Annotated in this window: 57 protein-coding genes and 1 tRNA gene; 39 read left to right on the top strand and 19 right to left on the bottom strand. The window is 67.1% G+C overall.

Annotated elements, in window-relative coordinates; genetic code table 11:
- Positions 1-40: 40 nt before the first annotated feature.
- The 11 genes from AVS7_RS19675 to AVS7_RS19625 all read right to left on the bottom strand — a co-directional run bounded on the left by AVS7_RS19675 (position 41) and on the right by AVS7_RS19625 (position 11,399).
- Positions 41-1,642 carry a phosphatidylserine/phosphatidylglycerophosphate/cardiolipin synthase family protein gene (locus AVS7_RS19675; protein ID WP_020229776.1) on the bottom strand — a complete coding sequence of 534 codons (1,602 nt, stop codon included), beginning with the start codon at positions 1,640-1,642 and terminating at the stop codon, positions 41-43.
- Positions 1,643-1,775: 133 nt separating this feature from the next.
- Complete coding sequence (ribD, locus tag AVS7_RS19670; RefSeq protein ID WP_020229775.1) at positions 1,776-2,891, bottom strand: bifunctional diaminohydroxyphosphoribosylaminopyrimidine deaminase/5-amino-6-(5-phosphoribosylamino)uracil reductase RibD; 1,116 nt, start codon at positions 2,889-2,891, stop codon at positions 1,776-1,778.
- Between the two features lie 25 nt (positions 2,892-2,916).
- Complete coding sequence (locus tag AVS7_RS19665; protein WP_034691275.1) at positions 2,917-3,336, bottom strand: type IV pilin protein; 420 nt, start codon at positions 3,334-3,336, stop codon at positions 2,917-2,919.
- Between the two features lie 106 nt (positions 3,337-3,442).
- Entirely contained in the window at positions 3,443-6,937 is a 3,495-nt protein-coding gene (locus AVS7_RS19660; RefSeq protein ID WP_024001916.1) for a pilus assembly protein, read from the bottom strand.
- An 82-nt stretch (positions 6,938-7,019) separates the two neighbouring features.
- Positions 7,020-7,766: a PilX N-terminal domain-containing pilus assembly protein gene (locus AVS7_RS19655; protein WP_024001915.1), complete on the bottom strand. Its 747-nt coding sequence runs from the start codon at positions 7,764-7,766 to the stop codon at positions 7,020-7,022.
- A 21-nt stretch (positions 7,767-7,787) separates the two neighbouring features.
- Positions 7,788-8,669, bottom strand: coding sequence for a PilW family protein (locus AVS7_RS19650; RefSeq protein WP_020229769.1), 882 nt, complete (start codon positions 8,667-8,669; stop codon positions 7,788-7,790).
- Positions 8,670-8,705: 36 nt separating this feature from the next.
- On the bottom strand, positions 8,706-9,404 hold the full coding sequence (pilV, locus tag AVS7_RS19645; protein WP_020229768.1) for a type IV pilus modification protein PilV: 699 nt from the start codon (positions 9,402-9,404) through the stop codon (positions 8,706-8,708).
- Complete coding sequence (locus AVS7_RS19640; protein ID WP_034691269.1) at positions 9,392-9,901, bottom strand: GspH/FimT family pseudopilin; 510 nt, start codon at positions 9,899-9,901, stop codon at positions 9,392-9,394. The genes pilV and AVS7_RS19640 overlap by 13 nt, the downstream gene beginning before the upstream one ends.
- 171 nt (positions 9,902-10,072) lie before the next feature.
- Positions 10,073-10,160 (bottom strand) — tRNA-Ser (locus tag AVS7_RS19635).
- 53 nt (positions 10,161-10,213) lie between these two features.
- Positions 10,214-10,540, bottom strand: a complete 327-nt coding sequence (locus AVS7_RS19630) for a hypothetical protein (RefSeq protein ID WP_020229766.1) — start codon at positions 10,538-10,540, stop codon at positions 10,214-10,216.
- 175 nt (positions 10,541-10,715) lie between these two features.
- A complete protein-coding gene (locus tag AVS7_RS19625; RefSeq protein WP_020229765.1) occupies positions 10,716-11,399 on the bottom strand; it encodes a DUF3334 family protein in 684 nt (227 codons plus the stop codon).
- A 203-nt stretch (positions 11,400-11,602) separates the two neighbouring features.
- Here AVS7_RS19625 and AVS7_RS19620 point away from each other — a divergent pair, with 203 nt between their 5' ends.
- From AVS7_RS19620 to AVS7_RS19605, 4 genes are all read left to right on the top strand, one after another.
- Complete coding sequence (locus AVS7_RS19620) at positions 11,603-12,157, top strand: cytochrome b (RefSeq protein ID WP_020229764.1); 555 nt, start codon at positions 11,603-11,605, stop codon at positions 12,155-12,157.
- Positions 12,158-12,189: 32 nt separating this feature from the next.
- On the top strand, positions 12,190-12,765 hold the full coding sequence (locus AVS7_RS19615; protein WP_020229763.1) for a YceI family protein: 576 nt from the start codon (positions 12,190-12,192) through the stop codon (positions 12,763-12,765).
- A gap of 40 nt (positions 12,766-12,805) precedes the next feature.
- On the top strand, positions 12,806-13,384 hold the full coding sequence (locus AVS7_RS19610; RefSeq protein WP_020229762.1) for a YceI family protein: 579 nt from the start codon (positions 12,806-12,808) through the stop codon (positions 13,382-13,384).
- 67 nt (positions 13,385-13,451) lie between these two features.
- Positions 13,452-14,393 (top strand): DMT family transporter, encoded by a 942-nt coding sequence (locus AVS7_RS19605; protein WP_034691267.1) that lies wholly within the window; start codon positions 13,452-13,454, stop codon positions 14,391-14,393.
- On the opposite strand, the gene AVS7_RS19600 is transcribed toward AVS7_RS19605, so the two are convergent.
- Complete coding sequence (locus AVS7_RS19600) at positions 14,379-15,104, bottom strand: haloacid dehalogenase type II (RefSeq protein WP_020229760.1); 726 nt, start codon at positions 15,102-15,104, stop codon at positions 14,379-14,381. The genes AVS7_RS19605 and AVS7_RS19600 overlap by 15 nt on opposite strands.
- A 125-nt stretch (positions 15,105-15,229) precedes the next feature.
- Here AVS7_RS19600 and AVS7_RS19595 point away from each other — a divergent pair, with 125 nt between their 5' ends.
- Positions 15,230-16,438, top strand: a complete 1,209-nt coding sequence (locus AVS7_RS19595; RefSeq protein WP_020229759.1) for an MFS transporter — start codon at positions 15,230-15,232, stop codon at positions 16,436-16,438.
- Positions 16,439-16,506: 68 nt separating this feature from the next.
- Here AVS7_RS19595 and AVS7_RS19590 read toward each other — a convergent pair whose 3' ends face one another.
- The gene (locus AVS7_RS19590) at positions 16,507-17,022 is read right to left on the bottom strand and encodes a nucleoside deaminase (RefSeq protein WP_020229758.1); all 516 of its coding nucleotides are present in this window, start codon (positions 17,020-17,022) and stop codon (positions 16,507-16,509) included.
- Positions 17,019-18,023, bottom strand: coding sequence for an ABC transporter substrate-binding protein (locus tag AVS7_RS19585; protein WP_020229757.1), 1,005 nt, complete (start codon positions 18,021-18,023; stop codon positions 17,019-17,021). Before AVS7_RS19585 ends, AVS7_RS19590 begins: the two co-directional genes overlap by 4 nt.
- A 255-nt stretch (positions 18,024-18,278) precedes the next feature.
- Between AVS7_RS19585 and AVS7_RS19580 the strand changes: the two genes are divergently transcribed.
- Positions 18,279-19,295 carry an isopenicillin N synthase family oxygenase gene (locus AVS7_RS19580; RefSeq protein ID WP_020229756.1) on the top strand — a complete coding sequence of 339 codons (1,017 nt, stop codon included), beginning with the start codon at positions 18,279-18,281 and terminating at the stop codon, positions 19,293-19,295.
- A gap of 35 nt (positions 19,296-19,330) precedes the next feature.
- On the opposite strand, the gene nth is transcribed toward AVS7_RS19580, so the two are convergent.
- Both nth and AVS7_RS19570 read right to left on the bottom strand, forming a co-directional pair.
- Positions 19,331-19,987, bottom strand: a complete 657-nt coding sequence (nth, locus tag AVS7_RS19575; protein ID WP_020229755.1) for an endonuclease III — start codon at positions 19,985-19,987, stop codon at positions 19,331-19,333.
- A complete protein-coding gene (locus tag AVS7_RS19570; RefSeq protein ID WP_020229754.1) occupies positions 19,984-20,919 on the bottom strand; it encodes a LysR family transcriptional regulator in 936 nt (311 codons plus the stop codon). Before AVS7_RS19570 ends, nth begins: the two co-directional genes overlap by 4 nt.
- 118 nt (positions 20,920-21,037) lie before the next feature.
- Between AVS7_RS19570 and AVS7_RS19565 the strand changes: the two genes are divergently transcribed.
- From AVS7_RS19565 to AVS7_RS19525, 9 genes are all read left to right on the top strand, one after another.
- Positions 21,038-22,501 carry an amidase gene (locus AVS7_RS19565; protein WP_020229753.1) on the top strand — a complete coding sequence of 488 codons (1,464 nt, stop codon included), beginning with the start codon at positions 21,038-21,040 and terminating at the stop codon, positions 22,499-22,501.
- Between the two features lie 36 nt (positions 22,502-22,537).
- A complete protein-coding gene (locus AVS7_RS19560) occupies positions 22,538-23,521 on the top strand; it encodes a tripartite tricarboxylate transporter substrate binding protein (RefSeq protein ID WP_020229752.1) in 984 nt (327 codons plus the stop codon).
- 58 nt (positions 23,522-23,579) lie between these two features.
- Positions 23,580-24,770, top strand: coding sequence for a PLP-dependent aminotransferase family protein (locus tag AVS7_RS19555; protein ID WP_020229751.1), 1,191 nt, complete (start codon positions 23,580-23,582; stop codon positions 24,768-24,770).
- A 16-nt stretch (positions 24,771-24,786) separates the two neighbouring features.
- Positions 24,787-25,554, top strand: a complete 768-nt coding sequence (locus tag AVS7_RS19550; protein WP_024001910.1) for a lysozyme inhibitor LprI family protein — start codon at positions 24,787-24,789, stop codon at positions 25,552-25,554.
- 5 nt (positions 25,555-25,559) lie between these two features.
- Positions 25,560-25,781, top strand: a complete 222-nt coding sequence (locus tag AVS7_RS19545; protein WP_020229750.1) for a SlyX family protein — start codon at positions 25,560-25,562, stop codon at positions 25,779-25,781.
- A 3-nt stretch (positions 25,782-25,784) separates the two neighbouring features.
- Positions 25,785-26,048 carry a DUF1653 domain-containing protein gene (locus AVS7_RS19540; protein WP_020229749.1) on the top strand — a complete coding sequence of 88 codons (264 nt, stop codon included), beginning with the start codon at positions 25,785-25,787 and terminating at the stop codon, positions 26,046-26,048.
- 64 nt (positions 26,049-26,112) lie between these two features.
- Positions 26,113-27,111, top strand: a complete 999-nt coding sequence (locus tag AVS7_RS19535; protein ID WP_020229748.1) for an aldo/keto reductase — start codon at positions 26,113-26,115, stop codon at positions 27,109-27,111.
- The gene (locus tag AVS7_RS19530) at positions 27,111-27,557 is read left to right on the top strand and encodes a CopD family protein (RefSeq protein WP_020229747.1); all 447 of its coding nucleotides are present in this window, start codon (positions 27,111-27,113) and stop codon (positions 27,555-27,557) included. Before AVS7_RS19535 ends, AVS7_RS19530 begins: the two co-directional genes overlap by 1 nt.
- A 44-nt stretch (positions 27,558-27,601) precedes the next feature.
- Positions 27,602-28,060: a DUF2721 domain-containing protein gene (locus tag AVS7_RS19525; RefSeq protein ID WP_020229746.1), complete on the top strand. Its 459-nt coding sequence runs from the start codon at positions 27,602-27,604 to the stop codon at positions 28,058-28,060.
- On the opposite strand, the gene ytfE is transcribed toward AVS7_RS19525, so the two are convergent.
- Complete coding sequence (gene ytfE / locus AVS7_RS19520) at positions 28,061-28,789, bottom strand: iron-sulfur cluster repair protein YtfE (RefSeq protein WP_020229745.1); 729 nt, start codon at positions 28,787-28,789, stop codon at positions 28,061-28,063.
- A gap of 93 nt (positions 28,790-28,882) precedes the next feature.
- Between ytfE and AVS7_RS19515 the strand changes: the two genes are divergently transcribed.
- Positions 28,883-29,365, top strand: coding sequence for an Rrf2 family transcriptional regulator (locus AVS7_RS19515; protein WP_020229744.1), 483 nt, complete (start codon positions 28,883-28,885; stop codon positions 29,363-29,365).
- A gap of 82 nt (positions 29,366-29,447) precedes the next feature.
- On the opposite strand, the gene AVS7_RS19510 is transcribed toward AVS7_RS19515, so the two are convergent.
- Positions 29,448-30,968: a diguanylate cyclase gene (locus tag AVS7_RS19510; protein ID WP_020229743.1), complete on the bottom strand. Its 1,521-nt coding sequence runs from the start codon at positions 30,966-30,968 to the stop codon at positions 29,448-29,450.
- Between the two features lie 104 nt (positions 30,969-31,072).
- On the bottom strand, positions 31,073-32,047 hold the full coding sequence (locus AVS7_RS19505; RefSeq protein ID WP_020229742.1) for an NADPH:quinone oxidoreductase family protein: 975 nt from the start codon (positions 32,045-32,047) through the stop codon (positions 31,073-31,075).
- A 138-nt stretch (positions 32,048-32,185) separates the two neighbouring features.
- On the opposite strand from AVS7_RS19505, the gene surE reads away from it, so the two are divergent.
- The 23 genes from surE to AVS7_RS19390 all read left to right on the top strand — a co-directional run bounded on the left by surE (position 32,186) and on the right by AVS7_RS19390 (position 54,499).
- Positions 32,186-32,962, top strand: a complete 777-nt coding sequence (gene surE, locus AVS7_RS19500) for a 5'/3'-nucleotidase SurE (protein WP_020229741.1) — start codon at positions 32,186-32,188, stop codon at positions 32,960-32,962.
- Entirely contained in the window at positions 32,962-33,741 is a 780-nt protein-coding gene (locus AVS7_RS19495) for a protein-L-isoaspartate(D-aspartate) O-methyltransferase (protein ID WP_034691266.1), read from the top strand. The genes surE and AVS7_RS19495 overlap by 1 nt, the downstream gene beginning before the upstream one ends.
- Positions 33,742-33,752: 11 nt before the next feature.
- Positions 33,753-34,658 (top strand): peptidoglycan DD-metalloendopeptidase family protein, encoded by a 906-nt coding sequence (locus tag AVS7_RS19490; protein WP_034691265.1) that lies wholly within the window; start codon positions 33,753-33,755, stop codon positions 34,656-34,658.
- A 9-nt stretch (positions 34,659-34,667) separates the two neighbouring features.
- Positions 34,668-35,663, top strand: coding sequence for an RluA family pseudouridine synthase (locus AVS7_RS19485; protein ID WP_020229738.1), 996 nt, complete (start codon positions 34,668-34,670; stop codon positions 35,661-35,663).
- A 156-nt stretch (positions 35,664-35,819) separates the two neighbouring features.
- The gene (scpB, locus tag AVS7_RS19480; RefSeq protein ID WP_024001906.1) at positions 35,820-36,515 is read left to right on the top strand and encodes an SMC-Scp complex subunit ScpB; all 696 of its coding nucleotides are present in this window, start codon (positions 35,820-35,822) and stop codon (positions 36,513-36,515) included.
- Entirely contained in the window at positions 36,512-37,837 is a 1,326-nt protein-coding gene (locus AVS7_RS19475; protein ID WP_020229736.1) for a pseudouridine synthase, read from the top strand. The genes scpB and AVS7_RS19475 overlap by 4 nt, the downstream gene beginning before the upstream one ends.
- Positions 37,838-37,929: 92 nt before the next feature.
- On the top strand, positions 37,930-38,355 hold the full coding sequence (ndk, locus tag AVS7_RS19470) for a nucleoside-diphosphate kinase (protein ID WP_020229735.1): 426 nt from the start codon (positions 37,930-37,932) through the stop codon (positions 38,353-38,355).
- A 75-nt stretch (positions 38,356-38,430) separates the two neighbouring features.
- Positions 38,431-39,558, top strand: coding sequence for a 23S rRNA (adenine(2503)-C(2))-methyltransferase RlmN (rlmN, locus tag AVS7_RS19465; protein ID WP_034691264.1), 1,128 nt, complete (start codon positions 38,431-38,433; stop codon positions 39,556-39,558).
- A gap of 88 nt (positions 39,559-39,646) precedes the next feature.
- Complete coding sequence (gene pilW / locus AVS7_RS19460; protein ID WP_020229733.1) at positions 39,647-40,417, top strand: type IV pilus biogenesis/stability protein PilW; 771 nt, start codon at positions 39,647-39,649, stop codon at positions 40,415-40,417.
- Positions 40,410-41,297: a helix-turn-helix domain-containing protein gene (locus AVS7_RS19455; RefSeq protein WP_024001905.1), complete on the top strand. Its 888-nt coding sequence runs from the start codon at positions 40,410-40,412 to the stop codon at positions 41,295-41,297. The genes pilW and AVS7_RS19455 overlap by 8 nt, the downstream gene beginning before the upstream one ends.
- Positions 41,298-42,590, top strand: a complete 1,293-nt coding sequence (gene ispG, locus AVS7_RS19450) for a flavodoxin-dependent (E)-4-hydroxy-3-methylbut-2-enyl-diphosphate synthase (protein ID WP_034691262.1) — start codon at positions 41,298-41,300, stop codon at positions 42,588-42,590. It begins immediately after the preceding gene.
- Positions 42,591-42,662: 72 nt separating this feature from the next.
- On the top strand, positions 42,663-43,952 hold the full coding sequence (gene hisS / locus AVS7_RS19445; RefSeq protein ID WP_020229730.1) for a histidine--tRNA ligase: 1,290 nt from the start codon (positions 42,663-42,665) through the stop codon (positions 43,950-43,952).
- A gap of 13 nt (positions 43,953-43,965) precedes the next feature.
- The gene (locus tag AVS7_RS19440) at positions 43,966-44,643 is read left to right on the top strand and encodes a tetratricopeptide repeat protein (RefSeq protein ID WP_020229729.1); all 678 of its coding nucleotides are present in this window, start codon (positions 43,966-43,968) and stop codon (positions 44,641-44,643) included.
- A 32-nt stretch (positions 44,644-44,675) separates the two neighbouring features.
- Positions 44,676-45,788, top strand: a complete 1,113-nt coding sequence (gene bamB, locus AVS7_RS19435; protein WP_020229728.1) for an outer membrane protein assembly factor BamB — start codon at positions 44,676-44,678, stop codon at positions 45,786-45,788.
- A gap of 11 nt (positions 45,789-45,799) precedes the next feature.
- Positions 45,800-47,140, top strand: coding sequence for a ribosome biogenesis GTPase Der (gene der / locus AVS7_RS19430; RefSeq protein WP_024001904.1), 1,341 nt, complete (start codon positions 45,800-45,802; stop codon positions 47,138-47,140).
- Positions 47,141-47,238: 98 nt separating this feature from the next.
- Positions 47,239-47,487, top strand: coding sequence for an RNA chaperone Hfq (hfq, locus tag AVS7_RS19425; protein WP_024001903.1), 249 nt, complete (start codon positions 47,239-47,241; stop codon positions 47,485-47,487).
- Between the two features lie 68 nt (positions 47,488-47,555).
- Positions 47,556-48,734 (top strand): GTPase HflX, encoded by a 1,179-nt coding sequence (gene hflX / locus AVS7_RS19420; RefSeq protein ID WP_034691260.1) that lies wholly within the window; start codon positions 47,556-47,558, stop codon positions 48,732-48,734.
- 53 nt (positions 48,735-48,787) lie between these two features.
- Positions 48,788-50,155: an FtsH protease activity modulator HflK gene (gene hflK / locus AVS7_RS19415; RefSeq protein WP_034691259.1), complete on the top strand. Its 1,368-nt coding sequence runs from the start codon at positions 48,788-48,790 to the stop codon at positions 50,153-50,155.
- A gap of 9 nt (positions 50,156-50,164) precedes the next feature.
- Positions 50,165-51,064, top strand: a complete 900-nt coding sequence (gene hflC, locus AVS7_RS19410) for a protease modulator HflC (RefSeq protein ID WP_024001901.1) — start codon at positions 50,165-50,167, stop codon at positions 51,062-51,064.
- A gap of 29 nt (positions 51,065-51,093) precedes the next feature.
- Entirely contained in the window at positions 51,094-51,282 is a 189-nt protein-coding gene (locus AVS7_RS19405) for a DUF2065 domain-containing protein (RefSeq protein ID WP_020229722.1), read from the top strand.
- Positions 51,283-51,353: 71 nt separating this feature from the next.
- Entirely contained in the window at positions 51,354-52,505 is a 1,152-nt protein-coding gene (locus AVS7_RS19400; RefSeq protein WP_024001900.1) for an ATP phosphoribosyltransferase regulatory subunit, read from the top strand.
- 30 nt (positions 52,506-52,535) lie between these two features.
- Positions 52,536-53,912: an adenylosuccinate synthase gene (locus AVS7_RS19395; protein WP_020229720.1), complete on the top strand. Its 1,377-nt coding sequence runs from the start codon at positions 52,536-52,538 to the stop codon at positions 53,910-53,912.
- A 62-nt stretch (positions 53,913-53,974) separates the two neighbouring features.
- Positions 53,975-54,499, top strand: coding sequence for a phosphoribosyltransferase (locus AVS7_RS19390; RefSeq protein WP_020229719.1), 525 nt, complete (start codon positions 53,975-53,977; stop codon positions 54,497-54,499).
- Positions 54,500-54,763 lie beyond the last annotated feature (264 nt).

Genomic DNA, 54,763 nt, shown 5'->3' with positions numbered 1-54,763 from the left:
GCGGGACAACGGGCGTCATGAAAAGACCTTGAACACGCTCTTACAAGAGGTGATCGGGGGCCAGCGGCCCCAGCAGCCTGAGCAGCAGGCGCAGGCCCAGGCTGGCGTCCGGGTCCGTGTAGGCGTCGGCCAGGCCGCTGCCCTCGGGTGCGCGCCATACCAGCGCGCCGCTGTCCGTGCGCTGCAGGTGCCAGGAGGCTTCGCGCATGGCGGCCTCGATCTGCTGGGCAGCCTCGGCAGCCAGCGCGCGGCTGCGGATGAGCAGGGCGATCTCGGTGTTCTGCAGCTGCGAGCGCAGGTCCAGGTTCATGGAGCCCACTGCCACCAGCCGGCCGTCCATCACCATCACCTTGGAATGCAGCATGGAGCGCGATGCGCCCACGGAACCGCCGCCCCCCGAGCTGCCGAAGGCCGAGCGCAGCCCCGCCTGTTCGCTGCGCAGCTCGTAGAGCTCGACGCCCATGGCCAGCAGATCCTCGCGGTGGCGTGCATAGCCCACGTGGGCGATGGGTGCGTCGTTGGAGGCCAGCGAATTGGTCAGCACCCGCACCCGCACCCCGCGCGCGCGCGCGTCGGCAAAGGCCTTCTTCATGTCTTCGCCCGGCACGAAGTAGGGCGAGATGATGAGCAGGTCCTTGCGCGTGCGGTCCATGAGGTTGAGCAGGCCGTCCACCACGGTGTCCGCAGGGGCTGCGCCTTCGGTGGGAACGGGCGCGTCCTCGCCGTCCAGCGCGATCTTGGCGGGCTTGTCCACCAGCATCACGGCGGGTGCCCAGGCGAACTCGGCACTGCGCAGGTCCATGGGCTCTTCGTTCCAGGCCAGATCGGCGTGGGCCGATGGCGACGGCGCGCCTTTCGCCGGCGCGCCGTCGCTTTCGGAAGGCAGCGCCTGCGAGCGGATGCGTGCCAGCTCTTCCTCGGTGATGAGCGATTGCACGGGATAGGCGCGTGGGTTGTTCCAGTAGCTGTCGAAGCTGCGCGCCATCTCGCCGACGATGGGGCCCACGGCCAGCACGTCGAGGTCGACGAAGTTCTCCGCCTGCCCCTGGCCGAAATAGGCATCGCCCAGGTTGCGCCCGCCGGTGACGCCCATCACGCTGTCGGCCAGGAACAGCTTGTTGTGCATGCGCTGCTGCACGCGCGAGAAATCGGTGACGGAGCCCCACAGCCGCCCCAGCGCCGAGGCGCGCGTGCCCGCCACGGGATTGAACATGCGCATCTCGATGCCCGGCTCGAATGCCATGCGCATCACCAGCGCATTGCGGCCAGTGCTGTGGAAATCGTCCAGCAGGATGCGCACGCGCACCCCCCGGCGCGCGGCCTCCACCACGCCGCGCAGCAGGCGGGCGGAGCTGGCGTCTGCGTGGATGGCGTAGTACTGCAAATCCAGCGTCTTCTGCGCCGCTTGCACCAGCGCCAGCCGGCTGCCATAGGCCTCCTGCGGGCCGCTGAGCAGCAGGAAACCCGACGGAGACTTGCCGCCGGCCGCCTGCCGGCGTTCGGCCACCAGCGCGGAGAGGGCCGTGGGTGCGGAAGACGCATCGAACGCGGTGGATGGTGGCCTGTCCACGTCCTTCGGCAGGCCTGCGCAGCCGCCGCAAGCGAGCACCAAGCACACCATGGCGCACCAGCGCAGCAGCATCGAGCCGCGTGGCTGGAGGGCGGCGGAGGGCAGGGCGTGTATGAGGTTGAAAACCATGTACCGAAGATATAACGCCACGCGCGTGGCGTTCGCTGTCGGACAACCGGACATGCGCAGGCGGGCCGCCGCCGCCCTAGAAGTCGGCGCGGCCCAGGATGCGTGCCACCAGCCGCAGATCGGGGCCGATGCGCTCGGCGGAGTGGAATGCCATGCGCACCCCTTCGGCCAGGGACTCCAGCGGCCCCCACCCGGCAATGCCCTGGCCGCCGCTGCCCAGCAGCAGCGGGGCGGCATACAGCAGCACCTCGTCCACCAGCCCTTCGCGGATGAACGAGCCATTGAGCTTGTTGCCCGCTTCCACGTGCAACTCGTTCACGCCGCGTTGCGCCAAGTCGCGCAGCATGGCGGGCAGGTTCACCTTGCCATGGGCATTGGGCAGGGGCACCAGCACCGCGCCCCTGGCGCGCAGGGCGTCCGCCTGGGCCGCGCTTTCCGCTGCGGCGGTGTAGATGAAGACCTGCCGCTGGGGCACGTCGAACAGGCGCGCATCGGCGGGCGTTTGCAGGCGGCTGTCCACGATGGCGAGATGGGGCTGGCGCGGCGTGGCCACCTCGCGCACGTCCAGGCGCGGGTCGTCCTCCAGCACCGTTCCGATGCCGGTCAGCACGGCGCATGCCCGCGCCCGCCAGGCATGGCCGTCCGCCCGGGCCTCGGGCGAGGTGATCCACTGGCTGGCGCCATTGGCCAGCGCCGTCACACCATCGAGCGAGGCTGCCGACTTCATGCGCACCCACGGCGTGCCGCGCACCATGCGGCTGAAGAAGCCGATGTTCAGCTCGCGCGCCTCGGCAGCGCCCGGACCTACTTCGACATCCACCCCGGCCGCACGCAGCCGTGCAAACCCCTGACCGGCCACCAGGGGATTCGGGTCGGCAAGGGAGGCCACCACGCGCGCGATGCCCGCCTGCGCCAGCGCATCGCAGCACGGTCCCGTGCGGCCCTGGTGCGCGCAGGGCTCCAGCGTCACATAGGCCGTCCCGCCGCGCACGTCGTTGCCCTGCGCCAGGGCGTCGCGCAGCGCCATCACCTCGGCATGGGGGCCACCGGCCTGCTGGGTGAAGCCCTGGCCCAGCACGGCGCCGCTGCCGTCGGTGATGACGCAGCCTACGCGGGGATTGGGGTTGGAAAGAAAAAGCGCCTGGGCGGCGAGCCCAAGCGCCTGGTGGATGAAGGGCGATGCGGTTGTCATGGCGCCCAGGATGGTAGCGCGGGAGTTACTTGCGCCAGCAGTCGGTGGTGGACATGCCTGAAGCGAGGTTGTCGTTGCCCTGTGTGCCGGTGTTGGTAAGGGTGTAGTCGCCACACCTGTCGCCGGTCTGGGCACCTTTGCGGGTAGCGATCAAAGTAAAGGCCGTCGTCGTGGCAGTCCCTTTGAATCCAATGTCATAGCGCTTGCTGGTGTCCCCTGACCAGGTCAGCGCGTCAGGCAGCGTGGTGGGATACACCCCCTGGGCCGTTGCGGCCCGTTCGAGCCATTGCTGCGCCTGCAGTAGCCCTGTGCGCGCGTCGGCCCGGTGGCCTCGGCGAATATATTCGGCGTAACTGGGATAGGCGATAGCCGAAAGAATGCCGACGATCGCTACAACGATCATCAGTTCGATCAGAGTAAAGCCGTGGTGCTGGTGTTTCATCATTAGTCCATCTAAGAGCATAGCTGGCTACGCTTTGCAGGCACTGGTTCTAAAGCAACTTTCCGTGAAAACCAGCGGCGGGAAGCGCAGGCAGCTATCAATAACGGAATTACTTCAGTTGGCGCCAATTCGGGCGCAAAGACATTTCCGGCATGCGTCGCATCTTTTCCTCGACGAGGTCCGACCCCGTTCCGCCCGGTTTCGGTTGCCTGCCTCGCATATGGATGCGATTGCCTTTCACGATCATTGTCAGGGCACCTGGCGGCATGGTGTAGCGCGCCAGGCCATTAGGCCCGTCGATGATCGGCACACGCGGCGCCTGGCCGTCCATGATGTTGATGAACGTCACATACTGGCTTTCTCTGTCAACAGCACCGCCTTCGCAGCTTTCCACGTTCGGATCCAGGCGCGAACCCTTGGCCGGGATTTGCGTGGGCACCATCAACAGATTGCTGCCGTCATAGAACTGCATAGGCTTGAGCAGGCGCTCGCGGGTCAGGGGCAGATCCAGGAACCAGCCCTTCTTTTCGGCCCAGTTCATAGTGGACGCATCCACCTTCCAGAACTGCCGGCCATCGCGTGTCTGCGCGGCTGTTTCGGGAATCGTGCTTTGCACCAGTTCGCTTTGCGCTACGGCCTGAGGCAGGTCGTCATTGCTCTTCACCAACTCGCCGCAGACGCCACTGGTGGTGGTGCATACCTTCACCCGACCAGTCGGTTTCTCGTTGGGCGCAGTGCCGGTCATCTCCCGCTCGTAGCGCGTGTTGTCCAGCACGGAGTACAGCGTCTGCTGCTGCAATTCCGCTTGGTCCAGCTTGGTCACGTTGCGGCCCGTGCCAAAAGCCACCATCATGCCGCCTACAGATACTGTTTTGTCCTTGCCGCCCTCTGTGATGATTTTGGTGCGGTCGTTGGCCCGCACCGAAGGCGCTGCAGTGATGGACTGCCGTGTGGAACTGTTCGTGTTGGCCGAATGCCCCGTGCCGCGGTTGGCGACAAACAGGGGTGTACCGGCGGCCTTGCCTTCCCAGGTGGCTACGCTCCAGTCGGCGGGGTTGGCGGTGTTGATGAGGAACTTCCACAGGTTGCCCTTGAGGTCGCCTGCATACACCACGTCAGGGATGCCGTCGCCGCTGATATCCACCAGGCGCGGGGCCGACAGGCCGTTGTCCGTGCCGTTGCCCGATCCCGCCGCCACGGCGGGGATGCGCCGCAGTTCCTTGCTGCCATCGAGATACTGGATTAGCAGCACAGGCCGCCCGTTGGCGCTGTTGTAGCCGTTGCCCATCACCACGGCCCAGCGGCCGTCGTTCAGGCGCGTGATCTGCGTGGTGCGCTGGGGATTGGCATCGTCCATCACCGGCTTGGCGAAGATGTGACCCAGGTCGTCTACGTCGTCATTGCTGACGGCGGTGGTGCTGGCTGGGAGCGTCTTGTCCATCATGACCAGACTGCTCGCGTTGGTTTCTTCGAAATCACCGTTGCCGGTGGTATCGGTCTTGCCGGGATTGGTCACGTCCAGCACGAAGTAGCCCCGGCCGCCCGCACCCAGCGTGCCCACAAGCAAGGTTTTCCAGCTTCCATCCACCACGTCGCCTGTCATGGGCGAGCCATCGACGAAATACTGGTGGTTGTCGTTGAAGGCTGGGTTGGTGAGCTTGGGCAGATCGTGTATCACGCCACGGGGCACGTAGGCGATGCGCTCCGTGCCGTCCTTGGCGGTAAAGCCGTGCAGCATTCCGTCGTTGCCGCCCACGTAGAGCATGGGCTCGCGCTTGGCCCATGTGCGGGTGAAGCTGGTGTATCCGTCGATGGCGTAGTTGCTCACGGGGGCACCGACATACCACACCTCGGAGTTGACGATGCTGCCCTGGCGGCTCCAGCGCTTGCGGAAAGGTTTGGCAGTTGTGCAGCCGGCGGTGGGGCATTCCAGGTCACGCACGCCGCGCAGGTAATCCACACGGTGGCTGCCGTCGGCGCCAGGAGAACCCGAGGGGCCGCCATCCGTGCCGGTAGCGAGCAGCAGGGTTTTCTGGGCAGCACTGAAGTTGGTGTTGTTGTCGGTCCACTTGAAGGGTCGGCCGCCTACTTCTGCGGTGCTCCCGGAAGGGATGTTGTCGTTCCAGGTCAGCACTAGGCGGTTGGACACGTTGAAGGCGGAGTCGTCCAGCTTGTCGGCGGTGGTATTGCCATCCCATGCCTGTACGGTGGCGCCGTCTTCGCTCTTGAAGGTTTCGGCCGAAACGGCGCCGCGCCAGCCCTCTTTGGGGACATAGCTGGCCGTGAACACTCCCACGTTGTTCTGCGATGCGTTGCTGCCGCTGGTGGCCGTAGAGCCTCTGTCGGGTTCTGTCTCGGAATTGATGGTGCGTACGATCTGCCTGAAAGCCTCCTTCAGGTCTTCTCCTTTTTCCACGGCATAGAACTGCCCCCGGCTATTGAGCGCCGCGTGCCACATGTCATGGCCTTTATCCTTGCCCTGGGCTCGCCATACATAGTTGCCATTGGCATAGTCGGCCAGATTGCCGTCGTCCCCATAGGGGAGTGTGGACGATGGCGCGGTGATCGCACCTTTGTCGCTGCCACCCGAATCGTAGTTTTGCTTGGGCAGAGCCGCGCTGCTGAACCCGATGGTAAAAGTGACCATGTGCGCCCAGTCGGCTGGGTCGTACTTCGGGTTCCAGAATTTTTCCAGCGTGGCCGTTGTGCCAGTTACCCTGTTCTTGATGGTTTCGGTGGTGGGCGCATTGTCGTACTCGGGCAGAGTCGCGACTTTGCTCTTGAGATTGGCTGCTGGCTGTAGTGGGTCGGCCCAACTTTTGAAAGCCCAGTCGGCAATGGTGGTGTAGTTTTCACTATCGCGATAGAGGCGGGTTTGCGCAGATGTGACGTCATAGCTCTTGCCGTTGACCAGCGCTTTGGTATTGCCGTCGTAGTTGCGAGGGTCGGTTTTTCGCTCCGAGCCGTTCCAACCGCCGTCGGTCAGCAGGATGTGGTAGTTGCGCCGGCATCCCAGGGGCTTGTTATCGTTTTTTGCATCTGCCAGAGTTTCGCCGGGTGTATCGGCCCAGGGACCATTCGCGTGCAGGGGAGCTCGCATGTATTGGTCGGCACGCTGCACCATGTCATGCGTGGGCGTACTGTTGAGGCATGCTTTGTAGTTGGCGGCATAGCTGAGGAAGTTGGTGCGGTGGCTTCCCTCCAAGACACGCATCATGTTGCTATAGGTGTTGTTGTTTGCCGCGTCAGTGCCCAGTTCCCCGAAAGAAAGGCCGCTGACCTTGGTGCAATTCCCCATGGATTGCCAAGCCATGCGGATTTTTCTGTCCTTCAACAGAGTGGTGTCGCTGAACACTTCCGTTAGGGCACTGCTCAAGACCTGGGTACGCGTCTTGGTGTTGCTGATCATGTCCTTGGTGTTCATGCTGGTCGAGTCGTCCAGCGTCAGAATCACGTTCGGCATGACATAAGGTTCCACCGTGCCCGGCGGCGCTTGGGCAAAGTCCAGTGCAGCCAGTGCGCCGTGCGGCGCGAGCGCCGTGCCTATCAGCGAGGCGAGGAGGGTTTTCCTGAGACGGATGCGGGAGGGGGCACGGGAGGGCATGACGTTCTCCGGGTTGGGTTCGTATCAAATCAGCTTGTTGCGCTTATGTATCAAGCGCAAGAAGCTATATTTCTAATAGCATTCAGTCTTTGAGCCTGTGGCGCACGTAGGTCTGCTGCAACACGACTCGCGTGCTGTCCTTACGGCCTTGGGCCATGGCAGTAATGCGATAGACCACGTTGGGATTGACGTTGACTGCGAGATAGTTGGCGTTGCCGCCTGCAATGAGATTGGCGTTGGCTGCGTCGGGGGTGTAGGGCAGCACTTCGATCCAGTACCAGCCGCCTTGGCCGGCCGTGGTGTTGCGCAGAATGGGGTTGGCAGGTGCGTCGTCAGCGCCCACTTGGGCGCCTGTATAGGTGCCATAGCGTGTGCCTACGGCTCGCATGGCGTCCAGCCCGGTGTTAGCGTCGGTTTCGTTCCAGAAGTCCTGATTGCCGGTGCGCTTGAGGCACAGGCCATTCTTGCAGCGAGGGCCAGTGCTGATGGCTTCCAGTTCGGCGAGCAGGCTGGCGATGTCCTTGGCTTCCACTGGGATCTTGGCAATGTCGCTGCCCTGGCGGCAAACTGGGGCTGTGCCGGTGCATACGGTGCCGTTGGCGAGTTCACCGCGTATATCCAGCTCGGCGTCTTGCATCAGGGCCTGGGCGGCTTCGGTGGCACGTTGGTAATCGGCGTCGTTGCCCACCACCATTTCATTGAACAGAGAGGTGCGCGAGGCCCACAGCGCCAGCAGCATGGAGAGCATCACAAAGACGAGCACGACGAACAGGGCGATGCCGCGTTGCTGGTGCGGGGATTGCGGAGAAGGGGGCCTGCGTGATGGCATGGTCGTTGTTCCCGTCGATGGTTAGAGCACGGCCCCGGTCTGGCCTTGGCCCCGCAACTGGAAGATGCTGCGGAAGGCGAGGTGTATGCGCCGGGCTCGGACACCGGTGAGCGTGCTGTAGGTGACCGGGCCTGCACAGCCCATGTAGGTGCTGCCTTCGGGCAGGTCGACGGTTTCGTTGCCGAACAGTTCCAGGCAGATTTCGACGGCCTGCACTTTGGGCCAACTGGCAGGGTCAGCAGGCGCAGAGGCGACGGAGTTGACCTGGGGAATGCCAGGCGTGGTGGTGATGTCCTGCATCAGGTAGCGCACCTGAAATGCGGCGACATTGCGCACGATGGGCTGGTCGTTGCCAACGGTGCCATTACCGCATCGAAGCTGGCCGTCTTTCAGGTAGAAGTTGCTGTATGTAGCTACGTCCCCATCGGCCCCCGCACTACCCAGGCAGTTGAATGCCTGCGGTTCTTCGGGAGGTGTTTTGGTGCTGGTGGAGATTTGCTCGTTGTATTTGGCAAAGCCGACGATGGGGCCATCGTTCTTGAGGCCGATGGTGCTGGTGGATGGTTCCCAGTCTCCCGATGCACCAGTGGCGCGGGCTTCGAGCGCCACTGGCAGCAGGTGGTCGAAGGCATCACTGGCGGCGGCGGCCTGAGCGGCGGCGGGGAAAAGGTCCAGGCGCAGGGAGCCCGCTTGGCGCATTTGCTGGCCAATGACACGCATCGCATAGGCGCCTTGCTGCTGTATTTCGCTGGCGTCGCTGACGGTGCCGCTGATGCCGCGCGAAACCATGAGCGCGCCCATGGCGACGGCCACGGTGAGCAGCCCGATCATGACGCCGACCAACAATTCGATGAGCGTGACGCCACGCTGGCGGCGGGGAAAAGGGCGGGTGAGGTGTGCCATGCCGGTGTATCGCGGGTGATGTGGGGCGCGCCGGGGTCAAGCGCCTGCGCAGAAGTGCCAGGTTTGACCGCCCCAGAAGTCGGGGGCGCAGCGAGCGCTGATCGGGATGTATTGCAGGTGGCAGGTGAAGCCTGCTGCGCCGCAGCCGTTGTCGAGGGCGGCCTTGCCGGTGCCGCTGGTGAAGGTGCCGTCGGACTTTTGCGCCTGGGTGGCGTCGATGTTCTCTTTGTATTTCTTCTTGTCGTCGTCGTTGGCAATGCCGCGCTCGTTTTCGCGCCATCGGAGCATGACGCCGAGCTGGCGCTGGTTGCCAGTGGCGCCATCTTCACCTTCGGTGAGGAAGACTGCGCCATCGCCTGCGGGCAGGGTGTCGCGTACCAGCTTGCGCCAGGCCCACAGGTCGTAGGCGGCGAGCTGGGCGGGGGTGCACTTGGCGGCGTCGCACTTGGTGCCAGGCTCTGTCAGAGCGGAGGCCCAGGTATCGCCAACGTAGCTAGCGGCGCCGCTAGTCGGATTGACGGCGTTGAGAGCATTGGGGTGCACCTTGAGACGTTCGCTCAGGTCTTCGATCAGGCGGATGGCCTGCGCCCGGCGAACGGTGGTTTGCGTGTCACTCAAGGTGCGCATCTGCACGCCTACGACACCCAGGATGCCGAGGGCGGCGACGACGATGGCGACCAGCGACTCGATCAGCGTGATGCCGCGCTGGCGTGGACTGCGGTTCAACTGCTGCACGGAATCTCCTCGGAAGGAATGACGCGGATACGCCCGCCGGAACTCATGCACAGCCCGCGCGCGGCGGGATGGCTGGTGGACTGGTCCAGCGGAACGAGGTTGAAGCCCACGTAGGTGCCTGCCACCAGCCCCCACCGGTTGAGCACGATGTTTTGACCACCGCTGTGGCGGGTGACATGCACTTTGGCGGGCGCATCGAAACGCTGCAGCACGGCGGAGCCATTGCATGTGCTGCTACCGGTGATGCTGGTGCACGACAGAACCTGCCAGCCGCAGTCCCAGCTGTTGGCGTTGCCGGCGGTGGTGCAGCCGTTGGTGTTGTTGGGCAGCTTGCGGACGATGACGTTGCCGCCCCGCTTGATGGCTTCAGAGCGTGCGTAATACAGCGTGGACTGCAGCCCCTCCACGGCCTGCCTTACGCGCCAGCGCTCGATGAGGGGAGTAAAGCTGGGGGCCGCCAAGGCCATGAGAACCGCCAGGATGGCGACCGTCACCATCAGCTCGATGGCGGTAAAGCCACGCACGCCGAACTTGCCGCGCGCGGCTGTCAGGAGGCGCGGCCCTGGAAGCTGGTGAGCACTTGATGGTTGCATGCCTCACAGGCTAGGCGGGGCATGCATATTTGTGTGGGCCGCGAGGATGAGCGGCGCCAGGACGTGGACGGGTGGTGGCGGAGACTGTGAGATTCGAACTCACGGACGGTTGCCCGTCGGCAGTTTTCAAGACTGCTGGTTTAAACCACTCACCCAAGTCTCCAGGGAGGGGCGTATTCTAGTGCCGTCCCTGCAATACTTTTCTACCCCCAGAAGTCAGCGCTTCAGGGCCTCCGCCAACTGGGCCTTGTTCATCTTGGAGCGCCCGGCAATCCCCTTGCGGCGCGCGTCTTCGTAAAGCTGTTCGCGCGTGCGGCCTTGCGCGCCCTGGTGGGACCGCTGGCCTCCGCGCACGGGGGCGGGCGTGTCGCGCAGGGTCTTGGGATTGGCCTTTGCAGCCTCGCCGTGCTGGGCACGCTCCTTGTTTACGGTGCGCGCGGCGATTTCCTCTGCGGTGTCTTTCTTGGTGCCGCGTTGCTGCAGGCTGCTCTTGATGTGCTCGTATTGGCGCTCGCGCTTGGCGCTCCAGGCGTTGCGGGGCATGTCGGGACCTCCTGGGTGTGGATGGACATGCGTTCAGCCTAGGCGCTGTGCTCGGCACCGTCGTCGGCCTGCACGCTCTCATGCCGTAGGACGCAGGGGGAGATTTTTTAGTGAAAAGAGCCGCAGGCGCTTGATAGGAAAGCGCAAGCAGCTATCAATACAGGAGCTGAGGGCGTTACATGCCCAGGGACTTGAGCAGCGCTTCGGTATCCGCATCGGCTGCGGATGCAGGCGGCGCGGCGGGCGCCGGGGCGGCCTGGGCCATCAGCGCGTCGGGGTCGGGCACTTCCTGGGGCTCGAAGTCGTAGAGCTTGATGAACTCGGTGTGGTCGATCGCCATCTCCAGGTAGAAGATGTTGTGGTTGCCGGTGTAGAAGGTCACGCGGCGTGCCTCGGGTTGGTCGAGGTTGGCGTCCACGCTCAGCACGACTTCCTGGTTCAGCACCAGCATCTTGGGCTGGTTCTGCGTGATGTGGGTCTGCAGCTCGCGGCGCACCTTGCCGGTGAAGTCGCCGACCACCTGGTTCATGAGTTCACCCATCACGTTGGCCACTTCGTCGGAGGTGAACGACGTGGCCAGGTCCTGCTGCGCCATGCCCATGCTCAGAAGGTAGCTCTGGTAGATCTCCATCGCGGCCTGGGCCGAGAAGTTGATGATGACCAGGCCCGAGAAGCCCCCGTCGAAGAGAACGAAGCAGCCGATGTCCGGCTTCAGGCAGGTCTTGGTGATGCGCTGCACCATGCCGGAGTAGTGCACTGTGCCCTGCGTCGCGACCGACAGCACGCGGGTCACGGAATTGCACAGGCTGATCAGCACGTCTTCGGTGCCGTACACGACGGCGTTGTGGGGGGATGTCATGGCGTAGGCAGTGGGAGGGTATGTCACGGTTTGTAGCAGATTCCGCGCAGCGGTGGCGTGCGGCAGAAACGGTGGAGGGTCAAAAAATTTGAACCTTCGCGTCAATTCCATTGAAACTTCGCGCATGGATGCGGCTCTAGACTGCTCAGGTCGCGTCGCATGTTGCGGCGCAGCAAACATCCATGTCTCATACCGCACGCCCCATGACCGCTTCAACGTCCCGCTACGGCGCCACCGCCATGGCCTTGCACTGGGTGCTGGGCGCCGCCATCGTGGCGGCGCTGTGCGTGGGCTGGTACATGACGGGGCTGCCGTTCTCCCCGCAGCGGCTCAAGCTCTACAACTGGCACAAGTGGGCGGGCGTGGCGATCCTGGCGCTGTCGGCCGTGCGCCTGCTGTGGCGCCTGACGCACCGCCCGCCGGCGCTGCCCGCCGCGGTGCAGGCAGCCATGCCGCGCTGGCAGCAGGTGGCGCACCACGGCACGCACCATGCGCTGTACGCGCTGTTCCTGATCGTGCCGCTGGTGGGCTGGGCCTATAGCTCGGCGGCGGGCTTTCCTATCGTCTTCCTGGGGCTGGTGCAGCTGCCCGATTTCGTGCCGGTGAACAAGGAGCTGGCCGAGGCCATCAAGCCCTGGCATGCCGTTTTCGCCTATGCCCTGGCGGTGCTGGTGCTGCTCCACGTGGCGGCGGCGCTCAAGCACCAGTTCATCGACCGCGACGGCCTGATCGGGCGCATGTGGCCCGGGCGCGGGTGAGCCTTTTCCTTTTCTTTTCGATGGAGCGTTCCATGAAGTTTTCGACCCCCCTGACTTGCCTGGCGCTGGGCTGTGCCGCCGTACTGGCGGGCGCGCCCGCCTGGGCGCAGCAGAAACTCGTGCCCGGGCAGAGCGAAATCGCCTTCGTGAGCAAGCAGATGGGCGTGCCGGTGGAGGGCAAGTTCACGAAGTTCGATGCGCAACTGGCTTTCGACCCCGCCAAGCCGGCGTCGAGCTCGGTGGCGTTCACGGTGGATACCGGCAGCGCCACGCTGGGCGTCAAGGAAACCGATGCCGAACTGCCCAAGCCCACCTGGTTCAACGTGCCCAAGTTCCCGCAGGCGACCTTCCGATCCACCGCCATCAAGGCCGTGGGGGCCGGCAAGTACGAAGTGGCCGGCAAGCTCAGCATCAAGGGCGCGGCGCAGGACGTGGTGGTGCCGGTCACCCTCACGCAGAGCGGCGCGCTGACCACGGCCACCGGCGCCTTCGCCATCAAGCGCCTGGCCTTCAAGATCGGCGAGAACGAGTGGGCGGACACGTCCATGGTCGCCGACGAGGTGCAGGTCAAGTTCAAGCTCGCGCTCACGGGCGTGGGCAAGCTGTGACGTTTTCCTTCCCCCACCCTTTTCATTAGGAGATTCCGACATGCGCACTTCCTTCATCGCACTGGCCGCTGTGGCCGCCACCATGGCCATGGGCGCCGCGCGGGCTGAAACCGCTACCTATGCCGTGGACCCGACCCACACCTTCGCCACGTTCGAGATCAGCCACTTCGGCGCCAGCGTGAACCGTGGCCGCTTCGACAAGAAGGAAGGCACCGTCCAGCTCGACAAGGCCGCCAAGACCGGCAAGGTGGACATCACCTTCCAGATCAACTCCATCAACACCGGCACGCCGCCCTTCGACAAGCACCTGCAGAGCGCCGACATCTTCGACGCTGCCAAGCACCCCACGGCCCGCTTCGTGGGCGACAAGTTCACGTTCGACGGCGACAAGCTGGCCTCCGTGGCCGGCAGCCTGACGCTCAAGGGCCAGACCCACCCCGTCACCTTCAAGGCCAACCAGTTCGCCTGCTACGACAGCCCCATGCTCAAGCGCGAAGTCTGCGGCGGCGACTTCGAGACCACCATCGACCGCACCCTGTTCGGCCTGGACTACGGCGTGCAGTACGGCTTCCCGAAGAACGTGCGCATCGTGGCGCAGATCGAGGCCGTCAAGCAGTAAACGCGCGCCTCGCGCATACTCAGTGCCTGCCAAGGGCTGGCGCCATCAAGGCGCCAGCCCTTTTCCTTTGCTTCTTTCGCGCAGTCCCGTGCCGGTCGCTTCTTCTCCTCCCTCTCACCCATGGGCCGGCATCGTCCTGCTGATCCTGGCCATGTGGACCCTGTCCTGCCTGGACGCCACCGGCAAGTGGCTGATGGCGGCGGGGCTGCCGCTGCTGGTGCTGTCCTGGGTGCGCTACGCGGTCCACCTGCTGCTGGTGCTGGCGCTGGTGCTGCCCCTGCGCGGGCCGGGTGTGCTGCGCAGCAAACGCCCGCGCGAGCAGGTGCTGCGCGGCGTGGCCATGCTGATGGCCACGCTGATGTTCTTCAGCGCGCTGCGCTACCTGCCGCAGGCAGAGGCCACGGCCATCAACTTCCTCGCGCCGATGATCGTGCTGGCGCTGGCGCCCTGGCTGCTGCGCGAGCCGCCGCGCCTGTCGCGCTGGGTGGCATGCGGCGTGGCCTTTGCCGGAGTGCTGGTCATCGTGCGGCCGGGCGGCGGGCTGCATCCGCTGGGCGTGGCACTGGGCCTGCTCACGGCCTGCTGCATGGCGGCGCAGTACATCGCCACGCGCCGCGTGGCGGCGGACGATCCGTTCACTTCCATCGTCTGGAGCGGCGCAGTCGGCACCGTGTGCCTGACGCTGGCGCTGCCCTGGTATCTGCCGCAGGCGCTGCCCGTGCTCAAGGCGCTGGGACCGGCGCAATGGGTGCTGCTGGTCTCTACGGGCGTCTCGGGCGCGCTGGGCCACCTGCTGCAGATCGGCGCCTACCGCAATGCGGGCGCGTCCATGCTGGCGCCGTTCGTGTATCTGCAGATCATCAGCGCGTCCGCCGTGGGCTGGCTGGTGTGGGGGCACTTCCCGGACGCGCTGACGTGGCTGGGCATCGCCATCATCTGCGCCAGCGGCGTGGGCATCGGCTGCCTGGAGTGGCGGCGCGGCCGCGCGCTGGCGTCAGCCGGCCGATAGCTGCTGCGCCAGTGCCACCAGGCTGGCGGCATGCAGGTCGTTGCCGGCACGGGGCGTCACGTCCTTGACGTGCCCCGCGCCGAACTCCAGCGGCCGCTCGATGTACGCCGTGCGCAGCCCGCAGGCGCGGGCGGCCTCCAGGTCGTCGTGGTGCGCGGCCACCAGCATCACCTGCTCGGGCCGCAGGTCGAACACCTGCGCTACACCCAGGTAGGTGGCCGGATCGGGCTTGTAGGCGCGGAAGACCTCGGCGCTCAGCACGCAGTCCCAGGGCAGGCTGGCGCGCTTGGCCATGTTCGTGAGTAGGCCGATGTTGCCGTTGGACAGCGGCGTGATGGTGAAGCGGCGCTTGAGCAGCGTCAGCCCCTCCACGCTGTCGGGCCATGCATCCAGCCGATGCCACACGCGGTTGAGGTGCCGGCGCGCGGCCTCGTCCAGATGCGCGAGGCCGAAGCGCGGCAGGATCCCGTCGAGGATCAGCCGGTGCAGTTCGTCGATGCGCGTCCAGCCCAGCTCGCCGCTGCGCACGCGCTGCATGGCGGGCTGGTAGCCCGCGCGCCAGGCGAGGGCGAAGGCGTCGGCATCCACTTCGGGATGCAGCGCCTGCATCTCGCGCACGATGCTGCCATGCCAGTCCACGACGGTGCCGAAGACGTCGAAGGCCAGCACCTGGACGGTGGCGGCGATGCCGTGCGTGGGGGAGGTGGTCATGTCTCTTGTTCTTCAAGGGAAGGGCCGCCAGCGTAGCGGATTCCCGTGCGCCTGCGCGGGTGGGCGGTGCGTGCTAAGGTCGCGCGCTTCCAAGGGTTAACCCTTAATTCTCTCCCGCCGTTCCAATGTCCGTTTCCTCTCCCGTCCTGTCTCCCGCCGATGCCTCCGCGACCAACGAGCGCACGCTCGTGCGCGCCGTGCTCGCCATGGGCCTGGGCGGCTTTTCCATCGGCACGGGCGAGTTTGTCATCATGGGCCTGCTGCCCGAGGTGGCGCGCGACATGGGCGTGAGCATTCCGCAGGCCGGCCACCTCATCAGCGCCTATGCACTGGGCGTGGTGGTGGGCGCGCCGGTGCTGGCGGTGCTTGCCGCGCACTGGGGGCGGCGGGCGCTGCTGATGGCGCTGATGGCCGTCTATGCGCTGGGCAACTTCGCCTCGGCGCTGGCGCCGGGCTTCGGTTCGCTGACCGCGCTGCGGCTGGTGAGCGGGCTGCCGCACGGCACGTATTTCGGCGTGGCGGCGCTGGTGGCGGCGGCGCTGGCGCGGCCCCACCAGCGCGCGCGGGCCGTGGGCTGGGTGATGCTGGGGCTGACCAGCGCCACGCTGGTGGGTGTGCCCATCGCGGCCACGCTGGGCGAGCATTTCGGCTGGCGCGCGGCATTCGCCTTCGTGGGCGCCATCGCCGTGGCGGCCGTGGTGATGGTGCACCGCTGGGTGCCGGCCATGCCCGCGACGCGTGGCGCGAGCCCGCTGCGCGAGCTGGGGGCGCTGGCGCGCAAACAGGTGTGGTTCACGCTGGGCGTCGGCGCCATCGGCTTCGGCGGCATGTTCTCGGTGTTCAGCTACATCAAGCCCACGCTGATCGAGGTGGCGGGCATGCCGCAGGCGGTGGTGCCGCTGGCGCTCTCGCTGTTCGGGCTGGGCATGGTGGCGGGCAACCTCGTGGGTTCGCGCATGGCGGACAAGGCGCTCATGCCTACGGTCGGCAAGCTGCTCGCGTGGTCGATCGTGGTGATGGTGCTGTTCGTGCCCGCCGCACACCACCCGCTGGCGGCCGCGATGGCCACCTTCGCGCTGGGCACGCTGGTGGCCATCGGCCCGGCCTTGCAGATCCGGCTGATGGACGTGGCGGGCGATGCGCAGACGCTGGCCGCCGCGCTCAACCACTCGGCCTTCAACGCGGCCAATGCGCTGGGCGCGTGGCTCGGCGGACTGGCGATCGCCGCCGGACTGGGCTGGACTTCCACCGCGTGGGTGGGCGCGCTGCTGGGCCTGGGCGGGCTGGGCATGTTCGCCTGGGCGCTGGCGAGCGAGCGCCGCGCGCGGGGCTGATGCTTCTTTTTCGATAGCTGCCAGCGCTTGATGAGCAAGCGCTGGAGGCCGATTTCATTAATATTCCGTCAGGTCTTCCACGCGCCCGCGTGCGAGGCCGAGGCCTCCTCGATCAGCGCCGGGCCGACGCACTCGATGGCATGGGGCGAGGCGCGGAACACGTCGCGGCACGACAGCTCCGCGTCGCGCTGGTCCTGTCGCTCGCCGCGGAACACGCGCAGCCGCTCGGCGTCGATGCCGAAGACCACGCGGCCGATGTTGGCCCAGAAGATCGCGCCCGCGCACATCACGCAGGGCTCGGCCGACGAGTACAGCGTGGCCTGCGCCAATTCCTCGCGCGGGTGCTTCGGGCTGGCGATGCGGATGGCCGAGACCTCGGCATGCGCGGTGCAGTCGCCCGTCTCCCAGTTGGCGTTGCTGGCCTCGGCCAGCACCTCGCCTTGCGGGCCGACGATGACGGCGCCGAAGGGCCGGGGGCTGCCGCGTTCGCGCGAGCGGGTGGCGAGCCCGATGGCGTGGCGCAGGTAGCGGCCGTCACGTTCGGACAGGGACGCTTCCTGCGGCAGTGCATCGCGCCCTGTCATGCGGCCACCTTGCGGTCTGCCGGCAGGAAGGCAGGATTGAAGATGCGCTCGGGCGCGGGCTTGCGCGGCAGCGCGAAGACGGTGGCGACCTCGTCCACCTGCCGGGCGAGCACCGCTGCCTGCACGCCACCCAGGCCGTGGGCCTGCACCTCGGGGGTGAGCAGGTACTGGCGCGTGATGGCCCAGCGGGCGCGCTCGGTCTCGGCGTGGAGGATGACCTCGCGGGCCTTCACCGCGTCCAGCGCCGCATCGGGCCGAGCCAGCGTCTCGCGCAGCGCGCGGTGCGTGGCGCGCACGAAGGCGCGCGCGGCTTCGGGGCGCTCCTGCAGCAGCTTGCCGGCGAGCAGCGCGTTGCCGTAGAGCTGCAGGCCGGTCTGCCCGAAGCCGAGCACCGACAGGTCCTTCTCGGGCATGCGCGCGAACAGCGACACGGCGGAGTCGTGAAAGTAGGTGGCCGCGTCCACGTCGCCGCGCACCATGACGTTGTCGCGCGCGCTGAAATCGGTGGTCACCCATGCGAACAGGTCGGGCGAGGTGCCGAGCGCGCGTGCCGCCATGGGCCAGCAGCGGCGCGTGGCCTCCACCGCGGCAGCGGCGACCTTCTTGCCCTTGAGCGACTGGAAGTCGCCGGTGATGCCGCGGTCCTTGCGGCCGATGATGACGAAGGGCGCGCGGTTGTAGTACTGGTAGATGGCCTGCACCGGCGTGTCGGGGTTGGCCGCATGGAATTCGACGAGCGAGCTGATGTCGCCCAGGCCCAGGTCGTAGGCCCCGCTGGCCACGCGCGTGATCGAGGCGACGGAGCCCGCGCCCACGTCGATGCTGACGGCCAGCCCTTCATCCTTGTAGTAGCCCTTGGAGAGCGCCAGGAAGAACGGCGCCGTCTGGCTGGTCACGCGGAAGTCCAGCGTGAACTTGATCGGCGTGAGGCCCTGCGCCCGCGCGGCGGGCAGGGCGACGGAACTGGCGAGGGTGGCGGCGAGGAAGTGGCGGCGTTGCATGGCGGTGGCTCCGAAAAGAGGGCGGTGGGGAACTGAGCAATTTCCGGGCGACGGCGGGTCCCGCCGTGCTGAACGCTTCTACTCGCCGGCCTGCGTTGCATGAAGCGTGCCCATCGCTGCGCACCACTTCGGTGATTTGTGCTGGCCCGCCGTTTGCATGCACCGGGCGCGAGAGTAGAAGCGTTCAGCCGGGCCGCAGGCCGCCCGCGCGGGTCATTGCTCTTGTTTCCCGCAATCCACTGAACGAGGACACACATGACCCAGACCACCACCACGCCCTACAACCCTGAAGTCGCCCCCGACGTACGCAGCGAGCTGGCCAAGGAGGCCGGCATGGGCGGCATGGGCACCGAATCGGCGCGCGAGGTGCGCGTGATCGACCTGTCCCATTTCGAGGCGCGCAAGCACGAGATCGCCGAGCAGATCTGGAGTGCGTCGGTCGACATCGGCTTCTTCCAGGTCAGCCACCACGGCATTCCGCTGGAAGACATCCGTGCCGCGTTCGAGCGCGCCGCCGCATTCTTCGCGCTGCCGGCAGAGACCAAGGCGCAGTGGCCGCTGGCGCGCAACGCGGGCTGGGAGCACAAGGCGCAGATCCGCCCCTCCACGCGCACGCCCGACCAGAAGGAGTCGTACCAGCTCACGCGCCCGCGCATGGAAGGCCTGTGGCCCGGCGAGGCCGAGCTGCCCGGTTTCAAGGAGGCCACGCTGGCCTTCGAGCGCCAGTGCTGGGAAGTCGCGATGCAGTTGCTCTCGTGCTTCGCCTACAAGCTCGGCTTTGCGGACGACTTCTTCACCCAGGCGCACGACCCCGAGAGCCCCGGCTACCAGAGCACGCTGCGCATGCTGCACTACTTCGCCGTCGATCCCGCGCTCAAGGACGAGCTGGGCCTGTGGCGCGCGGGCGCGCACACCGATTTCGACTGCCTGACGCTGCTGTTCCAGCGCCCCGGCGAAGGCGGCCTGCAGGTGCTGCCCGGCAAGGAGATGGCCGACCGCGCGTGGACGAGCGTGCAGCCGGTGGAGGGCGTCATCACCTGCAACATCGGCGACATGCTCATGCGCTGGAGCGACGACCTGCTTCCGAGCAATTTCCACCGCGTGCGCAACCCGCTGCCGCATGAATACCAAGGGGCGCGCTACAGCCTGGCATTCTTCGCGCAGGCCAACGAGGACGCGGTCATCGAAGGGCCGCGCAGGAAGTACCCGCCCGTCACGGGCGCGGAGTACCTGCGCCAGCGCATCAGTGCGAACTTTTCCAACCGGTATTGAAGCAAGTCCTGGAGCGGTGCCGTATGCGCAAGCAGCTACGGTTTTTGATTGACGCCGGGCGGTGGCGTCTTGGGCTGATAGTCGCACCAGGGCGCCACAACGCATTCCCAGCAGCGCGGCTTGCGCGCCTGGCACACGTAGCGGCCCAGCAGGATCAGCCAGTGGTGCGAGTCCACCGCATAGGCGGGTGGCACGCGCTTGAGCAGTTGCATCTCCACCGCCAGCGGGTTCTTGCCCGGCGCCAGGCCCGTGCGGTTGCCCACCCGGAAGATGTGCGTGTCCACGGCCATGGTGGGCTGGCCGAAGGCCACGTTCAGCACCACGTTGGCCGTCTTGCGGCCCACGCCCGGCAGCGCCTCCAGTTCCTCGCGCGTGCGCGGCACCTGGCCGCCGTGTCGCTCCACGAGGATGCGGCAGGTCTCCAGGAGGTTGCGGGCCTTGGTGCGGTACAGGCCGATGGTCTTGATGTAGCCCTCCAGCCGTTCCAGCCCCAGGTCCAGCACGGCCTGGGGCGTGCCCGCTACCGGGAACAGTTTGCGCGTGGCCTTGTTCACGCCCACGTCGGTGGCCTGGGCCGACAGCAGCACGGCGGCGAGCAACTCGAAGGGATTGGTGTATTCCAGCTCGGTGTTGGGCTGCGGGTTGGCGGCCTTGAGCGCGGCGAAGAAGGGTTCGATGTCCGTGGTTTTCATGGGGTGTCGGGCATTGTCGTCGAGCCGGGCGCTGGCAGCAGGGCGCGGACATGGTCCACGAAGGCGCGCACGCCCTCGGGCAGCGTGCGGCCCGCCAGCGTTTGCAGCTCGATCGCGCGCCCGCTCAGGGCGCGCTCGCGGATCAGCGCCGCGTGCAGCTCGCCGCGGCGCACGCGCTCGCGCACCGTGACTTCTCCGCCGAGTGCGATCCCGCCGCCGTGCAGCACGAAGTGCGTGAGCGCTTCGAACTGGCTGGTGACCAGGGCGGGTTCGAAGACCAGGCGGCGCTGGCTGCAGGCGATGTCGAAGAGCTGGCGGGCGGTGTTGTCGCCCTCGGGTACGGCGATGGGGTAGGGGTGCATCTGCGCGAGGGTCACGCCGGCGTGGCGCGCCAGCGGGTGGCTGGGCAGCATGGTGACGATCACGGGGGCCACCTGGCGATGCTGCACCTCGATGTCGCGCTGTGCGGCGCGGCTGTAGGTCAGGCCGATGTCGGCGTCGCCGTCGAGCACGGCCTGGGTCACTGCCGTGGGCGCGGCGGTGCGCAGATGGAACTGCATGCCGGGATGGCGGGCGCGGAACAGGGCGATCGCGCGCGGCAGGAATTCGATGGCGAAGCCGGCGGAGCTGTACAGCCGCACCAGCCCGCGCCGCAGCCCCTGCAGCGCCTGGATGTCGGAGACCACGCGGTCGGCCTCCAGCGCGCCGCGCCGCGCGTGGGCCGCCAGCAGCTCGCCCGCGGGGCTGGGCACCATGCCGCGCGGGCGGCGCTCGAACAGCGGCACGCCCAGCAGGTCTTCCAGGCCCGCCACCTGGCGGCTCACGGCCGAGGGAGAGACGCTGAGCCGCGCGGCGGCCTCGCTGACCGAGCCGGTGCGCACCACCTCGAGGAAGTAGCGCAGTGCGGTGTCCTGCAGGCGATGGGCAAGCATGGCGGGGTCTTTCATGCTTTGCGAAAAACGCAAAGTGTCATCAATAAAACGGCGATTGTCGAAAGGCGGGAGGCTGCGTATCCTGCCCTGGCATCGGCTTGCCCACATGAGGAGTTTCATGGATTCATCCCCCCCCCTGGCCCGCGCGGACGAGATCGTCGAATGGACGGCGACCGCACTGTCGCAGGCCATCCACGCACGTGCGCTGTCGTGCGTGGAGGTGCTCGATGCCTACTGCGCGCAGATCGACCGGCTCAACCCCGTGGTCAACGCCCTCGTGGCGTTCGCGGACCGCGATGCGCTGCGCGCCCAGGCGCGCGACCTGGACGAGCGCTTGGCGCGGGGCGAGAGTTTGGGGCCTCTGCACGGCTTTCCGCAGGCGCCCAAGGACATCATGCCCGTGGCGGGCATGGTGACGACCAAGGGCTCGCCCATCTTCGCGGGCCAGGTGCCGCAGGCCGACGCTGTCGTCTTCGAGCGCATGCGCGCCGGCGGCAGCCTGTTCGTGGCGCGCACCAATTCGCCGGAGTTCGGCCTGGGCGGCCACACCTACAACCCGGTCTACGGCACCACGCGCAACGCGTTCGATCCGGCGCGCTCGGCCGGCGGCAGCAGCGGCGGGGCCGGGGTGGCCGTGGCGCTGCGCATGCTGCCTGTGGCCGACGGGTCGGACATGATGGGCTCGCTGCGCACGCCGGCGGCGTTCAACAACGTCTATGGCCTGCGCACGTCCGTCGGCTGCGTGCCGCACGGGCCCACGGAAGAGGTGTTCTTCCAGCAGTTCAGCGTGGCGGGCCCCATGGCGCGCAACATCCCCGATCTGGCGCTGCTGCTGTCGGTGCAGGCCGGGTTCGACGCGCGCCTGCCGCTCACACGCCGCAGCGAAGGGCGGCAGGACTGGTCTGCCGCATTGGAGCGCGGCTGGCGCGGCGCGCGCATCGGCTGGCTGGGCGATTCGAACGGCCACCTGCCTACCGAACCTGGCCTGCTGGACACTTGCCGCGCCGCGCTGCGGCATTTCGCCGACATCGGCTGCGCGGTGGAGGAGGTGGAGCCCGCTTTCGACTTCGAGCGGCTGTGGAACGCCTGGATCGACCTGCGCAGCTTCGCCGTGGCGGGTGCCAACGGGCCGCTCTGCGACGACCCGGCCAAGCGCGCGCTGCTCAAGGCCGAGGCCGTGTGGGAGATCAAGCGCGGCCGTGCGCTCTCCGCCATGCAGGTGTACGACGCGGCCCGCGTGCGCTCGGCCTGGTACGAGACGCTGCGCCGCCTGTTCGACACCTACGACTTCCTGGTGCTGCCCGCCGCCCAGGTGTTCCCGTTCGACGCCACGCTCGACTGGCCCCACGCCGTGGGCGGCCGCGCCATGGACACCTACCACCGCTGGATGCAATGCGTGGTGCCCGCCACCATGGCCGGCCTGCCCGCGCTCGCAGCCCCCGCCGGCTTCGGGCCGCAAGGCCTGCCCGCGGGCCTGCAGATCATCGGCCCCGCGCAGGCCGACTTGGCGGTGCTGCAGATCGGCCACGCCTACGACCAGGCCAGCGGCTATGCGCACCAGCGCAGCCCGCTGCTCGGCTGAACCGACCCACGAACCATCCAAAAGGAGACATCTGCCATGGCCTTGCTTTCCCGTTCCCGCTTTCTCGCCTGCCTCGCCGCCGGCGCTGCCGTCCTGGCCGCGCCAGCGGCCTTCGCGCAGCACTACCCGGACCGGCCGGTCAAGCTGATCGTGCCTTTCGCGCCCGGCGGCGCCACCGACATCCTGGGGCGGCTGCTGGCCACGGGCCTTTCGGACAAGCTCGGCCAGCCCGTGATCGTCGAGAACCGCCCGGGCGCGGGCACGGTGGTTGCGGGCGGCATCGTGGCCAAGGCGCCGCCCGACGGCTACACGCTGTTCCTCGGCGCCAGCACTACGCTCACGCACAACCCGGCCATCCGCACGTCGCTGCCCTACGACCCGCTGCGCAGCTTCACGCCGCTGGGCCTGGTGGCCGACATGGGCCTGGTGCTCGTGGCGCACAACGACACGCCGGGCCGCACGCTGCAGGAGCTGGTGGCGCTGACGAAGGCCGCGCCCGACAAGTTCTCCTACGGCTCGTACGGCACGGGCTCGTCGGTGCACTTCGGCGGCGAGATGCTCAAGACTGCCACGGGGCTCAAGGCCATGCACGTGCCGTTCAACGGCAGCTCGCCGAGCCTGACCGCGCTCATGGGTGGCCAGGTGCAACTGGCGGTGGACACGGTGGTGGCCACCACTCCGCTCATCAAGGCCGGCAAGATCCGCCCCATCGCTACACTGGGCGGCCAGCGCCTGCCGCTGCTGCCCCAGGTGCCTACGGTGGCGGAGAGCGGCTATCCCGGTTTCCACATGGACACGTGGTTCGCTTTCCTCGCGCCCGCCGGGCTGCCCGCGCCGATCCGGCAGAAGGTGGAGAAGGCCCTGGCCGACGTGATGGCCGATGCCGCGCTGCGCCAGAAGCTGGTGGACATCGGCCTCTCGCCCGCCTGGGGCCCGGGCAGCGCGCTGCAGGAGCGCATCGAGCGCGAACTGCCGCTGATGCGCGCGGTGGCGGCGCGCTCGGACATCCGGGTCGACTGACCCCGGCGCGCGGCGCATTGGCGACAATGGCGGCTTTGCCACCCTTCGCCACCGTCCCATGCAATTCGCCGACCGTCTGAACAACGTAGAAACTTCCGCCATCCGCGAGCTGTTCAAGCTGCTGGGCAAGCCCGGCATCATCAGCTTCGCGGGCGGCTTTCCCGACAGCGCCATGTTCGACGTGGACGGCATCCGCGAGGCCAGCCAGCGGGCCCTGGCCGAGGAGCCCGGCTCCGCCCTGCAATATGGCGCCACCGAGGGCTACCAGCCGCTGCGCGAGCAGCTCTCGGCCTTCATGGCCGCCAAGGGGGCCAAAGACGTGGCGCCCGAGCAGCTCATCGTCACCACGGGCAGCCAGCAGGCGCTGGACCTGCTGGGCAAGACCCTGATCAGCCCCGGCGACAAGGTGATCGTCGAGGGGCCCACGTTCCTGGCCACCATCCAGTGCTTCCGCCTCTACGGCGCGGAGCTCATCAGCGCGCCCATCGACGGCAACGGCGTGAAGACGGACGAGCTGGAAAAGCTCATCGCTGAACACCAGCCCAAGTTCGTCTACCTGATCCCCACCTTCGGCAACCCCAGCGGCGCCATGCTGAGCCTGGAGCGACGCAGGAGGGTGCTGGAGCTGGCCGTGAAGTACCAGACGCTGATCGTCGAGGACGATCCCTATGGCGACCTGTACTTCGGCGACGCCCCCCCGCCCAGCCTGCTCGCGCTCACGCCCGAGGTGCCGGGCAGCCGCGATCTGGTGGCGCACTGCGGCAGCTTGAGCAAGGTGCTCTCGCCCGGCCTGCGCGTGGGCTGGCTCATCGCGCCGTCCGAATTGCTGGCCAAGGCCACGATGTGCAAGCAGTTCAGCGACGCGCACACCAGCACCTTCGCCCAGGCCACGGCCGCGCAGTACCTCAAGGCCGGCCGCATGCCCGGCACGCTGGCCCATGTGCGCGCCGTGTACGCCGAGCGCGCCCAGGCCATGGGCGACGCGCTGCGGAGCGAACTCGGCGCGGCCGTCGAGTTCGTCCAGCCGCAGGGGGGGCTTTTCGTGTGGGCGCGCCTCACGGGTGCGACCGGCGCGGTGGCCGATGGCAACGTGCTCGCCAAGCGTGCCATCGACAAGGGCGTGGCTTTCGTGCCGGGCACGCCGTTCTTCTGCGCCAACCCCGACCACGCCACGCTGCGCCTGTCCTTCGCCACGGCCGGCGTGGACAAGATCCGCGAAGGCGTGGCGCGCCTGGGCCAGGCCGTTTGAAGTCGCCTGCCTGAAGATGAAGACGCTGGCGCCTTCTGTGCTGCTGTGGCTGGGGCTGCTGTGCGGCATGGTGGCCCGAGCCGAGGAGCCGGCCGTGCCTGCCCCCGGATTCGACTGCCAGCGGGCCGAGAAGGTGGTGGAGCATTGGGTCTGTGCCAACGCCGGGCTGATGCAGGCCGACCAGCGCTTGACGGAGGCCTACAGAACCGCGCAGGCCAAGCCCGACGGCGACGCCGCACTGGCCGCCCTGCGGGCCGGCCAATTGCGCTGGCTGCGCGTGCGCAACCGCTGCGAAAGCCAAGGCTGCGTGGCCGAAGCCTATGCACGGCGCACCGCCGAGCTGCAGGCATCCAACCGCCGTGTGCTGGCGCTGGACGGCAAGGCATTCGTGCCGGTGTTCTCGCGCACGCTGGCGCAGGTCAACGATACGCGGGCCGTGCATGGCATTCCGCTGCGGCGCGCGCAGCCCACGGCTATCCAGGTGGAGCTGTTCATCGACCCGCAAGATGCCCGGCCCTGGCGAGAGGGCGGCCCGGGTGCGCGCATCGCGTGCTGGCCGCCAGACCGGCGTGAGGGCTATGCGTCACGCTTCCACTACGAGGCCCGCTCATGGGGCGATGCATTCCGTCCTGTCGAGCGCGGCGGACGCCATGGCTTCATCCTGCTGCGATTCGTGCTGGGCAAGGACTTGCCGCTGAACGAAGACATCCTTTGCACTGTGGCGCTGACCGAGTGGCTGCTGGATCAGCCCAGCCAGCTTCATCTGGTCGAATCCACATACTGACCGCCATGCACGACGACACGCAAAACCCAGCCCAGCGCATCGAAGCGCTGGAGATCAAGGCCAGCTTCACCGAAGATCTGCTGGACCAACTCAACCTCACCATCTACCGGCAGCAACAGCAGATCGACCAGCTCGCGCGCGAGGTGGCGCAATTGCGCCAGCAGGTGCCCGAAGGCGGCGGCGCGACCGTGCGCAATCTGCGCGACGAGCTGCCTCCCCACTACTGATCCATGAACGACGACGACCTGCCTGCGCTGCCGCGCACGCCCCCTGGCCTGTACCGCCACTACAAGGGCATGCTCTACGAGGTGATCGACACCGTGCGCCACAGCGAGACGCTGGAGCCCATGACGCTGTACCGCGCGCTCTACGGCGAGCGCGGCCTGTGGGTGCGGCCCGCCGCGATGTTCGAGGAACAGGTGCTGGTGAACGGGGCGCTGCGCCCGCGTTTCGAGAAATGCCCGGGTGAATCCCCAGTGAAGGATTCAAGCTAAATCGGCCTTCAGCGCTTACTGGTCAAGCGCAAGCAGCTCATTATTTGATAGCGAAAGGTTTCCCATGCAATACCGCCGCCTCGGCAAGAGCAACCTGCAAGTCTCCAACCTGTGCCTGGGCACGATGATGTTCGGCGACCAGACCGGCGAGGCGGAGGCCGCCTCCATCGTCGCGCATGCGCGCGAGCACGGCGTGAACTACATCGACACGGCCGACGTGTACACCAAGGGCGCGTCCGAAACGATGCTGGGCACGCTGCTCGCGGGCCAGCGCCACGACTGGGTGCTGGCGACCAAGCTGGGCAACAAGATGTCCGACCGCGTGAACGAGAGCCGCTATTCGCGCGCCTGGATGCTGCGCGAGGTGGAGGCGAGCCTGGCGCGCCTGCGCACCGACCACGTGGACATCCTCTACCTGCACCGCGACTACGAGGGCATGGATCTGGAGGAACCGCTCTTCGCCATCGACGCGCTGCTGCGCGCGGGCAAGATCCGCTACTGGGGCCTGTCCAACTTCCGCGGCTGGCGCATCGCCGAGATGGTGCATGGCGCGCGCCGCCTAGGCATGCCCGGCCCGGTGGTCTGCCAGCCGTACTACAACCTGCTCAACCGCATGCCCGAGGTCGAGATCCTGCCCGCCTGCATGCATTACGGCCTGGGCGTGACGCCCTACAGCCCCGTGGCGCGCGGCGTGCTCACCGGCAAGTACCTGCCGGGGCAGGCGCCCGCCGAGGGCTCGCGCGCCGCGCGTGGCGACAGGCGCATCACGGAGACCGAGTTCCGCGAGGAATCGCTCGCCATCGCCCAGCGCCTCAAGGGCCATGCCGAGGCGCGCGGCGTGACGCTCGCGCAGTTCGCCACCGCGTGGGTGCTGGCGCACCGTGCCGTCAGCGCCGTGATCGCCGGCCCGCGCACGCTGGCGCAGTGGCAGGACTACCTGCCCGCGCTGGATTACACCGTCACGGCGGAGGACGAGGCGCTCATCGACAGCCTGGTCGCGCCCGGCCACCCCTCCACGCCCGGCTATACCGACCCCGCCTACCCGCTGGCGGGGCGCCGCTGATGTACCACGCCATCTTCGCCCTGCACGTGCTGGCCGCCACCGTGTGGACGGGCGGCCACCTCGTGCTCGCGCTCACCGTGCTGCCGCGCGCGCTGCGCCTGCGCGCGCCGCAGGTGCTGCTCGATTTCGAACGCAGCTACGAGCGGCTGGGCATGTCGGCACTGGCCGTCCAGGTCGCCACGGGCCTGTGGATGGCGCTGCAGCTCGTGCCGGACTGGACGCAGTGGTTCGCCCCCAACGCGCCGCTGGCGCGGGCCGTGGCGCTCAAGCTCATGCTGCTGGCGGCCACGGCGCTCGTCGCGCTGCATGCGCAGCTGCGCGTGATCCCCCGGCTGAGTGCGGCGACGCTGCCGCTCATGGCGTGGCATGTGGCTGCGGTCACGCTGCTGTCGGTGGGGTTCGTGCTGGCGGGCGTGGTGTTCCGCTACGGCGGGCTGGCGGCGTGACGGCGGGATAATCACGCGCTCCGTTCCCACCGTACGTGCTTTCCATGCCAGCCGTCCTTGACGCCAACGCCATCACCCATGGCATCCAACTCGCCGTCGCGCCCGTGTTCCTGCTCACGGCCGTCACCGGCATGATCGCGGCGGTGGCCGGGCGCCTCGCGCGCATCATCGACCGTGCGCGCATCGTGGAGGATCAGGCGCGGGCCAGCACCGACCCCGAATTGCTCGCGCGCTCCTATGCCGAGCTGGCCACGCTGCGCACGCGTGGGCGCATGACCAACGTGTGCATCGGGCTGCTCACGCTCTGCGCCTTTCTGATCGGGCTGACCATCATCCTGCTGTTCCTCGGCGAGATCATGGGACTGCAGGCCGTGCGCCTGGCCGTGGTGGGATTCCTGGCCGGGGTGCTGTCGTTCCTGCTGGCGCTGGTGCTCTTCCTGTCCGAGACCGTGATGGCCACGCGGCTGCTGGACTTTCACCTGCTGCAGCAGCCGCCGCGCTGATCACCGCCCCCCGCTGCAGCCGCGGCCGCCGGAGCCGCCGCAGCTTTGCGCGGCGGCTTCGAATTGCGGGAACAGCACGTTGTTCTCCAGGTGGATGTGGTTGATCAGGTCGTCGCTGAGCTGGGCCAGCCCAGCGTACAGCGCGCGCCAGGTGTTGCACGCTTCGGGCGGCGGCGTGATGTCGTTGGTCAGCCGCGCCACTTCGGCCAGCGCCTCGCCGTGGTCGGTGTGCTCGCTGCGCATCATGCCGATGGGCTGCACCACGAAGGCGTTGCCGCCCGTGCGCAGCATGGGGAACAGCACGGCTTCTTCCTTGTGCATGTGCGACAGCAGCTCGCCGTGCATGGCCTCCAGCGTGTCGGCCAGGCCGTGCGGGGTGTTCGGGTTGCCGCGGTGCACGGCCTCCACGCGGCGGGCCATGCGGATCAGCTCGGGCAGCTGGGCGCGGTGCACCTCGTGGTAGCGCGCCAGGATGTGGTCGATCAGCTCGGCGGGCGTGCCGGCGTCGGGCAGCGCGGTAGGGCGCTGCAGGGCGGAAAGCTCTTCCACCAGTGCCGGCAGGTCCAGTCCCTTCTCGCCGGCGGCCTGGCGAAGGCTCACCTGGCCGCCGCAGCAGAAATCGAGCTTGAGGCGGCGGAACACGGCGGTGGCGCCGGGCAGTTGCACGGCGATCTGGCCGATGGCTTGGCCGGGATCGATGGCGGGTGCGGCGGAGACGACGGCGTTCATGTGGGGTGTCCTTTTAAAGGTTCATTTGGTGTGAATATTTTAATTCGATAAAATCCATTGCGTGTGAATCTTTGCGTTGCGCGGGGCAATACCATGCGACTGACCCAGTGGACCGACTACACCTTGCGCGTGCTCATGTACTGCGCCGCCTGCCAGGAGCGGGAGCAACCCGTGACCATCAGCGAGGTGGCCGAGGCGCATGCCATCTCGCGCAGCCATTTGACGAAGATCGTGCAGCAGCTCGCGGCTGAGGGGCTGCTGGACACCACCCGCGGGCGGGGCGGTGGCATGCGGCTCATGAAGTCCGCGTCCGAGATCAACCTGGGCACGGTGGTGCGCATGACCGAAACCGATTTCGACATGGTCGAATGCTTCAACGCGGACATGAACCAGTGCCGCATGAGCGGGCGCTGCCGCCTGCAGAGCGTGCTGGGGCAGGCCACGCAGGCCTATCTGGCCGTGCTCGACGGCCTGACGGTGGCGGACCTCGTGGACCCGTCCTTCGCGGGCGGCCGGGCCGCCAAGGCCGCCGCGCAGCCCTTGTCGTGGGTGCCGGGCCTGCCCGTGACGGGCTGAAGAAAATACATATGAAAAAGGGCTCCAGCGCTTGTCCAGCAAGCGCGAGCAGCTCTCTATTCGATAGTAAACGCCAGAAGCCCTAGGCCGCCACCACGCGGTTCTTGCCGGCGCGCTTGGCCAGGTACATGGCCTGGTCGGCGCGGCGCAGGGCGTCCGTGCTGCGCTCCTCGTCGTCGACCTGCGCCACGCCCGCGCTGAAGGTGATGAGCACGCGCTCCTGGTCTTGCAGGAAGTAGCGCGTCGTGAGCTCGCGCTGCAGGCGCTTCATGGCTTCCACGGCCTGGGCAACGCCGGTGTCGGGCAGCAGCAGCACGAACTCCTCCCCGCCGTAGCGCGCCAGCTGGTCCTGCGGGCGCATGACCTGGCGGGTGACGTCGGCCAGGTGCTTGAGGGCCGCGTCGCCCCCCGTGTGGCCCAGCCGGTCGTTGATGGCCTTGAAGTCGTCCAGGTCCAGCAGGGCAACGCACAGCGGCGAGCCGTTGCGCCGGGCGCGCGCCACCTCGCGGTCGATGGCTTCGTCCAGACCTTTGCGGTTGAGCGAGCCCGTCAGCGGGTCGTGCCGCGCCTGGGCGCTGGCGTGCTCGAGCTCCTCGCGCAGCTGGTCGATCTCGGCACGCTTGGCGTCGGTGCGTTCGCGCAGGTCGTGCAGTTCGCTGCGCACCATGCGGCTGTTGAGGGCCATGGCCCGCGTGGCGGCCATCACCTCCTCGAGCAGCGGCGTGAGCTCGTGCAGCTGGGTGGCCTGGCCGATGCGCTCGGCGCAGTTTTCCAGCTGCTCGTGGTAGGCGGTGCTGGACTCGTCCATCTGCGCCAGCCGGTCGATGAAGGTGGCCAGCAGCTCCTTCATCTGGCCCTGGGCCTGCACCGTGCGCTCGCGCGCCTCGGTCTGCCGGAAGATCACGTCCTTCAGGCGCCGCTGCACGTCGTCGAGCCGCCGCAGCGTGAGCGGCGGGGTGGCGGCGGCCTGCAGCGCCTCGGCCTGGCCCTGCAGCCAGCGGTCGTCTTCGCTCAGGGCAGCGATGTTCTCGAACACCATGTGCAGCAGCCGCAGCAGGCCGGCACGGATGGCCGCCTGGTCCTCGGCGGCGAAGGACAGGCGGTAGCCGAAGTTGTTCAGCAGCAGCTCCGCGGTGGACACGGGCGGCGCCGGCTGGCGCAGGAACTGCGTGAGCTGCGCGGCCATCTCGTGCACGCGGGCGTCGTCTTCGCCCAGGGCGGGCAGGGTGTTGTCCACGAGGCGCGCCAGGTGCTCCGCGAACTGGGCCGGCAGGTGGGTGCTTGCGGTCTCGGGTGCCGCGGCTGCGGCCACCGGTGCGAGTCCCAGGTTGGCGTAGCCCACCAGCACGTTCTGCAGCGCGGCCCAGTCCTGGGCCGCCACGGCGGATTCGAAATGGTCCAGCAGGCGCTTTTGCGCCGGGGTCTGCCCCGGCAGCACGCGCATGATCTGGCGCAGCGGCACTTCGGGAAAGAGTGCGGCGCCGGGATGGCCGGACACCTCGCTGTACAGCGTGTGGTAGTTGTCGGGCGTGGGGGCCAGCCGGCGCGTGGCCAACAGCTTGAGGGTTTCACGCGCGATTTCGGAAGGGGATTTGACGGCCATCTGCGGCGGCTGGCGAGGAGATGCGGCCAAGTGTGACAGAGCGTTGCGGCCTTGGATAGCGCGCGCCGCGCGGCATGGGCGCCGCGTTGCAACGCCACAGCGCGTCAGTTCACCAGCACCAGCTTGCCCTTGACAGCACGGGACGCCATGTGCGCATAGGCGCCGTGCAATTGCGACATGGGCATGGTGCGGTCGATCACGGGCTTGATCTTGCCCTGGGCATACCAGCGCACCAGCTCGCCCATCATCGCGGCGTTGGCCTGCGGCTCGCGCTTGGCGAATTCGCCCCAGAACACGCCGACGATGGAGGCGCCCTTGAGCAGGGGCAGGTTCAGCGGCAGCGCGGGGATGGGCCCCGAGGCGAAGCCGATCACCAGGTAGCGCCCGCGCCAGGCGATGGAGCGGAAGGCGGGTTCTGCCAGGTCGCCGCCCACGGGGTCGTAGACCACGTCGGGGCCTTTGCCGTCCGAAAGGGCCTTGACGGCCTCGCGCAGGTTCTCGCTGGCATAGTTGATGACGGCGTCCGCGCCGACCTGCAGGCACAGGTCGCACTTCTCGTCGGTCGAGGCGGCGGCGATCACGCGTGCGCCGGCCGCCTTGGCGATCTGGATGGCAGCCGTGCCCACGCCGCCGGCCGCGCCCAGCACCAGTACCGTCTCGCCCGCCTGCAGCCGGGCGCGGTCGATCAGCGCGTGGTACGACGTGGCGTAGGTCATGATGAAGGCCGCTGCATCCACGTGCGAGAAGTCTTCGGGCAGCGGGATGCACAGCTTGGCAGGGGCGATGGCGTGGGTGGCGAAGCCGCCCGTGCCTGTCAGACAGGCCACGCCCTGGCCGGGGCGCAGGTGGCTCACGCCCTCGCCGACGGCCTGCACCACGCCCGCGTATTCCGAGCCGGGCACGAAGGGCAGCGGTGGCTTGATCTGGTACTTGTTCTGCACGATCAGCAGGTCGGGGAAATTGAGGCTGGCGGCGTGGATCCCGATCAGCACCTCGCCGGCCTTGGGCGTGGGCGTCGGCATCTCGGTCCAGGTCAGGGCCTCGGCTCCGGTGGGGTGGGTGCAAAGCCAGGCGTGCATGGAAGGGTCTCCTGTCGTGTCATGGAAATGGCTGGGGCGCATGATAGGGCGCGCGCCGCGGGGCGCTTTGTCCCTTGAGCGACGGCCCGCTTGTGCGGGCGGCGCACCTACAATGCGCCCCATCGCAGCACCGTGACCATGAAGATCCTCATTTCCAACGATGATGGCTACCAGGCGCCCGGTATCGTGGCGCTGCATGATGCCCTCAAGACCGTCGCCGACGTGGAGGTGGTCGCTCCCGAACACAACAACAGTGCCAAGTCCAACGCGCTGACCCTGCATTCCCCGCTGTACGTGCACCAGGCGCCCAACGGCTTCCGCTACGTGAACGGCACCCCGGCCGACTGCGTGCACATCGCGCTCACAGGCTTGCTGGGCTACCGGCCCGACCTCGTGGTCTCGGGCATCAACAACGGCGCCAACATGGGCGACGACACCATCTATTCCGGCACGGTGGGCGCCGCCATGGAGGGCTATCTCTTCGGCATTCCCGCCATCGCGTTCTCGCAGGTGGACAAGGGCTGGGGCGAGATCGAGTCCGCCGCGCGCAAGGCGCGCGAGATCGTCGAGCAGATGCAGGCGCACAAGCTGGTGGGCGAAGCGCCATGGCTGCTCAACGTGAACATCCCCAACATGCCCTGCGAGGCGCTGCGCCCGCTGCGGCTGTGCCGCCTGGGGCGGCGCCATGCCGCGCAGCGGGTGATCGAGCAGCAGAGCCCGCGCGGCGAGGTGATGTACTGGATCGGCGGCGCGGGCGAGGCCAAGGATGCCGCCGAGGGCACCGATTTCCATGCCACGGCGATGGGCCACGTGTCCATGACCCCCCTGAAGGTGGACCTCACCGACCACGACAGCCTGGGCTATTGGGCACAAACGGCCGCGCGGCTGGTGCCCCAGGCGGACGGGGTGCCGTGATGCAGCGCAGGCCCGGATTCCCGGCGCGCCTCGATGGCCGGCAAGGGCCGTCGGCGCCTGCGGCGGCGTCTGCGACGCGTGCCGGGCGAGGCGCCGCTGCGCCGGCTCCCGTGCCGCAGGGCCTGGGCCTCGATTCGGCCGCGGTGCGTGCGCGCATGGTGCAGCGGCTGGCGGCGTCGGGCATCACGGCGGCACCGGTGCTGCAGGCCATGGGCACCGTGGAGCGCCATCGTTTCGTCGATACCGCGCTGGTGAACCAGGCCTACGAAGACACGAGCCTGCCGATCGGCCTGGGGCAGACCATCTCCAAGCCCAGCGTGGTGGCGCGCATGACCGAACTGCTGCTGGGCGCCGAGTGCGCGCGGGCGGCGGGGCTGGGGCGCGTGCTGGAAATCGGCACCGGCTGCGGCTACCAGGCCGCCGTGCTGGCCCGCCTGGCGCGCGAGGTGTATACCATCGAGCGGCTGCGTGCGTTGCACGAAAAGGCACGGGACTACCTGCGGCCGTTGCGCCTGGCGAATGTGCACCTGATCCTGGGCGACGGCATGCTGGGGTACGCCGCCGGGGCACCCTATGCGGGCATCATCTCCGCCGCCGGCGGCGAGAGCCTGCCGCAGCAGTGGTGCGACCAACTGGCCATGGGCGGCCGCCTGGTGGCGCCCCTGGCAGGGGGGGGCGGGCGGCAGGTGTTGCTCGTTGTTGACAAAACCCCGCAGGGTTTGAAGCAAAGCGTGCTCGAGGCCGTGCATTTCGTCCCTCTAAAATCAGGGATTGCCTGAAGGAATTGCTTATGTTCGTATCGCGTGGTCTTGTGGCTTGGGGTTGTGCAGTGCTGGTCGGCGGCTTGCTGGCGGGCTGCGGCACTCCGGTGAACAGGGCGCCGGTCGAGGACCGCGGCACCTATGCCGCGGGCAGCTCGGGCAGCCAGCCTGTGGCGGCGACCCCGGCCCCTGAGGTCAAACTCCTGCCGGGTGCGGAAAACGCCGGCAAGCCCGGCTACTACACCGTCAAGCCGGGGGATACACTGATTCGCATCGGCCTGGAGAGTGGGCAGAGCTGGAAAGACATCGCCCGCTGGAACAACCTGGAAAACGCCAACCTGATCGAGGTGGGACAGGTGCTGAGGGTGGTGCCGCCCGTCGCTGCGACGACCGCTACGGCCGTCGCTTCCGACACGGGCGTGGTCACCCGCCCGGTGGCGTCGGTTACCGTGGCCCCGGCATCGGCGGCCAGCACGCCCAAGCCTGCCGCCTCCGCGCCGGTTGCTGTTCCCGCACCTGTCGCGGCACCCGCCACGCCGGCTCCGGCCGTGGCGGCTTCTGGTGCGGACGACATCGGCTTCATCTGGCCCTCGTCGGGTAGCCTGATCGCCGGCTTCGACGAGGCGCGCAACAAGGGGTTCGACATTGGCGGCAAGGCGGGGGACCCCGTGCTGGCCGCTGCCGACGGCCGTGTCGTGTATGCTGGCGCGGGGCTGCGAGGCTATGGCAACCTGGTCATCCTCAAGCACAACAACACCTACCTCACGGCCTACGCCCACAACCAGACCCTGCTGGTCAAGGAAGACCAGAACGTGCGCCGGGGCCAGAAGATCGCGGAGATGGGCAGCACCGATGCCGACCGCGTGAAGCTGCACTTCGAGATCCGCCGCCAGGGCAAGCCGGTGGACCCCGCGCGCTACCTGCCTTCCCGCTAAGGCGCGCCTGTGGCCGAAGGCGGGCAGACCTGGCCCGAGGACGAAGAGGAACGCGATTTACCTGGTGCGGCAGAGACGGAGCTGCGCGCGCTGGTCGTGCCTGCGGAGCAGCACGGCGTTCGCCTGGACAAGGCGCTGGCCGACCTCGTTCCCGAGTTCTCGCGCAGTTATCTGCAGCAATTGCTTGCACAGGGGCTGGTGCGGCTCAACGGCCAGGTTGCGGCCAAGCCTGCGCTCAAGGCGAAGGCGGGGGATGGCATTGCCGTGGAGATGCGCCCCACGCATCAAAGCCAGGCGTTCAAGCCCGAGACGCTGCCGCTGGACGTGGTGCACGAAGACGAACACCTGCTCGTTGTCAACAAGCCGGCGGGGCTGGTGGTGCACCCGGCGCCAGGCAATTGGAGCGGCACGCTGCTCAACGGCCTGCTCGGCCGGGACCCGCAGGCAATGCATGTCCCGCGCGCGGGCATCGTGCACCGCCTGGACAAGGACACCAGCGGCCTCATGGTGGTAGCGCGCAGCCGCGCGGCCATGGATGCCCTGGTGCGCATGATCGCGGCGCGCGAGGTCAGCCGCCAGTACCTCGCGCTCGGCTGGGGGGGATGGTCGGGGCAGGCGCACCGCAGCGTGCAGGCGCCGATAGGCCGCGACCCGCGCAACCGCTTGCGCATGGCGGTGGTGGACCTGCGTGCCCACCCGGGCAAGGAGGCGCGCACCGATATCGACCTGCTGGATGGCTCGCAGGAGGTGTGCCTGGTCCGATGCACGCTGCACACCGGCCGCACGCACCAGATCCGGGTGCACATGGCCTCGATCCGTCATCCGCTGGTGGCGGATGCCTTGTATGGCGGCAACGAGGGGGGCGGACTGCACCGCCAGGCGCTGCATGCCTTCCGCCTGGCGTTCACGCATCCGGTGACGGGCCAGGCGATGGAGTTCCGCGCACCCTTGCCCGGCGACATGCAGCAGGCGCTCGGTTCCTGGGGGCTGCGCTACAATCCGTAGTGACGGCTGTTCTGCCGTGGGCGCCTGGCGGCACTTCATGCCGGCGCTGATGACAAGGTGCGATGCCGTTCGCTGCATTCCGCGCCGCAAGATGCTCTCCAATCCCTGGCATGTGCCCGTCTCTGCGCGCGGCACCTTACCCGGAACTGCTGGACCATGAATACGGTGGATGCCAAACGGGTTCTAGAAACCGCGTTGATCTGTGCCCCGCAGCCCGTCTCGATCCGCGAACTGCGAACCCTGTTCGATGACGCGCTGGGATCGGATACGGTCAAGACGCTGCTGCTCGAGCTTCAGCAGGACTGGGCATTGCGCGGGGTGGAACTGGTGCAGGTGGCCACGGGCTGGCGTTTCCAGAGCCGGCCCGAGATGCGGGAGTACCTGGACCGGCTGCATCCGGAAAAGCCGCCGCGCTATACCCGCGCAGCGCTGGAGACCCTTGCCATCATCGCCTACCGCCAGCCCGTGACGCGCGGGGACATCGAAGACATACGGGGTGTCACGGTCAACAGCCTGATCATCAAGCAGCTGGAGGACCGCGGCTGGGTCGAAGTGATCGGACACCGCGAGACGGTGGGCCGCCCGGCGCTGTTTGCCACGACGCGGCAGTTCCTGGACGACCTGGGGCTGCAATCGCTGGACCAGTTGCCCACGCTGGAAGACCCTGGTGTGCAGGCCAGCATGTTCGAGGCTTTGGGCGCACCGCCCGAGGAGGGGGCGCAACAGCAGGAGCCGCCGTTGGAGACAGCGGAAGAAGACGGCTCCACGAATGACGAGGGCGCGCCGCCTGATGAGGCAGACGCGCATGATGACGACGGCACCCAGGTGGGTGCCGCAGGAAATGAACCATGAACGATTCCAACGACGTTCCGGCCGCCGGGCCGGGGAGCGATGCGCCGAAGGCGCGCAGGCCGCGCACGCGCAAGCCCGCCAAGACACAGGACGCGGCACCGCAGGCTGTGGACACTGCCGCTGAGGGTGCTCCCATGGGAGAGCCTGCGCTCCAGGAGGGCCATGCCCTGGAAGCCGAGGCCAAGCCAGCCCAGCGTACGGGAGACGCTTCGCGCGACGATGGCTACCGTTTCGACGACGTGGTGTCCGGCCGGCTGGATGAAGACGACGCCGACGCCAAGCTGGCGCCGCCCAAGCGCGTGCTGCAGCCGCAGGTCGAAACACCCAAGCTGCACAAGGTGCTGGCGCAGGCCGGCATGGGCTCGCGCCTGGAGATGGAGCAGCTCATCCTGGAGGGGCGCATCTCCGTGAACAACGAGCCGGCCCATATCGGGCAGCGCGTGCAGTATGGCGACCAGATCAAGGTCAACGGCAAGCCCATCCGCTTCCGTATCGCGCCGCCTCCGGTGCGGGTGCTGGCCTACCACAAGCCGGTGGGCGAGGTCGTCACGCACGACGATCCGCAGAACCGTCCCACGGTGTTCCGCAAGCTTCCGCGGCTGACGCAGGGCAAATGGCAGTCCGTGGGGCGTCTGGACCTGAACACCGAAGGACTGTTGCTGTTCACCAGCTCCGGCGAACTGGCCAACAAGCTGATGCATCCGCGTTTCGGCCTGGAGCGCGAATATGCCGTGCGGGTGCTGGGCGCCCTGAGCAGCGAAGAGAAACAGCGGCTGCTCGACGGCGTGGCGCTGGAGGATGGCGTGGCCTCCTTCGGCTCCATCGAGGAGGGCGGCGGCGAAGGCGTCAACTGCTGGTACCGGGTCACGATTTCCGAGGGGCGCAACCGCGAGGTGCGGCGCATGTTCGAATCGGTGGGGCATGCCGTGAGCCGCCTGATCCGCATCCGCTACGGCGCCATGATGCTGCCGCGCGGCCTCAAGCGCGGGGCCTGGCTGGAATTGGATGAGCGCGACATCCGCGCCTTGATGCAGGCCGTGGGCATCGCGCCCGCCGGCCCTGGCAAGGGCGGGGCGTCAGGCCGTGGGCCCGGGCCGAAGAATGACCGCCGGGGCGGCGGCGCCCGCAACCGCATGGATACGGGCCCTGCGGCCGGGGGCGGCCGCGGCAAGCCCGCCGCCCAGCGCGGGGGGCGTTCGTCGGGGACGTCGCAGCCGGATCCCATGAGGACCTCGGTCGGCTATATCGGCGCAGACAGCTTTTCCCGGCAGCGCACGCAACAACGCCAGCGCGATGGCGGACCACGCCGCGGCGGCCGGTAGGGGATTGGCGAAAAGCTAAAATCCCATGTTTTGCCTGCCGGGCCTGCCTGCCGGGCGAAAAAACACCGCAATACCTACAGAGGAAAATCAACATGGCTATCGAACGCACCCTTTCCATCATCAAGCCCGACGCCGTCGCCAAGAACGTGATCGGCCAGATCTACGCCCGTTTCGAGGCCGCCGGCCTGAAGATCGCCGCCGCCCGCATGGCCCATCTCTCGCGCGCCGAAGCCGAGCAGTTCTACGCCGTGCACAAGGAGCGTCCCTTCTTCAAGGACCTGGTGGACTTCATGATCTCCGGCCCGGTGATGATCCAGGTGCTGGAAGGCGAGAACGCCATCCTGAAGAACCGCGAACTCATGGGCGCTACCGACCCCAAGAAGGCCGCTCCCGGCACCATCCGCGCCGACTTCGCGGACAGCATCGATGCCAACGCCGTGCACGGCTCCGACGCCGCCGAGACTGCACAGGTCGAAGTGGCCTTCTTCTTCCCCGCCCTGAACGTCTACGCACGCTGATGCAGTGGTTCCAGGCGCAAGGCCGGCGGCCCGGCACCTGGAACGCACGGATGGGGGTGAATGACCGATAGCGCCATGACCACGAACCTTCTGGACTTCGACCTGGATGGGATGGCCGCTTTTTGCGAGCGGCTGGGGGAAAAGCGCTTTCGGGCCACCCAGTTGTTCCGCTGGGTCCATCAGCGCGGAGCGAGCAGCTTCGACCAGATGAGCGACCTGGCCAAGTCCTTGCGCGAGAAACTCAAGGGTTGCGCCCACGTGACGGGCCTGCCCGTGATCAGCGAGCACGTGTCCGCCGACGGCACCATCAAGTGGCTGTTCGACGTGGGGGGCGGCAACGCGGTGGAGACCGTCTTCATCCCCGAGGACGACCGGGGTACCCTGTGCATTTCTTCGCAGGCAGGGTGCGCCGTGGGATGCCGCTTCTGCTCGACGGGGCACCAGGGCTTCAGCCGCAATCTCACCACCGGCGAAATCATCGCCCAGCTCTGGTATGCCGAGCACGCGTTGCGCCAGCGCCAGCGCCAGGGCCATGGCGAGCGCGTGATCTCCAATGTCGTGATGATGGGCATGGGCGAGCCGCTGCAGAACTACTCGGCCCTGGTGCCTGCGTTGCGCATCATGCTCGACGACCATGGCTATGGCCTTTCGCGGCGCCGCGTGACGGTGTCCACCTCCGGCGTGGTGCCCATGATGGACCGCCTGGCGCAGGATTGCCCCGTGGCGCTGGCTGTCTCCCTGCATGCGTCCAACGACGCCCTGCGTGATTCGCTGGTGCCGCTGAACCGCAAATATCCCTTGGAGGAACTGCTGGCGGCGTGCCGGCGCTACCTCGACCATGCGCCGCGCGACTTCATCACGTTCGAATACTGCATGCTGGACGGAGTCAACGACCAGCCCGAGCATGCGGCCCAGTTGATCGCCCTCGTGGACCCGAAGACGGCGCCCGGGGTTTCCTGCAAGTTCAACCTGATTCCCTTCAACCCGTTTCCCGCGTCGGGCCTGCGCCGCTCTTCCGCGGCGCGCGTGTCGGCTTTCGCCAAGATACTGAGCGACGCGGGTATCGTGACCACGGTGCGCAAGACGCGCGGCGACGACATCGATGCGGCGTGCGGCCAGCTGGCCGGGGACGTGAAGGACCGGACGAAGGTGTCGGAGCGCATGGCCAAGCTCCGGACCATCGAGCTCAAGCCCATCACCTGACGGTGTGCTTTTCATCGAGGGGAGACTATTCATGACGGCGTGGGGAATGAGACGGGGCGGCCGATGCCTGTGGGCCGCGAGTGCGTTCATGGCCGGCATGCTGCTGCTGGGCTGCGCCCACCAGGCCGGAGGCCTCGATGCAGGCGCATCGTCGGCGAGCAGCACGGGCGCTTCGGACGAGACCGACGCGCGCAGGCGTGCGCGGATCCGGCTGGAGCTGGCGGCCAACTACCTGCAGATGGGTCAGACCAGCGTGGCTCTGGAAGAAATCCGCCAGGCCCTGACTGCCGATCCTTCGTATGGCGATGCCTACCATCTGCGCGGCCTGGCGTACCTGGGAATGGGCGACCTCTCCCAGGCCGAGGACAATCTGAAGCGCGCCCACGCCATGAAGCCGGCCGATCCGGACATCCTGCACAACTATGGCTGGCTGCAGTGCCAGAGACAGCAGTACGAACAGGCCAACCAGTGGTTCGAGCGCGCCCTGGCCACGCCGGGCTACGCGGCCCGCGGCAAGACCTACCTGTCGCAGGGGCTGTGCTACCAGCGCTCCGGACGGGCCGCCGAGGCGGAGCAGGCGCTGCTCCATGCCTACGAGATCGATCCGGGTAACCCCGTGGCGGGCTACCACCTCGCTTCGGTCATCTTCGCGCGCGGCGACGCCAAGCGCGCGCAGTTCTACATCCGCCGCGTCAACAACGGCGAGTTTTCCAATGCCGGGTCCTTGTGGCTCGGCATCAAAGTGGAGCGGGCATTGCGGGAGTTCGTAGCGATGCGCCAGCTGGGTGACCAGCTGCGCAAGCGCTTCCCGCAGTCCAAAGAGGCTCTTGCATTCGAGAGAGGGGCATTCGATGAATGAGCCGGTCGGGGCGCAGGCAGAGGCCGCTGCACACCTGTCTGCGGGCCAATTGCTGACACAGATGCGCGAGGCGGCAGGCGTCCATATCGCTGCCTTGGCGGTCACGCTGAAGGTGCCGGTGAGCAAGCTGGAAGCCTTGGAGGCGGACCGCCATGACGTGTTTTCCGACGCGGTCTTCATGCGGGCCCTTGCATCCAGCGTGTGCCGCACGCTGAAGGTCGATGCGGCGCCCGTGCTGGCGCTGTTGCCGCAGAGCGAGCCCACGCGGCTGAAGGCGGACAAGGGAATCAACGCATCCTTCAAGGACGAAGGCGTGCGGCTCGGGCGCGGCGGCATGGAAGCGCCCAAGCCGCGCTTGATGAGCATTGCCGTGGTGCTGCTGCTGGCGGCGGCCGTGGCCATCGCGCTCCTGCCGCGGGGCGCAGACGATGCCCCGGCGGCGAGCGCTGCGCCGCAGCAGGCGCAGGCAGAGCCTGCCGTCGCCGAGGCGCAGCCCCTGGCATTGGCCGCCTCTGCTGCGGTTCAATCCATGGAGCCTCCGGCTGCGCCGCAGGTCGGCGCTCCCGCCGCAGAGCCGCAGGTGGCAGCATCGGAGCCGGCGGCAGCTCCCGCCGCGGCTGCCAGCGCGGCTGCGCCGCAGACCGACGGGGCGCTGGTTATCCGTGCCCGCGAGTCCTCGTGGATACAGATCCGCAGCGCTTCCGGGGCCGTGCTGGCCCAGAAGACGCTGGAGGCAGGAGAGAGCATTGCCGCGACGGGGATGCCCCCCTGGTCGGTGGTGATCGGCAGGGCGGATGCCACGGACGTGATCGTGCGTGGCAAGCCCATGGATCTCAGTACCGTCGCGCGTGAGAACGTGGCGCGTTTCGAGGTGAAGTAAATGACTGGCTCCAGTACGGCCATGCCCATCGCCATGGCGGCTCCGCTGCCGCGCCGCTCCCGGCAGGCGAAGATCGCCTGGGGCGAGCGTGTCGTTACCGTGGGCGGCGACGCGCCGGTGCGCGTGCAGTCCATGACCAACACGGACACGGTGGATGCCATCGGCACGGCCATCCAGATCAAGGAGCTGGCGCAGGCCGGCTCCGAGCTGGTGCGCATCACGGTGAACACGCCCGAGGCGGCCGCGGCCGTGCCCTACATCCGCGAGCAGCTCGACCGCATGGGCGAGACGGTGCCCCTGGTGGGCGACTTCCACTACAACGGCCACCGCCTGCTGACGGAGTTCCCCGACTGCGCGCAGGCGCTGTCCAAGTACCGCATCAACCCCGGCAACGTCGGCAAGGGCGACAAGCGCGACAAGCAGTTCGGCCAGATGATCGATGCCGCCATGCGTTGGGACAAGGCCGTGCGCATCGGCGTCAATTGGGGCAGCCTGGACCAGGAGCTGCTCGCCGGGCTGATGGACGCCAACAGCAAGCGCGCCCAGCCCTGGGATGCGCGCCAAGTCATGTACGAGGCGCTCATCACCTCCGCCATCGAATCCGCGCGGCGCGCGGAGCAGATGGGGCTCAAGGGCGACCAGATCATCCTGTCGTGCAAGGTGAGCGGCGTGCAGGACCTCATCGCGGTCTACCGCGAGCTCGCGCGCCGTTGCGACTACGCGCTGCACCTGGGGCTGACGGAGGCGGGCATGGGCACCAAGGGGGTCGTGGCCTCCACGACGGCCCTGTCCATCCTGCTGCAGGAGGGTATCGGCGACACCATCCGCGTATCGCTCACGCCCCAGCCCGGGGAGGCGCGCACGCAGGAGGTGGTGGTCGCCTCGGAGATCCTGCAGGCCCTGGGCCTGCGCGTGTTCGTGCCCAGCGTGACGGCCTGCCCCGGCTGCGGGCGCACCACTAGCACCACCTTCCAGGAACTCGCCAAGCAGATCGACGACTACCTGCGCGCGCAGATGCCCGTGTGGCGCGTGCGCTATCCGGGCGTCGAGAAGATCAAGGTGGCCGTGATGGGTTGCATCGTCAACGGCCCGGGTGAGAGCAAGCATGCCGACATCGGCATCAGCCTGCCGGGCACGGGCGAGGCGCCCGCGGCCCCCGTGTTCATCGACGGCGAGAAGGCCCTGACCCTGCGCGGCGACAACATCGCCCGGGAGTTCCAGGACATCGTCGACGGCTACATCGCCCGGCGCTTCGGCGGTGCGGCGCCCGTGGTCGATGCGATTCAAAAATAATAGCTGCTCGCGCTTGCTGGATAAGCGCTAGAAGCCAATTCGACTCATATTTTCCAAGTTCCACAGGACAAGATGCAGAAGCTGGTTGCCATCAAGGGCATGAACGACATCCTCCCGCCGGACTCCGCGCGCTGGGAGTGGCTGGAGGGCACGGTGCGCTCGCTCATGGCGCGTTATGCGTACCGCAACATCCGTACCCCCATCGTGGAGCCCACGCCCCTGTTCGTGCGCGGGCTGGGCGAGGTGACCGACATCGTCGAGAAGGAGATGTATTCCTTCGAGGACCGCCTCAACGGCGAGCAGCTGACGCTGCGCCCCGAGGCCACGGCGGGTGTCGTGCGGGCCGTGGTCGAGCATTCCATGCTCTACGACGGCGGCAAGCGCCTCTACTACATGGGCCCCATGTTCCGCCACGAGCGGCCGCAGCGCGGGCGCTACCGGCAGTTCCACCAGATCGGCGCGGAGGCCCTGGGCTTTCCCGGTGCCGAGGCGGATGCGGAAATCATCCTGCTGGCGCAGGCGCTGTGGGCCGAACTCGGCTTGCAGAACGTGCGCCTGGAGCTCAACAGCCTGGGCCAGCCCGACGAGCGCAAGGCGCACCGCGCCGCGCTGATCGCGCATTTCGAGCGCCACCAGGACGCGCTGGACGAGGATGCGCGCAGGCGCCTGCACAGCAATCCCCTGCGCATCCTGGACACCAAGAACCCGGCGATGCAGGACATCGTCGAGGCGGCGCCCAAGCTGATCGACTTCCTCGGCGCCGAGTCGCTGCGGCACTTCGACACCGTCAAGGCCATCCTGGATGCCAACGGCGTGGCCTGGAGCCTCAACCCCCGGCTGGTGCGCGGCATGGACTACTACAACCTCACGGTCTTCGAGTTCGTGACGGACCAGCTGGGCTCGCAGGGCACGATCTGCGGCGGCGGGCGCTACGACTACCTGATCGAGCAGGTGGGCGGCAAACCGGCGCCGGCGGTGGGCTGGGCGCTGGGCGTGGAGCGGGTGCTGGAGCTGCTCAAGGAGCAGGAAGTGCCTTCGCCCGTGGTGGCGCCCGACGCCTATGCCATCGTTCCCGACGCTGCATCCCTGCCGGCGGTGATGGCCGCGCTGCAGCGCCTGCGCGCCCAGGGCGTGTCCGTGCAGATGCACAGCCCGGCGGCAGGCACGGAGGGCATGGGCAGCATGAAGTCGCAGTTCAAGAAAGCAGATGCCAGCGGCAGCCGGCATGCGCTGATCTTCGGTCCCGACGAGCTGGCGCGCGGCAGCGTGACCGTCAAGCCGCTACGCCAGGAGGGCGAGCAGCTGGAACGCCTGCTGGCCGATATTCCCGCCTGGGCGGGCACCCTACAATCCCTGCGCTGAACGGAACCGCAACATGGCAAATCACTTCGACCTCCAGGAACAAGAACAACTCGACCAGATCAAGCATTTCTGGAACACCTGGGGCACGCTCATCACTTGGGTGCTGATCGTCATCATGGGCGGCTTGGCCGCCTGGAACGGTTACCAGTTCTGGCAGGGACGCCAGGCGCAGCAGGCCGCGGCGCTCGCGGAAGCCGTGGAAGCGGCGGCCCAGTCCGGCGACCTGGTGCGTGTGGAGCAGGCCTTCGGCGACCTGAAGTCGGGCTATGCCGGCACGGCCCAGGCGGGGCAGGCGGGTCTGGTGGCCGCGAAGGCCCTAGCCGACGCAGGCAAGTGGGATGCCGCGAAGCCCGTGCTGGCCTGGGTGGCCGAGAAGGCCGCCGACGAGGGCTACAGGGCGCTGGGCAAGCTGCGCCTCGCCGGAGTCCTGGTCGAGGAAAAGGCCTATGACGATGCGCTGGCCCAGCTGTCGGGCAGCTTCCCGGTCGAGTTCGCCGCCATGGTGGCGGACCGCAAGGGCGATGTGCTCGCCCTTCAGGACAAGAAGCCAGAAGCCGTCGCGGAATACCGCCGCGCCTACCAGGCGCTGGATGAGCGGGCGGAGTACCGCCGCCTGGTGGAAGCCAAATTGAACGCCCTGGGCGCGCGCGTGGATGCCGCGTCCGCGGCACAGCCTGGGAGCGCTGCGTGAGACACGTTTTTCAAACCGCGCGGCCGCTGGCCATGGCCGTCGCATTGACGGCGCTGGTGGGTATCGGTGGCTGCTCGCTGTGGGGCGGCTCTTCCAAGCCCAAGCCCAAGGAACTGGGCCCCAACGTGCCCGTGCTTCCTGTGCGGCAGGCCTGGACGGCCAAAGTCGGCTCGCTGTCGGGTGTGCAGGTGGACGTGCACGTCCTGGGCAGCACCATCACCCTGGCATCCGCCGGCGGCGAGGTGGCGGCGTTGGATGCCCGCACCGGTGGCGACATCTGGCGGGCGCGCCTGAACACTCCCCTAGCATCGGGCGTGGGCAGCGATGGCCGGTGGACTGCGGTGACGACCCAAAGCAGCCAGGTCGTCGTGCTTGACGGCGGGCGGGAAATCTGGCGCAAGCCGCTGCCTGCGCAGGCCTACACCGCTCCCCTGGTGGCCGGCAACCGCGTGTTCGTGCTGGCGGCCGACCGGTCGCTTTCCGCCTTCGATGCGGCCACGGGGTACCGGCTCTGGACCCAGCAGCGCCCCGGCGAGCCCCTGATCCTGCGCCAGGGCGGCGTCCTGATGGCGGTGGGCGACACGCTGGTCGCCGGGCTGTCGGGCCGCCTGGTGGGCTTCAATCCGGACAACGGTGTCGTGCGGTGGGAAGCACCGCTGGCCAGTCCGCGGGGCACCAACGATGTCGAGCGGCTCGTGGAAATCGTGGGCCCGACCAGCCGTGTCGGCGACAGCATCTGTGCGCGGGCCTTCCAGGCCACGGTGGGCTGCGTCAACGCGGCACGCGGCGCGATGGCCTGGACGCAGCCGGCCAACGGCAGCGAGGGCATTCATGGCGACGACACCCTGCTGTTCGGCACGGAAAGCAACGGCACCGTCATCGCGTGGCGTCGGGCCGATGGCTCGCGCGCCTGGTCGTCGGAGCGGCTGCAGTACCGTGATCTGACCGCACCCTTGCTGCTGGGGCGCTCCGTCGTGATCGGCGACAGCACCGGGCTGGTCCACCTGCTGTCCCGCGAGGATGCAGCGCCCTTGAACCGCCTGACGACGGATGGCTCTGCCATCGCGGCCACGCCCGTGGTGGCGGGGGATACCCTCGTGGTCGTGACGCGCAATGGCGGCGTCTACGGCTTCCGTCCTGACTGATCGGAACGGGAATGAAGCCAGTCATCGCTCTGGTGGGGCGGCCCAATGTGGGCAAATCCACCCTGTTCAACCGCCTGACCAAGTCGCGCGATGCCATCGTGGCCGACTTCGCCGGCCTCACCCGTGATCGCCACTACGGCAACGGCAGGCTGGGCAAGCACGAATACATCGTCATCGACACCGGAGGCTTCGAGCCCGATGCCTCCAGCGGCATCTACCGCGAGATGGCCAAGCAGACGCAGCAGGCCGTGGCCGAGGCGGACGTGGTGGTCTTCGTGGTGGACGTGCGCGCGGGTGTTTCCGCGCAGGACTACGACATCGCCAACTACCTGCGCCGCCTGGGCAAGCCCTGCGTGCTGGTGGGTAACAAGGCGGAGGGCATGCAGGACAGTGCGCTGCTGGCCGAGTTCTATGAACTGGGGCTGGGAGAGGTGCATCCTGTCTCGGCTGCGCACGGGCAGGGCATCCGCAGCCTCGTGGAAATGGCGCTGGAACCGCTGGCGCTTCCGGAAGAGGACGCAGCGGGCGAGGCCGAGAAGAATGTGATCCGCCTGGCCGTGGCGGGGCGGCCCAACGTGGGCAAATCCACGTTGATCAACACCTGGCTGGGCGAAGAGCGTCTGGTCGCGTTCGACATGCCGGGCACCACGCGCGATGCGATCTCGGTGCCCTTCGAGCGGCACGGGCAGAAGTTCGAGCTGATCGACACGGCCGGCTTGCGCCGCAAGGGCAAGGTGTTCGAGGCGATCGAGAAGTTCTCCGTCGTCAAGACCCTGCAGGCGATCGAATCCGCCAACGTGGTGCTGCTGCTGCTGGATGCCACTCAGGGCGTGACGGACCAGGACGCCCACATCGCGGGCTACATCCTGGAGAGCGGCCGCGCCGTGGTGATCGCCGTCAACAAGTGGGATGCCGTGGACGATTACGGGCGCCAGCAGCTGGAGCGCTCGATCGAGTCGCGGCTGTCGTTCCTCAAGTTCGCTTCCCTGCATTTCATCTCGGCCAAGAAGCGCCAGGGCATCGGGCCGCTGTGGGCGTCCATCGTGCAGGCCTACAAGGCCGCTGTCTGCAAGATGCCCACGCCAGTGCTGACGCGGCTGCTGCTGGAGTCGGTCCAGTTCCAGAGCCCCCAGCGCTCGGGCATGTTCCGCCCCAAGCTGCGCTACGCCCACCAGGGCGGCATGAACCCGCCGGTCATCGTGATCCATGGCAACTCGCTGGAGCACGTCACCGATGCCTATAAGCGCTTCCTGGAAGGGCGTTTCCGCAAGGAATTCGATCTGGTGGGAACGCCGTTGCGCATCGAAATGAAGACGTCGAAGAACCCTTACGCGGACAAGAACGATTCCTGATCCTCAGCAGGGCGGTTTCTAGTCCCTGAACGGCGCAGGGCACTTGGGCTGTGGTAAGGTGCTGGTTTACAACAACATTCTTGAACACGGAGAATATCGTGAGCAATAAAGGCCAACTTCTTCAAGATCCGTTCCTGAACGCGCTGCGCCGCGAGCATGTCCCGGTGTCCATCTACCTGGTGAACGGCATCAAGCTCCAAGGCCAGATCGAATCTTTCGACCAGTATGTCGTGCTGCTGCGCAATACCGTGACGCAGATGGTCTACAAGCACGCCATCTCCACCATCGTGCCGGGCAGGGCCGTCAATTTCTCCACCGCCGAGCCGAGTGACGGCGACGGCCAGTAAGCCCTTGCCTTTTTGCCTGAGGCTGCGCCGGGAGCGCCTGCGCGCTTCGTATTCAAGGACATGCAGCCTTGGGTTTCCACGACACCCCTGACACACCATCCGCGCCGGTCTTGCTGGTCGGCGTGGATTTCGGTGCTCCTCACTTCGATGCCGAGCTGGAAGAGCTGGGCTTGCTGGCGCAAACTGCCGGCTTGGCGCCTGTTGCGCGCTTGACTTGCAAGCGCAAGGCGCCCGATGCCGCTCTTTTCGTCGGAAGTGGCAAGGCGGACGAGATCCGCACCCTGGCGCAGATGCATGGCGCGAAGGAGGTGCTTTTCGACCAGGCGCTGAGCCCGGCGCAGCAGCGCAACCTGGAGCGGCATCTGCAACTGCCTGTCAACGACAGGACATTGCTGATCCTCGAAATCTTCGCGCAGCGCGCCCGCAGCCACGAAGGCAAGCTGCAGGTGGAGCTTGCGCGCCTGCAGTATCTCAGCACCCGCCTCGTCCGGCGCTGGTCCCACCTGGAGCGCCAGCGCGGGGGCATCGGCACGCGGGGAGGCCCCGGTGAAACCCAGATCGAGCTGGACCGGCGCATGATCGGCGAAGCCATCAAGCGCACGAGGGAGCGGCTCGTGAAGGTGAAGCGGCAGCGCGCCACCCAGCGCAAGCAGCGTGAGCGGCGCGATACCTTCAACATCTCCCTGGTGGGTTACACCAACGCGGGCAAATCCACCTTGTTCAACGCTCTGGTGAAGGCGCGCGCCTATGCCGCCGACCAGTTGTTCGCCACCCTGGATACGACGACGCGCCAGCTCTACCTGGGAGAACTGGCCGGCTCCGTGTCTCTGTCCGACACCGTGGGCTTCATCCGCGACCTCCCGCACGGTCTGGTGGATGCCTTCCAGGCCACGTTGCAGGAGGCCGTGGACGCGGACCTGCTTTTGCATGTGGTGGATGCGGCGAATCCCGGGTATCCCGAGCAGATAGCGCAGGTGCAGCATGTGCTGGCAGAGATCGGCGCTTCGGACATTCCGCAGATCCTGGTGTTCAACAAGCTGGATGCCATGCCTGCAGATGTGCGGCCTGTCGCTGTGCAGGATGTGTATGAATTGGATGGGCGGCAAGTGCCCCGCATTTTCGTCAGTGCGCGGCAAGGCGATGGCTTGGCCGCCTTGCGGGAGCAACTGGCGTCCATGGTCCAGGCTGCATCGCAAGATGCGATGACCCCAAATGGGACTGCTGAATTACCGGCCCCTTCCGACTGATTGGGCACAATGCCAGCTGTTCCTACGTCTTCAGAATAGCAAAGACCTTGCGCATGAATCTTCACCATCGTACCTCCCGCTGGGCCCTGCTGCCTGCGCGCATCCGGGGGATGTTCAATCTCAACGATCCGCGCTGGGGGCGGGGCGACAGCAAGGGGGAGAGTGGCCAGAAGCCGGACCCCGAGCGCCCGCCCACGGAGCCTCCGCAAGGAGGAAGGAACCGGGATCCGGGGCCTGGCGGGCAGCCGCCGGACCTGGACGAACTGTGGCGAGATCTCAACCGCAAGCTCGGCAGCCTGTTCGGTGGCCGCGGTAGCGGCGGCTGGGGTGGCGCCTCGGGCGGCGGTGGTGGCGGCTTTCAGCCCGACATGAAGAATGCGGGCGTCGGGGTCGGGCTCATTGCTGCGGTGGCGGTGCTCATATGGCTGGGCACGGGCTTCTTCATCGTCCAGGAAGGCCAGCAGGCCGTCATCACGCAATTCGGCAAGTACAAGAGCACGGTGAACGCCGGCTTCAATTGGCGGCTTCCGTATCCCATCCAACGCCATGAGCTCGTGTTCGTTACCCAGATCCGCTCGGCGGATGTGGGCCGCGACAGCATTATCAAGAGCACGGGGCTGCGCGAATCCGCGATGCTGACCGAGGACGAGAACATCGTCGAGATCAAGTTCGCCGTGCAATACCGGCTGAACGATGCCCGCGCCTGGCTGTTCGAAAGCCGCAACCCGGCCGATGCCGTGGTCCAGGCCGCAGAAACGTCGGTACGGGAAGTCGTCGGCAAGATGCGGATGGATACGGCGCTGGCCGAGGAGCGCGACCAGATCGCTCCGCGCGTGCGCACCCTCATGCAGACCATCCTGGACCGCTACAAGGTCGGAGTCGAAGTGGTGGGCATCAACCTGCAGCAAGGCGGCGTGCGACCTCCGGAACAGGTGCAGGCTGCATTCGACGATGTGCTGAAAGCCGGCCAGGAGCGCGAGCGCACGAAGAACGAGGCGCAGGCCTATGCCAACGACGTCGTTCCGCGCGCCGTGGGTTCGGCCTCTCGCCTCATTGAGGAAGCAGCCGCCTACAAGGCGCGGATCGTGGCGCAGGCGCAAGGTGACACGCAGCGATTCAGCGCGGTCCTGGCGGAATACCAGAAGGCGCCCCAGGTCACGCGCGACCGTATGTACCTGGAGTCCATGCAGCAGATCTACAGCAACGTCACCAAGGTATTGGTGGAGTCGCGTCAGGGGTCGAACCTGCTCTACCTGCCTCTGGACAAGATCATGCAAAGCGTTTCGCAGACACCGGTGCCTGGAGCAGCGCTTGAATCGCCGCCGGCCACCAGCTCGAGCCTGCCGCCTGCTGCCTCGACTTTTCCAGGGGATTCGCGTGCCCGCGATACCAGCCGCACGCGTGACCGCGAGTCTCGATAGGAGAGCGATGTGAACAGAATCGGATTTATTGCATCGACCCTTCTGGTGGTTTTGGCGCTGCTGAGCTCCATGGTGTTCGTGGTGGACCAAAGGCAATTTGGCGTGGTGTACGCGCTGGGCCAGATCAAGGAAGTGATCACGGAGCCGGGGTTGAATTTCAAGCTGCCGCCGCCGTTCCAGAACGTCCGCTACATCGACAAGCGCCTGCTGACCCTCGACAGCTCCGATACGGAGTCGATGCTGACGGCGGAAAAGCAGCGCGTGGTCATCGACTGGTACGTGCGCTGGCGTATCAGCGATCCGTCCGAGTACATCCGGAACGTGGGCCTCGACGAGAGCGCAGGCGCGCTGCAGTTGAACCGCGTGGTGCGCAATGCGTTCCAGGAGGAGGTCAACCGCCGCACGGTCAAGGAATTGCTGTCGCTCAAGCGCGATGCGCTCATGTCGGATGTGAAGCGCGAAGTGCTGGAGGCCGTGCGCGGTGCCAAGCCCTGGGGCGTGGACGTCGTGGATGTGCGCATCACCCGTGTCGACTATGTGGAGGCGATCACGGAGTCGGTCTACCGGCGCATGGAAGCCGAGCGCAAGCGCGTGGCGAACGAATTGCGCTCCACGGGCGCGGCAGAAGGTGAAAAGATCCGTGCCGACGCGGACCGCCAGCGCGAGATCACCATCGCCAACGCCTACCGCGATGCCCAGAAGCTCAAGGGTGACGGCGATGCGGAAGCGGCGCGAGTCTATGCGGAAGCCTTTGGGCGCGATCCCCAGTTCGCCCAGTTCTACCGCAGTCTCGAGGCTTACAAGTCGAGCTTCAACCGCAAGAGCGACGTGATGGTCGTGGACCCGTCCTCGTCCGATTTCTTCAAGGCCTTTCGGGGCGCGGCCCCGGGTGCGGGCGCACGCCAATAGCCTGTCCGGTCGGCCGCTGGCGCCTAGCCATGGAGTGGATGGATAGCCTCTGGCCCGCCTTGGCCCTGGTGCTGGTGATCGAAGGGGCATTGCCCTTCGTATCACCGGCCGGCTGGCGGCGCATGTCCATGCAGATGCTGCAACTGCGCGATGGGCAGATCCGTTTCTGCGGCCTGCTGAGCATAGCGATCGGAGCCATTGCCCTGGCGATGCTCTAGCGTCTGGATGCTCCTAGAATGCATGGGCACCCCTGCCGGTAGAATCACGTTTTTAACAGCCTACCCCTCCCATGTCTGCCTGGGTCCTGCCGGATCACATTGCCGATGTCTTGCCCTCCGAGGCCCGGCACATCGAAGAACTTCGCCGAGGGCTGCTCGATACGGCGCGCAGCTATGGATACGAGCTGGTCATGCCGCCGCTCCTGGAGCATCTCGACTCGCTGCTGACCGGCACGGGAGAAGCCCTGGACTTGCAGACCTTCAAGCTGGTCGACCAGCTCTCCGGGCGTTCCCTGGGCCTGCGGGCCGATACCACGCAGCAGGTAGCGCGCATCGATGCGCACCTGCTGAACCGCCGTGGTGTGACGCGGCTGTGCTATTGCGGCCCCGTCATGCACACCCGGCCCGACCGCCCCCATGCCACGCGCGAACCGCTGCAATTCGGTGCGGAGATCTATGGCCATGCCGGCATCGAGGCCGACATCGAGGCGGTGCAGCTCTCCCTGGAATGCCTGCGCAGCGCGAATGTGCAGGACATCAGCGTGGACTTGGCCGATGTGCGTATCGTCAGCAGCCTGCTCGCAGGGCTGCCGGTGGGACTGCAGGCGCTCAGCCGCGTGCATGCGGCACTGGCTGCCAAAGACGCGAGCGAATTGGCGTGCCTGACCAAGGATTTCCCGGCTGCATCGCGCGACGGCCTGATGGCGCTGCTCCAGCTGTATGGCGATGCGGCGGTGTTGGATGAGGCCGAAAAGCGACTCCAGCCCAATGCAGGCATGCGGCAGGCGCTATCGGATTTGAGAACCATCGCGGCACGTATCCAGGGTGCCAGGGTCACTTTCGACCTGGCCGACCTGCGCGGGTATTCCTACTACAGCGGTGCACGTTTCGCCGTCTACGCTCAAGGGGCCAGCGATGCACTGGTGCGTGGGGGGCGCTATGACGAAGTCGGTGCCGTGTTCGGGCGCAACCGTCCCGCCGTCGGCTTCAGCCTGCTGGACGTCAAGCAGCTGGTGAGCGTGGTGTCTCCGCGTCCCTTGAGGGCCGCTATCCGTGCGCCCTGGGGGGAGACCGATGATGTCCACATCGCAATCGCCGCCCTGCGTCAGCAAGGCGAGACCGTGGTGTGCATGCTGCCGGGACATGGCAGCGAGGTGGATGAGTTCCACTGCGACCGTGAACTGGTTCACATGGGCGGCCGCTGGGTCGTCCGGGCCATTTGAGATTTCTTCAGCATTTGAATCGGGTTTGACATGAAAGCAAGCAAAGGGCGCAACGTCGTCGTGGTCGGTACCCAATGGGGTGACGAGGGCAAGGGCAAGCTGGTGGACTGGCTGACCGAGAGCGCGCAAGGTGTCGTGCGCTTCCAGGGCGGCCACAACGCGGGGCATACGCTGGTCATCAATGGCGTCAAGACGGCGCTGCACCTGATCCCCAGCGGCATCATGCGCCCCGGCGTGAAGTGCTACATCGGCAATGGCGTCGTTCTGTCGGCTGGCAAATTGTTCGAAGAAATCGAGGGGCTGGAAAAAGCGGGCGTAGAAGTCCGCTCGCGCCTGCGCATCAGCGAGGCCTGCCCCCTGATCCTGCCATTCCACGCGGCTTTGGATGTTGCGCGCGAAGCGGCACGCGAGCAAGGTGGCACCGAGAAGATCGGCACCACCGGCCGCGGTATTGGCCCGGCATACGAGGACAAGATCGCCCGCCGCGCTTTGCGCGTGCAGGACCTCAAGAACCCGGAGCGTTTCGCTGCCAAGCTGCGCGAGCTGCTGGCGCTGCACAACCATGTGCTGACCACCTTCCTGGGTTCGGCCGGTTTTCAATTCGGCGATGCCCTCAAGCCCTATATCCAGGATGGCCTGGTGCAGTTCGAGGCGGTGTTCGAAGAAGCCATGCGCCATGCCGAGATGCTCAGGCCCATGATGGCCGACGTGTCGCGTGAGCTGAATGAGGCGCATGCGGCAGGTGCCAACCTGCTCTTCGAAGGGGCCCAGGGCACGCTGCTGGATGTGGACCACGGCACCTATCCCTATGTGACCTCCAGCAACTGCGTTGCCGGCAATGCGGCGGCAGGTTCTGGCGTGGGGCCGGGCATGCTGCACTACATCCTGGGCATCACCAAGGCGTATTGCACGCGTGTCGGCGGCGGCCCTTTCCCGACGGAACTGGAATGGGAGAAGCCCGGAACGCCGGGCTATCACATGAGCACCGTGGGGGCTGAGAAGGGTGTGACGACCGGGCGGAGCCGCCGCTGCGGCTGGTTCGATGCGGCGCTCCTCAAGCGGAGCGCCCAGGTCAACGGCTTGACGGGCCTGTGTATCACCAAGCTGGATGTCCTGGATGGGCTGGAAGAGTTGTCGCTGTGCACCGGCTACGAACTGGATGGCGAGCGCATCGATTTGCTGCCCATGGGGGCGGAAGAAATCGCCCGCTGCACGCCCGTCTATGAAAAACTGCCAGGCTGGACCCAGTCCACAGTGGGGGTGACGCAGTATGACGCCTTGCCGGCGAACGCCCGCAAGTACTTGGAGCGCATCGAGGAAGTGACGGGGGTGCCCATCGCCATGATCTCCACCAGTCCGGATCGCGATCACACCATCCTGATGCGGCATCCTTACGCAGGGAATTGAACGATTTTGGCATTGAGCACTTGTGTATCAAGCGCTAGAAGCTATAAAAATAGGAGTATCCAATGCTGACAGAAGACGGCAAGCACCTCTACGTAAGCTACGACGAGTACCACAACCTTATCGAGAAACTGGCACTGAAGGTGCACCAGTCCGGCTGGGAGTTCGACACGATCCTGTGCCTGGCACGTGGGGGGCTACGACCGGGCGACATCCTGAGCCGCATCTTCGACAAACCTCTGGCCATCATGTCCACCAGCTCCTACCGGGCCGAGGCGGGCACGGTGCAGGGCCATCTGGACATTGCGCGCTTCATCACCACGCCGAAGGGAGAAATCGCGGGGCGGGTGCTGCTCGTGGATGACTTGGCGGACTCCGGACACACCCTGAATGCCGTGATCGCGATGCTCAAGACCAACTACCAGCCCATCACGGAGCTGCGCAGCGCCGTGATCTGGACCAAGGGCTTGTCCACCTTCACTCCAGACTACTCTGTCGAATTCCTGCCCACAAACCCCTGGATTCATCAGCCTTTCGAAGGCTACGATAGCCTGACGCCTGACAAATTGCTCGAAAAGTGGCGTCTTTGATTGGATGCGGAATTTCTGGGCTATACTACGCGGCTTCGCTGCCCGGCCGGTTGTGTAAACAGGTGGTTGGGCGGAGAAGAGGGGGAGATAAAAATTTCTCTGCTTCGAGTTGATCTGGTGTTTAAAACCGGTGTAGAATTTGAGGCTTCGCTGCTGAGGCGGTCTGCGACGAAGGTTGCGGGTGGTTGAGGTGGTGAGGGGTTTGGCGAAAAGATCGAAAGACCCCAAAGTTTGACAGGACTTTTCAAAACCTGCTAGAATTCA

Source organism: Acidovorax sp. MR-S7 (assembly GCF_000400995.2).
Lineage (GTDB): Bacteria > Pseudomonadota > Gammaproteobacteria > Burkholderiales > Burkholderiaceae_C > MR-S7.
The sequence above is the reverse complement of the archived record's forward strand: the minus strand, read 5'-3'. Positions and strand labels throughout refer to the sequence as shown.

Bases quoted from the DNA above. Each gene is read 5' to 3' on its own strand.
- AVS7_RS19675 (WP_020229776.1), bottom strand. From the start codon at position 1,642: ATGCTGCTGCGCTGGTGCGCCATGGTGTGCTTGGTGCTCGCTTGCGGC.
- ribD (WP_020229775.1), bottom strand. From the start codon at position 2,891: ATGACAACCGCATCGCCCTTCATCCACCAGGCGCTTGGGCTCGCCGCC.
- AVS7_RS19665 (WP_034691275.1), bottom strand. From the start codon at position 3,336: ATGATGAAACACCAGCACCACGGCTTTACTCTGATCGAACTGATGATC.
- AVS7_RS19660 (WP_024001916.1), bottom strand. From the start codon at position 6,937: ATGCCCTCCCGTGCCCCCTCCCGCATCCGTCTCAGGAAAACCCTCCTC.
- AVS7_RS19655 (WP_024001915.1), bottom strand. From the start codon at position 7,766: ATGCCATCACGCAGGCCCCCTTCTCCGCAATCCCCGCACCAGCAACGC.
- AVS7_RS19650 (WP_020229769.1), bottom strand. From the start codon at position 8,669: ATGGCACACCTCACCCGCCCTTTTCCCCGCCGCCAGCGTGGCGTCACG.
- AVS7_RS19640 (WP_034691269.1), bottom strand. From the start codon at position 9,901: ATGGTGACGGTCGCCATCCTGGCGGTTCTCATGGCCTTGGCGGCCCCC.
- AVS7_RS19630 (WP_020229766.1), bottom strand. From the start codon at position 10,540: ATGCCCCGCAACGCCTGGAGCGCCAAGCGCGAGCGCCAATACGAGCAC.
- AVS7_RS19625 (WP_020229765.1), bottom strand. From the start codon at position 11,399: ATGACATCCCCCCACAACGCCGTCGTGTACGGCACCGAAGACGTGCTG.
- AVS7_RS19620 (WP_020229764.1), top strand. From the start codon at position 11,603: ATGACCGCTTCAACGTCCCGCTACGGCGCCACCGCCATGGCCTTGCAC.
- AVS7_RS19615 (WP_020229763.1), top strand. From the start codon at position 12,190: ATGAAGTTTTCGACCCCCCTGACTTGCCTGGCGCTGGGCTGTGCCGCC.
- AVS7_RS19610 (WP_020229762.1), top strand. From the start codon at position 12,806: ATGCGCACTTCCTTCATCGCACTGGCCGCTGTGGCCGCCACCATGGCC.
- AVS7_RS19600 (WP_020229760.1), bottom strand. From the start codon at position 15,104: ATGACCACCTCCCCCACGCACGGCATCGCCGCCACCGTCCAGGTGCTG.
- AVS7_RS19595 (WP_020229759.1), top strand. From the start codon at position 15,230: ATGTCCGTTTCCTCTCCCGTCCTGTCTCCCGCCGATGCCTCCGCGACC.
- AVS7_RS19590 (WP_020229758.1), bottom strand. From the start codon at position 17,022: ATGACAGGGCGCGATGCACTGCCGCAGGAAGCGTCCCTGTCCGAACGT.
- AVS7_RS19585 (WP_020229757.1), bottom strand. From the start codon at position 18,023: ATGCAACGCCGCCACTTCCTCGCCGCCACCCTCGCCAGTTCCGTCGCC.
- AVS7_RS19580 (WP_020229756.1), top strand. From the start codon at position 18,279: ATGACCCAGACCACCACCACGCCCTACAACCCTGAAGTCGCCCCCGAC.
- nth (WP_020229755.1), bottom strand. From the start codon at position 19,987: ATGAAAACCACGGACATCGAACCCTTCTTCGCCGCGCTCAAGGCCGCC.
- AVS7_RS19570 (WP_020229754.1), bottom strand. From the start codon at position 20,919: ATGCTTGCCCATCGCCTGCAGGACACCGCACTGCGCTACTTCCTCGAG.
- AVS7_RS19565 (WP_020229753.1), top strand. From the start codon at position 21,038: ATGGATTCATCCCCCCCCCTGGCCCGCGCGGACGAGATCGTCGAATGG.
- AVS7_RS19560 (WP_020229752.1), top strand. From the start codon at position 22,538: ATGGCCTTGCTTTCCCGTTCCCGCTTTCTCGCCTGCCTCGCCGCCGGC.
- AVS7_RS19555 (WP_020229751.1), top strand. From the start codon at position 23,580: ATGCAATTCGCCGACCGTCTGAACAACGTAGAAACTTCCGCCATCCGC.
- AVS7_RS19550 (WP_024001910.1), top strand. From the start codon at position 24,787: ATGAAGACGCTGGCGCCTTCTGTGCTGCTGTGGCTGGGGCTGCTGTGC.
- AVS7_RS19545 (WP_020229750.1), top strand. From the start codon at position 25,560: ATGCACGACGACACGCAAAACCCAGCCCAGCGCATCGAAGCGCTGGAG.
- AVS7_RS19540 (WP_020229749.1), top strand. From the start codon at position 25,785: ATGAACGACGACGACCTGCCTGCGCTGCCGCGCACGCCCCCTGGCCTG.
- AVS7_RS19535 (WP_020229748.1), top strand. From the start codon at position 26,113: ATGCAATACCGCCGCCTCGGCAAGAGCAACCTGCAAGTCTCCAACCTG.
- AVS7_RS19530 (WP_020229747.1), top strand. From the start codon at position 27,111: ATGTACCACGCCATCTTCGCCCTGCACGTGCTGGCCGCCACCGTGTGG.
- AVS7_RS19525 (WP_020229746.1), top strand. From the start codon at position 27,602: ATGCCAGCCGTCCTTGACGCCAACGCCATCACCCATGGCATCCAACTC.
- ytfE (WP_020229745.1), bottom strand. From the start codon at position 28,789: ATGAACGCCGTCGTCTCCGCCGCACCCGCCATCGATCCCGGCCAAGCC.
- AVS7_RS19515 (WP_020229744.1), top strand. From the start codon at position 28,883: ATGCGACTGACCCAGTGGACCGACTACACCTTGCGCGTGCTCATGTAC.
- AVS7_RS19510 (WP_020229743.1), bottom strand. From the start codon at position 30,968: ATGGCCGTCAAATCCCCTTCCGAAATCGCGCGTGAAACCCTCAAGCTG.
- AVS7_RS19505 (WP_020229742.1), bottom strand. From the start codon at position 32,047: ATGCACGCCTGGCTTTGCACCCACCCCACCGGAGCCGAGGCCCTGACC.
- surE (WP_020229741.1), top strand. From the start codon at position 32,186: ATGAAGATCCTCATTTCCAACGATGATGGCTACCAGGCGCCCGGTATC.
- AVS7_RS19495 (WP_034691266.1), top strand. From the start codon at position 32,962: ATGCAGCGCAGGCCCGGATTCCCGGCGCGCCTCGATGGCCGGCAAGGG.
- AVS7_RS19490 (WP_034691265.1), top strand. From the start codon at position 33,753: ATGTTCGTATCGCGTGGTCTTGTGGCTTGGGGTTGTGCAGTGCTGGTC.
- scpB (WP_024001906.1), top strand. From the start codon at position 35,820: ATGAATACGGTGGATGCCAAACGGGTTCTAGAAACCGCGTTGATCTGT.
- AVS7_RS19475 (WP_020229736.1), top strand. From the start codon at position 36,512: ATGAACGATTCCAACGACGTTCCGGCCGCCGGGCCGGGGAGCGATGCG.
- ndk (WP_020229735.1), top strand. From the start codon at position 37,930: ATGGCTATCGAACGCACCCTTTCCATCATCAAGCCCGACGCCGTCGCC.
- rlmN (WP_034691264.1), top strand. From the start codon at position 38,431: ATGACCACGAACCTTCTGGACTTCGACCTGGATGGGATGGCCGCTTTT.
- pilW (WP_020229733.1), top strand. From the start codon at position 39,647: ATGGCCGGCATGCTGCTGCTGGGCTGCGCCCACCAGGCCGGAGGCCTC.
- AVS7_RS19455 (WP_024001905.1), top strand. From the start codon at position 40,410: ATGAATGAGCCGGTCGGGGCGCAGGCAGAGGCCGCTGCACACCTGTCT.
- ispG (WP_034691262.1), top strand. From the start codon at position 41,298: ATGACTGGCTCCAGTACGGCCATGCCCATCGCCATGGCGGCTCCGCTG.
- hisS (WP_020229730.1), top strand. From the start codon at position 42,663: ATGCAGAAGCTGGTTGCCATCAAGGGCATGAACGACATCCTCCCGCCG.
- AVS7_RS19440 (WP_020229729.1), top strand. From the start codon at position 43,966: ATGGCAAATCACTTCGACCTCCAGGAACAAGAACAACTCGACCAGATC.
- bamB (WP_020229728.1), top strand. From the start codon at position 44,676: ATGGCCGTCGCATTGACGGCGCTGGTGGGTATCGGTGGCTGCTCGCTG.
- der (WP_024001904.1), top strand. From the start codon at position 45,800: ATGAAGCCAGTCATCGCTCTGGTGGGGCGGCCCAATGTGGGCAAATCC.
- hflK (WP_034691259.1), top strand. From the start codon at position 48,788: ATGAATCTTCACCATCGTACCTCCCGCTGGGCCCTGCTGCCTGCGCGC.
- AVS7_RS19405 (WP_020229722.1), top strand. From the start codon at position 51,094: ATGGAGTGGATGGATAGCCTCTGGCCCGCCTTGGCCCTGGTGCTGGTG.
- AVS7_RS19400 (WP_024001900.1), top strand. From the start codon at position 51,354: ATGTCTGCCTGGGTCCTGCCGGATCACATTGCCGATGTCTTGCCCTCC.
- AVS7_RS19395 (WP_020229720.1), top strand. From the start codon at position 52,536: ATGAAAGCAAGCAAAGGGCGCAACGTCGTCGTGGTCGGTACCCAATGG.
- AVS7_RS19390 (WP_020229719.1), top strand. From the start codon at position 53,975: ATGCTGACAGAAGACGGCAAGCACCTCTACGTAAGCTACGACGAGTAC.